This window comes from Marinobacter sp., assembly GCF_034669625.1.
Lineage (GTDB): Bacteria > Pseudomonadota > Gammaproteobacteria > Pseudomonadales > Oleiphilaceae > Marinobacter.
In genome coordinates this window covers 1-57,671 of the sequence record NZ_JAXMOY010000019.1, presented here as the reverse complement: position 1 = coordinate 57,671, position 57,671 = coordinate 1, and the positions used below count along the sequence as shown (strand labels likewise).

Here is a 57,671-nt window from a genome sequence, read left to right as displayed (position 1 = left end):
GTTCAGAAAGCCTTGGGCTAACCGTTACTCCGGGTAGAGGTAACGCCTGAGAATGTCTTCGCCATTAAACTCGGAATACAGCACGGCGATAAACGTGTAGACACCAATCAGCTTGCGGTTCAGGAACACAAACTCCTTGGGTGGCACTCGGAAGTACCGACTAATGGCTGAACGGGCAGCCTGTCTCGCCACCCGGGAAGGAAGATCGCTTTGCTTCCAGCGGTATTCGCCGTCATCATTCACCGCGTAATCTGGCCACTCGCTGCGATCTTTCGCCAACGGTTCCAGCACCGACATACACACCGAGCCAAATTTCTCCAGCACCGCCTCTGGCCAATCCCGACTCATAAAGTTTAGCGTAACCCCACCTTCAATCACCAATTCCAGATCGCCTTCATAAGACGCTTTGATCATCTGAATGACCGGTGTGAGAAACTCATCGGAATAGCTTTGCACGGCACCGAAATCAAGCAGCACGATTTTGTCCCGGCCACGGTCTTCACCCGGCTCGTTCGCAATGCGGATTCGATAATTACCAAAATTCGGGTCGGTCTGAATCTCGCCCCAATCGAACAACTCCCGGAAGAACAATTCAAGGGCCGCCTTACCCAGCTCACTGCGCCGTTCTTGAGGCAAGGCCGACACTTCCGGCGAACTGACGGAATGGCCGTGTTCGTAAGTAGACGCGATGATGTGATCGGTCGAGTACTCCTGCAACACCCGAGGCACAACAAACCGCGGGTCCTCTATGAGCATGGTTCGGAATTTTTCGGTAGTACGGGCCTCCAGTCGATAATCCACCTCACGGTGCATCATCTCCCGGACTTCTTCCAGCCAGTCGTTAAACTCTGGCCCAAAGCTAACAAGACGGGCGACTTTCAATAACTGAGCAACGGCGTTCAAATCACTGTCAACGGCATCCCCCACGCCGGGGTACTGAACTTTCAACACCAGTTCCAGACCGTCGCTTTTCCGCACCGCACGGTGTACCTGGCCCAAGGATGCCGCCCCTATGGGTTCAGGATCCACTTCCAGCTCCGCCAGCCGGTCGGCCCCGATTTCAGCCTTCAGCACCCGTTCGATAGCCGGCCACTCCAGCGATGTGGTTTGGTCTTCGAGCGTATGCAGCGCTTCGGTGACTTCGTCCGGCAAAAAGTGCTCACCGTAAAGCGCCATGACCTGACCAATTTTCACCACACTGCCTTTGAGCTTGCCAAGCTCGTGAACCAAAAACTGAGACTGACTCGAGAGCATCGCCCGGTGCCGTTGGTCACGGGTTTCTTTCGCGCTAAACCAATTGGTGGCCATGTGGGAGGCCATTCGGGTACCGGCAAACAAACCGGCCTTAGTCAGAGACAATCGGCGCTCGAAGCTGCCAGTCTTGATGCGGGAAACGGATTTTGCGGGCTTTCTGGTAGACATGAAGAACCTGTCTTAATGTGGGGTGCTCGAAATGTGGCCAGTAAAAGATACCGCCTAACAACTCTCACGCTACATTATATCGACACTGCACGCAGACAGCTTATCCCATCCGCCCCACAGAGATTGCTATACGGGCCAATTACCAGCCCTGCTTGTATTCGATGTCGTGCCCGTTCAACCCGGAGACCAACTCCTTAATCAGATGCTGTTCAACGTCGTATACCGAAACACCGGGCACGAAATTACTGACCTGAGACATCGACATTCCCGCATAACCGCAAGGATTGATTCGAGAGAAAGGCTCCATATCCATATTCACGTTCAATGCCAGACCGTGAAACGAACATCCTTTGCGCACACGCAGCCCCAGAGAGGCGATTTTCGCGCCGTTAACATAGACGCCGGGCGCGTCCGATCTCGGCGCCGCCTCGATATCGTAATCAGCAAGAGTACGAACGATCGCTTGTTCGATCTCATCAACAAGCGATCGAACTCCCAGCTTGCGCCGGGTCAGATCGATAAGCAGATAAACAACCAACTGCCCTGGCCCGTGGTAGGTGACCTGCCCTCCCCGGTCCACCTGAATCACCGGAATATCCCCCGGCAGAAGAATATGTTCAGCCTTACCGGCCTGCCCTTGGGTAAACACTCTGGGATGCTCAAGACACCAAAGTTCATCAACCGTAGATTTATCACGGGACGCGGTGAACGATTTCATCGCTTCCCACGCTTCCATATACGGCTGTTGCCCAAGAGAGCGGACGATAAGGTCTGTCATCACAACACCATATGAACCCGGCCGGTGGCCTTCAGTTCCTCGAAAAGCGCTTTAAGCTGAGGCTCCCCGGTGGCAACAATCTTTACCCGGACCGAACAAAACCGACCATTTCGACTGTCATTTACGGAAAGAGCAGTCTTATCAATACCCGGCGAATGTTTTTCGACAATGGCTGCAACCACATCAATGAAATCCGGGGCAGAGTCTCCGATTACCTTAATCACGTAATCACATGGAAACTCAATTTTCGGTGCTTTCGGCTCAGTCATGCCGCCCTATACTCCCAAGTCGTCGCGGACAATCCGCGCAGTCTTAATTGATTAGTTGAATGAAAAAGAGCTTGATGGAATCCCACAGGCGCTTGAACAGACCACCTTGCTCAATCTCAGTCAGTGCCAGAACCGGTTGTTCAACCACGGTCTCACCATCGAGCACCACACGAACTTGCCCCAGCTCCTGACCCATCTTAATGGGCGCTTTAATCACAGAATCAAGGTCGACCGTCGATTCCAGTTTACCTCGAGAGCCGCGAGGAATCGTTACGTATACGTCTTCCGCCATTCCGACAGACACTTCATCTGCAACACCACCCCAAACATCAGCCGCCATCAGTTCCTGACCCGCACGGAACAGACGCTCTGTTTCATAATAGCGGAAACCGTAGTTCAGCATCTTCTGAACTTCCTGAGCCCTGGCTGCGGAGCTACTGGTACCCATGACCGAAGCAATCAAGCGGGTTTCACCACGTTTCGCCGAAGCCACCAGGCAGTAACCTGCTTCTTCGGTGTGCCCGGTTTTCAAACCGTCAACGCTGTCATCACGCCACAACAAGGCGTTTCGGTTTGGCTGACGGATGTTGTTGTAGGTGAAATGCTTCTCTGCATAAATCGGGTAGTTCTCAGGGTAATCCTGGATGATTGCACGGGCCAGAAGCGCCAGATCGTAAGCCGTTGAGAAATGATCCTGAGCTGGCAATCCCGTTGCGTTCCGGAAGTGAGTATTGTTCATGCCGAGCAATTGAGCTTGCTGGTTCATGATGTCCACAAACGCTTCTTCACTGCCGGCAATAAATTCCGCCAATGCCACCGATGCGTCGTTGCCTGACTGAATAATTACGCCTTTCAGCAAATTGTGTACGGTCGCGCTGGTGCCTTCACGGAGAAAGGTACGCGAGCCTTCGGTGCGCCACGCGTTGACACTGATGGGCACGCTATCCTCCATGGAGATCCGCCCCTCATCCAGCTCACGCTCAACGATATAGGCCGTCATCATTTTAGTCAGACTGGCCGGCGGCAAACGTTCGTTGCTGTTGTGCTCCATGATCACGCGACCACTGAGCGGATCGAGCAGCACCCAGGAACTGCCTGCTATTTTAGGCGCCGAGGGTATGAGCACCGATTGCGCGGATGTCTGCGCGGAAAACACTGTCAAAGACAGAGCCAGAAAAAAGATTCGAGTAAACATTTTGAAAGCCATGGGTCGTTTCATTCGCTGTCAGAGGTTTGTCTTATGTGTGTTCTGAACTCAGGCGGTTCAGTGCGTATCCGTAAGCACAATGGAATTGCCAAAACCTTTAGATTCAATCAGGTTCTGGGCATACCGAGCGTCGTCTTCGTTCACAAACGGGCCAACTTGCACCCGGTGAAAGCGCCCGTTGCTCGTTGAGACTTGTCGAACCCTTACTGGATCATCAAGTTCTCGTTGCGCACGGGCGAGCATTGCGTTTGCAGGCTCCGGGCTGCCAAAAGCTCCCAACTGGACAAACAAAGCCTTACGAGCAGCTTCAGCAGCCGGCTCTTGGGGAGCAACAGATTCCACGGCAGGCTTGGCCATCACGGTCTCGCCGTTCGGATTATAGGGTTGCCCTGCCAAAAACATGGAGCCGTCGGGCTTTACAGTGATGGCCACCACTTCAACGCGAGCAGTCCCACGGGACTGATAACCCAGTTTCTTGGCGGCTGCGTACGACAAATCAATCAATCGGTCGCCATGAAACGGCCCGCGGTCATTCACCCGAACAACCACCGAGCGCCCATTATCCAGATTAGTCACTCTGGCATAGCTGGGGATGCGAAGTGATTTATGGGCAGCCGACATGCTGTACATGTTGAACACTTCGCCATTCGAGGTTTTATGGCCATGAAATTTTTGCCCGTACCAACTGGCGGTTCCCCGCTCCACATATCCGTCGTTGGTATCGACGACATGGTAGCTTTTACCCCAAACCTGATAGGGCGATTTATTACCTGCCCGACGGGGAGCCTCGTAGCGTGGTTCCGCATCTGCCAAGTCACTGACGTCAAAATCCCCGGCAGGAGCCCGATCTTGTTTCAAGGTGTATCTTGACGAATGGTCTACTTCTGGCGTGCTCGAGCAGCCAGCAACAGCCACTGCTATAACGGGCACCAAAAACCATGTCTTCAAAATGTTCGCCATAGCTGCGCGCAACTCATAGTGTTGGTTTGTCAGAGTTTTCTGACCTGCAATATTGTAACGGGTTCATGCGGGCCTTAACCATTACCGGGCCGCCATGATTCACCTTACTTCACGCAGTAATCATTCGGCGATGGGTGTGAATCGACATAAGCACACCAAAAGCCGCCATCAGCGTAACGCCCGACGTTCCACCATAGCTAATCAGGGGCAAAGGCACACCAACCACGGGCAGCAACCCACTGACCATTCCCACATTGACAAAGATGTAGATAAAGAAGGTCATGGTCAAAGCGCCGGCCAACAGGCGAGCATAGGAATCCTGAGCCGACACGGCAATGTACAAACAGCGCAGGATAATCAGGAAATACACCGCCATCAGCAACAACATGCCGACAAAGCCGAATTCTTCAGCCAGCACCGCAACGATAAAATCTGTGTGGCTTTCTGGCAAAAACTCCAGATGCGACTGAGTTCCCTGCAGCCAACCTTTGCCGTCCATGCCTCCCGAACCGATCGCAGTCTTCGACTGAATAATGTTCCACCCCGCCCCTAGCGGGTCACTTTGAGGGTCCAGCAAGGTGAGCACGCGCTGCTTTTGGTAATCCCTCATCACGAAAAACCACATCAGAGGCGCAGAGACCGACACCACACCAAAAAACGCTGTGATGAGTTTCCAACTCATGCCGGCAAAAAACACCACGAAAATACCAGCCATCCCCACCAGCAACGAGGTACCTAAATCAGGCTGCTGGACAATCAGGAACATGGGTAACAGTACAATGAACAGCCCGATCATCACTCGGCCAAAAGTGGGCGGCAAGTAATGACGAGACAAGTACCAGGCGGCCATCATCGGAACCACCAATTTCATCAATTCTGAGGGCTGAAACCTTGGCAGCCCTGGGATCGCCAGCCAACGCTGCGCGCCTTTGGCACCGACGCCCACCAGCAACACCGCCACCAAACCCACCAGCCCAAGCAAATACAACCAAGGCGACCAGCGCCGGAATACGGCAGGGTCCAACTGTGCAAACACCAGCATCACGCCAAAGGCCACGGCTAGCCGGATGCCCTGCGCTTTAACGACCTCAATATTTCTATCGGCACCACTGTAGAGAACAAACAGTCCACCACCGACGAGCGTCAAGAGGAGAAAAAGCAAGATCGGATCCAGGTGCAGTATGCTCCAGATGCTGCGCGACCGACCTAAACCAGCATCCCTCTGGGCACCCAGTAAATCATTCCCCAGCCCCATCAGAGCTCACTCCCATTCTGGTTCGACTGCCCCAGCAAACGTGCCGATTCTTCAGCGGGAAACTCTTCCAGCCAAGCGTCGAACAACCCCCGCGCAACCGGCGCTGCTACGCTACTGCCACCACCACCATTCTCGACAATGATCGCCACGGCGATTTTGGGATCGTCCGCCGGAGCAAAGCCAACAAACAACGCATGGTCTCGAAGGCGTTCCCGAATTTCTTCCGCATCGTATTCTTCATCTTGTCCCAGACTGAACACCTGCGCGGTACCGGTTTTGCCGGCCATTCGGTAGCTGGCCCCCTGCGCAGCTCTGCGGGCGGTGCCTCGCGAGCCGTGCATCACTTCTGCCATGGTATCGACAACGTATTCCCAATTTTCCGAATCCTTCAAAACCAGAGGATTGTGGGTTTCTTCGGGCAAAAACTCATCAGCCGACCGCTCACCACGAATGTCCTTTAACAAACGAGGCTCAACCCACTCACCGCGGTTAGCGACCAGGGCGGTTGCCGTCGCCAGCTGCAACGGTGTCGCCAAGAAGAACCCCTGACCGATCCCCATGTTGACAGAATCCCCGGGATACCAGCGCTCGTTGCGCATGGCGCGCTTCCAGTCATCGGATGGCAGCAGACCACTCAACGCGCCGGAGACATCCAGTGTTGCGTCTTCACCAAAGCCAAACGCGGACAAGTAATCGTGCATCGTATCGACACCCATCTCGACCGCCACATCGTAAAAATAGACATCACAGGATTGCGCCACTGCCTCTTTGAGGTCTACCCAGCCATGCCCCGCACGCTTCCAGTCACGGTAACGCCGCCCACCTTCACGCAACTGGTAATAGCCCGGATCCCAGATTTTTCTATCGCGGGTTGTCACCCCGCTGTCCAGTGCGGCCACTGCCATCATCGGTTTAATGGTTGATCCCGGCGGATACTGGCCTCGCAGCGCCCGGTTAAAAAGCGGCTTATCGTTGCTTTCACTCAGCGCGCGGTAGTCTGCCACGCTGATGCCCGTCACAAATTGATTGGTATCGAAACCGGGCACACTCGCCAGCGCCAGAATACCTCCTGTGGCTGGTTCAATCGCTACAATGGCCCCCCGACGTCCTTCCATGAGCTCATGCGCCTTGCGCTGAAGACGAAGGTCCAGGTGCAATTCCAGGTCTTCACCCGGCACCGGGTTTTCACGCTCCAATACGCGCAGAATGCGGCCACGGGCGTTGGTTTCAACGTGCTGATAGCCAACCCGACCGTGCAATACTTCTTCATAGAAGCGCTCGATCCCGGACTTGCCGATGTAGTTGGTACCCGCGTAGTTGACGGGATCGATCCGATTCAACTCTTCGCGGTTAATGCGGCCAACAAATCCCAGAGCATGGGCGGTGAGATCACTGTGGGGGTAGTAACGCACCAACTCCGCGGATACCTCTACGCCGGGGAACTCATGGCGATGCACGGCCATCTTGGCGATATCAGATTCACCCAGATCGTAAAACAGAGGGATTTCCTGAAACGGTCGCCTTGGTTCTTTCAATCGTTTTTTGAAGCGTTCGAGATCTTCGTCAGCAATCTCGATTATCCGCCCCAAGCGAGCCAAAGTGTCGTCAATCGGAGCGGCCCTTTCAGGCACAATCGTCAGACTGAAGACCGGCCGATTCTCAGCCATGAGCTCCCCGTTTCGGTCATAAACCAAACCTCGGGGTGGTGGCACCGACTGAACCTGAACACGATTTTTATCAGACAAAGTGGTGTAAATGTCGTGTTCAACGATCTGCAATTGATACATACGGGCCAGCAACCCGGTCATCAACAGCATGACAAACAGCAACATCACTAAAGCACGACGTTGAAATAACCGGCGTTCTGCCGCGGTGTCCTTGAATTCACCCCAAGCCATAGAAAACCCTAGGCCCGGTGATAAGGGTGATTACGTGTGATAGACCAGGCGCGATACAGCTGTTCTGCAAGCAGAATACGCACCAGAGGGTGAGGTAAAGTGAGGGGGGAGAGCGACCATTGTTGATCGGCACGTTGCCGGCAAGCTTCGGCTAAGCCATCGGGGCCACCCACCAAAAACGACACATCTTGACCATCTTGCTGCCAGCGCTCCAGCTGGCTCGCAAGTTTTTCTGTTGACCACGGGCGTCCACCTACCTCCAGAGCAACCACCCTGTCCCGTTGACCTACAGCCGAAAGAATAGAATCACTTTCACGCTGCATGAGTCTGGGGATATCAGGGTTTTTGCCGCGGTGAGGCATGGCAATTTCGGTCAACTCGAGGGGCAGCTCCGGTGGCATCCGGCGCGCATAATCGTTATACCCCGCAGTGACCCAGTCGGGCATCTTCTGCCCCACGCAGATCAATCGCAGGCGCATGATTACTCGCTGCCTGCCGCACCAACATCTGGAGCATCACGCCAGAAGCGTTCCAGATCGTAGAACTCCCGGGCTGCCGGCATCATCAGGTGCACAACCACGTCGCCCAGATCAACGAGAATCCAGTCGCTGCCCGGTGCACCTTCTACATTATTGGCTCGCATCCCCTGTTCCTTAGCTTCAATAACCACGGAATCGGCCAGTGATTTAACGTGCCGACTGGAGGTACCCGATGCGAGAACCATAAAATCAGTAACGCTGGTACGGTCACGAACATCAACCACGCTGATGTCCTGCGCTTTAATGTCTTCTAGCGCGTTTACGACCAGATCTTTCAGTTGTTCTGCCTGCATAATTACCCTGTGTTCCGGGCAGTGGCCCAGATGGCCGCCCGATTAGTGATATTCAGACGCGATTGTAGCACTAAAAGTTTCTGTCGGGGCAGGCACCGTAAAGGCCTTGCTCGTGAATTCTCTGCAACACTGAATCGGGCAGCAGGTAACGAACTGAATGCCCACCTGAAATTCGCTGGCGAATACCCGTCGCCGAAATATCAATTAGCGGTGAATCAAACTCTAAAATCTTGCCTGCCGGGGCCTGCCACAAGTCGCTGACAGTTTCTGCACGGCGCTCATCGAGCAAACAACTGGCCGCACTCCCCTCCGGCAGCTCAGAACCGGGACGGCTAACCACGACAATATGCGCCAACTCCGGGATTCCCCGCCACTCGCGCCACTGGTCAAAGCTGGCAAAGGCATCCGTACCCACGACCATCACCAAAGGCTGATGTGGGCCCAGCTCATGCCGCAATTGTCGCAGGGTATCCGCCGTATAGGACGCGCCTGCGCGCTGCAATTCACGATCATCAACACACAGCCGCGCTTCGCCCTCGATAGCAAGACAAATCATCTCGAGTCGCTGAGCAGAGGTTGCCCCGGTACCACTTCGGTGGGGCGGAATATGACAAGGCACCAGATTCACCCGCTCAACCTGCAGCGCATCGACCACCTCCAGCGCCAGCCTCAGGTGTCCGTGGTGGATCGGGTCGAAAGTTCCGCCGTAGATAACGTGCATCAATCAGGCCCGGATGTGGCCGTCACCGAACACCACATACTTTTGAGAGGTCAGACCGTGCAACCCAACCGGGCCACGGGCATGAATTTTATCGGTGGAGATGCCAATTTCCGCACCCAACCCATACTCAAAGCCGTCCGCAAAACGGGTCGAAGCGTTAACCATTACAGAGCTGGAATCCACTTCGGTGAGGAAGCGACGGGCTCGAGTGTAGTTTTCCGTAATGATGCTTTCTGTATGCTGAGAGCTATAGCTATTGATGTGATCAATGGCGCCACTCAGACCGTCCACCACACGCACTGCGAGAATCGGGGCGAGGTATTCGGCATGCCAATCGTCTTCAGTCGCCGCCACAATGCCGGGAAGAATGTTCAGTGTTCGTTCGCAACCGCGCAACTCCACACCCTTCGCATCGAATTCCGCCGCCAACAAAGGCAAGATATCCTCAGCAATCTCCTGATCCACCAACAACGTTTCCATGGTATTGCAGGTGCCGTAGCGATGGGTTTTGGCATTCACCGCGACCTTCAGCGCTTTCTCGGGATCGGCGTGACTATCAATGTATACGTGACAGACACCATCCAAGTGCTTGATAACCGGCACTTTGGCATCCTGAGAGATACGTTCAATCAGCCCCTTCCCGCCCCGAGGCACAATCACATCCACATACTGAGGCATGGTAATCAACTCACCAACGGCGTCACGGTCTGTGGTTTCAACCACCTGGACCGCAGTTTCCGGCAATCCCGCAGCAGCCAGTCCCTGAGCAATACAGGCAGCCACAGCCTGATTGGAGTGAATGGCCTCAGAGCCACCCCGCAAAATCGTCGCATTTCCGGATTTCAGACAAAGACTGGCGGCTTCAACGGTCACATTCGGCCTGGATTCATAAATGATGCCGATTACGCCCAGCGGTACGCGCATTTTCCCGACCTGTATCCCGGACGGACGATAGTTCATGTCGGTAATCTCACCGACCGGATCCGGCAAACCAGCAACCTGTTTCAGGCCTTCGATCATGGTATCGATACGGGCCGGGGTCAGTTCTAATCGATCCAGCATGGCAGCATCAAGCCCGTTCGACCGTCCGCTCTCCAGGTCTTTCTGGTTGGCCTGAGCAAGCTCCGCCCTGGCACTATCGAGTGCGTCTGCGGTGGCTAAGAGCGCACGATTCCTCACCTCAGTCGTTGATCTGGCAACTCCTCGTGCGGCGGCCCGAGCCTGCTGGCCCAACTCCGTCATATACGCTGCAACGTTCATTGATATACCTTCTTAATATGCAAGCTGAATCTAAAACCGGTGGGTTACTTTACCTTTCCCGTTTCAAGTCCGCACCTCAAACGACTATTATACCGCTGCACAGAATTCAATATTCTACGAATGTGCCGGTATAGGACTGTCACCATGCCCCAGTTGGCCGAAAAATTTCTGCCTAGCAAGCTCTCTAAAATAGGCTTTATTGTTCTGGCGTTAACCGCAGCGGGCTTTGCCGCATTAAAAGAACCCCTGGCCGCGGCCGCGGCCGCGTCTACGGCAGGCCTGTTCCTGACGGGTATGCAGGGCAACCGTCGCAGACAAACGGTGCCTGGGCCCCAACTGCGCACTCTATTTTTTATCAGCCTCAACTTAGCCCTGTTTGCCGCGCTATGGCGTGGACCTTGGGTGTTGAGTCACTGGCTCTATGCACTCCCCTTAATCACCTTCGGGTTTGTTCCAGCCTACCCCGCAACGATCATTACCGTCGCGGGGGTGATTTTCGTGGTGTCCAGCACTCAATGGGTCACCACTCTTCCCGACCGCCACCAGATGATCAGCGCCTTTGTCCTATCCACTTTGCTCGGCGCTATTCTGATCTTTCTACAAAAATACAAAGATCGCCAACTCAAGCCCTTGCGGCGCACGGACAGGCTGACACAAGCTGCGAGCAGAGAGTATCTGTCTGCAGATTTACACAAAGAAATACAGCGTAGCGAACGCGAAGGCACTCACCTCTCCGCCATGGCCATCGGTCTCGATGCCCACGTAAGCGACACCGCTCCGGATGCCGATATAAGCGCCATTCTGCCTCGCATCGGGCGATACCTGCATTCGCAGCTTCGGGATTTCGACACTTACTACCGCATGGCCGACCTGCAGTTCCTGGCCATTCTTCCGGGCTCCAATACCGCCGAAGCCGCTGATACCGCTGAACGCATTCGGAACGGTCTATGCACGATCATGGCCTCCCATGGCCTGAAACTGACCGTCAGTGCTGGCGTGGCTGGCCTCAACATTGGCGATGATGCCGACAGCCTGCAAATCAGCGCATCTAATGCTCTAAGGCGCGCCCAGCAACACGGTGGCAACCGGACACAGACCTACAGCAATCCGGTGCCCAGCGACCGTTCAGGCACCAAGGGAGCAGCACGATGACAGAAACCCGACTGCGGACCTGGACTCATGGCGCGGCATACACGCTGGCTGCCGTTTTCATCAGCGCGCTGGCGCTTCAGAATTTACGCTACGGTTTTTATCAATTGTTCTACCTTGCGTCGATTATGGCGACATTGCTATTCGCGGGCCTGATCTATACGTTTATTTCCCGGCGCCAGCAACTGTCAGCCCCGGGGCATCTGATCATTCTCAGTTTTTTAAACTTTGGATTATTAATCTCCTGCTTAACCCTCGATGCGCCGGGCATCAGTCACTGGGCAATGCCCCTACTCGTGCTTAACCTGACCATTCTGCCCCTTCGTCAGGGCTTGGCACTGTCAGTTTTGCTAATCGCAACCGTTTCAGTCTCGCTATGGCTCCAGCAACCATTCTCTGACGCCCTGATAGCGAGCTCTGGCCTGTGCCTCATGCTGGCGGTGGTCGGGTTCTATATTCGGGGCTATGACGACATGGCCCAATCCGCTCAAAATCTGGCCACCACGGACCCCATCACCGGCGCGCATAACGCTCGATTTCTTGATGAAACGCTGCAAAAAGAAATCAGCAGAGCCATTGCCACCGGTCACCCCCTATCCGTTGTCAGCATAGGCCTGAGCCACTCGGAAGAAATCCGAGACCTGCACGGAAAAGCGGGGCTGCAAAATTTGCTAAAAAACATGACTGAGCACTTGTTCGAAACCATACGAACCGGCGACACCTTGTACATCGTCAATGAGTCTGAGTTTTTCCTGATCCTCCCCTTCACACCCGAGGAAGGTGTTCGGGTTATTGCCGAGCGCATTCGTCGCAGCATCCTCGAGCACGACTGGCCGGAAGTTGGCAAAGTCTCCGTGAGCCTCGGCTGCACCACTCGCGGCAACGGAGACACCAGCACTTACTCACTGCGCTCGCGGGCCACGAATGCCATGGAAGAAGCAAACAAAAGAGGCGCCAATTCAGCCTGGTTTAGCCCCGGAGAACCCGTTAAAGCATGACTGAAACCTGGCTCAACGATGCAACCGCATGGGTAGCAGCCAACCCGGGCTGGCTAGCGCTAGCCCTTGCTGCCACAGCATTTATTGAATCCCTGGCAGTCGCCGGCATTATTGTGCCCGGCGTGGCGATGCTGTTCGCCTTTGCCGCTTTGGCTGGAAAATCAGGCATGCCACTCCCTGAAGCACTGGCCTGGGCCGGCGTTGGCGCTGTGGCGGGAGACGTGCTGAGCTTTGCAATCGGAAGGATGCTACAGGGGCGTCTACATTCGGTCTGGCCATTGAGCCGCTACCCAAACTTGCTCGTCCGTGGCGAGACATTTTTTCATGCTCACGGCGGAAAAAGTGTGATTATCGGACGGTTTGTAGGGCCTATCCGCCCCATCATCCCTCTGATCGCCGGCGCCTTCTACATGCCTTGGCAACGCTTTTTATTGTTCAACCTGCTATCTGCGGTGGGCTGGGCTGTGACTTACATCTTACCGGGCTATCTGGTCGGTGCAGCGCTTGCTAGCGGCATCAAACCACCCCCTCACTTCTATCTGGTTCTGGGCATCAGCGGTGCCGCCTTACTTGCCGTGTATATCATCGCACTCCGGATGCGCCTGGGCCTCGGCGAGGGCAGTCGCCTGTATCACTGGCTGGAATCACGAATGGCGGCCTACGATGCCACGCATCGATTCTGGCGTTTATACACCAGTGCTCGCCCGGCCCATCGCGGCGAATTTCCGCTCCCGTCGTTGATGATGGCCACCGCAGCTCTGGCACTGTTTCTAATTCTGGCGCAACTGGTCACGCTCAGTAGCCACCTATTCCTGCTCAACCAACAGGTTAGCGAATGGTTCCAATTGCTCCGGCAGCCGCTTCTGGACCTGCCGATGATGGCCTTCACTCTCGCCGGAGACCCTCCGGTGCTGACTGCAGCCGCGGTTCTAGCAACCCTCAGTCTGGCATTCAGAGGCTACTATGCCGCAGCGATCCACATTGCCACGGCCGCGCTACTGACGATGGTCAGTGTCTGGCTACTCAAGGCCGGCATCGGCATCAGCCGGCCGGATCAGGTGTTCAGGCCTCCAGAATCTGGCGCATTTCCAAGTGGCCACACCGCCGGCGCAACCGTGCTTGTCACACTGGCCGCCAGCTTTATTGCCGGCGAGAACCTTCAAAAACAACGCTGGCAAAGCTATGTATTACTGTCGCTACCGCTGATCCCAATTGCACTCAGCAGACTGTACCTCGGGGTTCACTGGTTCACGGACGTGTTAGGCGGATTCTTTCTGGGGCTGGTGATAACCGGTGTCATCAGGGCGAGCTATAGCCGCTTTGACCGGGTGCCAATCAAGACTGAAGCCATTTCGTGGATAGCGCTCATTGGCTGGCTGCTATTTGTTGTTCTTTATATCAGCGAGCACTGGGAAGTCGCACTGCTGAGCTATGCACCAAAACTCTAGCCATCGCCTTCGAGCGCCTCTAGAAGGCGCTGAAGCCGGTCGAGCCGTTCCAAGGGATCTTGCAACTCGGCCAAACACTGCTTTTCATGGGTGTCCAGTGGCAACAACTCCGTGAGACGCCAGCCAACATGCCGTGCGTCTTCATAGTCCACTTTCATGTCCAGATTCTTTATCGCCGGATGTCGAAACAAAGCCCGCAGTACCGAAGGTAGCTCGTGATAGCGTTCGGGAACATCGCTCTCAGCTTCTGCCATCAAACATTCCACGTCCCCCAGATTCAGCCCATCTTCTTGTTGCCATGTCCGGACCACCGACACCTTGCTATCACCTTCTACCGTGATGCCCAACAAGCCGTTATCCAGCTGCTGAAAATCGATTATTCGCACATAGGTTCCGATATCGTAAAAAGCGGCAGTCTTCGAAGTTTCGGGGCCATCCTGCAACAGGACAATGACAAAACCGCGGTCTTCCTTAAGGCAGCGGCTCAACATGTCGATATAACGAGGCTCAAACAGCTGCAGCGGAATGCGCCCTTGAGGCAAGACAACTGAGTTCAGTGGAAATAGAGGCACATTCATATGAGTTTCAGTCACTGCAAAGCAGACCCCGGATCAGGTGTTAATTTAACGGTTAGACAGAAGCTTCTGAGCTTCGGTTACCCGCTCTCGGGCTTCACTGAGTAGTTGAAGACTCCGGGAAGCATTCAGCTCCAATTCACCCAAGCGCCGCCAAGCAGGCACCTCATCAAACGCAGGTAAACCGGCACTCTGGCCGGAACCAATCATGGCGTGCATTTGAGCCACAATGACGATATCCACAAGCTGAGGCGCAGACTGACGGCACTCATAACGCCAATCTTCAGCGTAACGAGCCGCTTCAATAAAGGTTTTAGGGAACGACCAGTTTTCAAGTACAGCGCAACTGACATCGGCTCGCAGTTCCGAGATAGCGTGCTGCAGATTTTTTTCATCTGCGAACAGATTGACGTGTTTCTCAGCCTGCACGAGCACAGGAACCACGCCAACATCGTGCAACAACCCCGCCAGCATAGCTTCTTCAGGATCGACACCCGTTGTATGGTCTGCCAACACCCAACACAGAGCAGCTACCTCTCGTGAATGCTGCCACAAGGCTTCCAGCTCTTTCTTCAATGTTGGCTGCTGGGTTTTGAACACCTCCCGCATGGCGAACACCGTCACCAATTGCCGTGTTGTTCGCATCCCCAAGCGGACGACCGTTTCCCGTACGTTTCTAACCTCACTGAAGCCCCGGTATAGTGGGCTGTTGCATGCTCGGACCAGTTTCGCAGCCATCGAGGGGTCGGCCGACACCGCTCCAGCCACTTCGACCGCTCCAGCGTCTTCCCGGTCCACAATCCGGCGAACTTTCCAAGCGACATCCGGCACACTTGGCAGTTGCACCTGGTTCGAACGCAGTTGCGCGTAGAACTCCATCAATAATTGGTGCTCTTCGCTCTCACCGCCCTCATCGACCGATGATGCCATTCCGACCTGAGCGACCGGCGCATCACGCAACAGCTGGTTGAGGGTTTCCTGCTCAACCACCAGAAATTCACAAAGCTCTAACGCCTTTACGTCGTACATTCTCGGCTGAAGCCGCGCAATCGGATTGACGGCTTTGTCCGTTCCCGCCTGAATCACCGAATTTCGGCCGTCATGGGACGCCAACTGAACCGAGCCGGAAATCAAAAAGTAATCCAGCCCGTCCCGCACACCGCGCTCAAGAATTTTCGCGCCACGTTTAAACGTACGGCGCTCGGCGCGATTAGCCAACACCACTAATTGCCCGTCTGTCAGCCGGCCGAGGGGATTGAAGTCTTTCAATCGACGAAGTGTTAGCCGCTCCTGGCTTCCCATAATCAAACTCTCAAAAAAATGAATGTTCGTTGTTACACATTGTAATCACACGCTGCCAAAACAGCCATGCGAACGCATCGAATCTGGTATCCTCTAATTTTTACAGCACCAACCGCTTTAAATATAGCGTTAATAAGATCATTCGGGAGAGAAAAGTACATCATGCCCCAGTATCGTTCGCACACGTCGACAGCCGGCCGGAACATGGCCGGAGCCCGCGCTCTATGGCGCGCAACCGGTATGAAAAACGAGGATTTCGGCAAACCGATCATCGCCGTTGTTAACTCATTCACCCAATTTGTGCCGGGTCATGTTCACTTGAAAGATCTGGGCCAGCTGGTCTGCCGTGAAATTGAAGAGGCCGGTGGTGTAGCCAAAGAATTCAACACTATCGCGGTCGACGACGGTATCGCCATGGGGCACGACGGCATGCTTTATTCCTTGCCGTCCCGCGAAATCATCGCAGACTCGGTCGAATACATGGCCAACGCACATTGCGCCGACGCACTGGTGTGCATATCCAACTGCGACAAGATCACCCCGGGGATGCTGATGGCCGCGCTGCGCCTGAATATCCCGGCCATTTTCGTTTCCGGCGGGCCGATGGAAGCGGGCAAAACCAAGCTGTCCGAAAACAAGCTCGACCTCGTCGACGCCATGGTGATCGCCGCTGACCCAACCGCCAGCGACGAGAAAGTAGCCGAATACGAGCGCAGCGCCTGCCCAACGTGCGGCTCCTGCTCCGGCATGTTCACCGCCAACTCCATGAACTGTCTGGCCGAGGCCATTGGCCTGGCACTACCGGGCAACGGCTCCATGCTGGCGACTCACGCCGACCGCGAGCAACTGTTCCTGAAGGCCGGCCGCCAGATTGTGGAAAATACCCGGCGCTATTACGAGCAGGATGATGACAGCGTATTGCCCCGCAGCATCGCGTCACTCGAATCATTCAAAAATGCCATGGTGATGGACATTGCCATGGGCGGTTCGACCAACACCATCCTGCATCTGCTTGCTGCAGCTCAGGAAGGCGAAGTGAACTTCGATTTGGCGGACATCGACCGCTTGTCCCGGGAAGTGCCACAGCTGTGTAAAGTGGCACCGAACTCACCGAAATACCACATGGAAGACGTTCACCGTGCGGGCGGCATCATGGGCATTTTGGGCGAACTTGACCGCGGCGGACTGATCAATACCAATTTGCCAACTGTTCACAGCAAGACCATGAAAGAAGCCCTGAAAACCTGGGACATCATGCAGTCGCCCACACCTGAAGTGATCGAATTCTACAAAGCGGGACCTGCTGGCATTCCAACACAGACGGCCTTCAGCCAAAGCACTCGCTGGCCCAGCCTCGACGGTGACCGGGAAAACGGTTGTATCCGTTCTGTTGAAAGCGCCTACTCATCCGAAGGCGGCCTTGCCGTGCTGTACGGCAACATCGCGCTGGACGGCTGCGTGGTGAAAACCGCCGGGGTAGATGAAAGCATCTTTGTCTTTGAGGGCAAAGCTCGAGTCTTCGAAAGCCAGGACTCTGCCGTTGCTGGCATTCTGGACGATGAAGTGAAGTCTGGCGACGTGGTCATCATCCGGTACGAAGGTCCTCGCGGCGGGCCCGGCATGCAGGAAATGCTCTACCCCACCAGTTACCTGAAATCCAAAGGACTGGGCAAAGAGTGCGCGCTGTTGACCGACGGCCGATTCTCAGGTGGCACCTCAGGTCTGTCTATCGGTCACGCGTCACCCGAAGCCGCAGCCGGAGGCGCTATTGGCCTGATCGAAGACGGTGACACCATTCTGATCGACATCCCGAACCGTTCGATCAACGTACAGCTCAGCGATGACGAATTGAATGAGCGCCGCAGCAAGCGAGACGCCAAAGGTTGGAAGCCAGACCAACCAAGAGAGCGCAAGGTCTCAGCAGCACTCAAGGCCTACGCTCTGCTAGCGACCAGTGCCGACAAGGGCGCTGTTAGAGATTTATCCAAGCTGGACTGACAGCCGCAACAAAAAAGCCCGGCTCATGTCTGAGCCGGGCTTTTTTCATGTACCGCCGGTCGATCACCAGAGCGACCATGCCCCATCATCTTTTTCCGTTTCTTCAGACTTCTCCGCAGCCGGTTTCGCGACTGCTTTTTCTGATTCCGCTGACGAAGCAGGGGCTGGAGCAGCGCTGCCGCCACTGGTAGAAGCAGCCAGTTGAACCGGAACCATGCCCAGAGCTTTCTCCGTTTCCTCGGTCACAATACCGTTGGATTTCAGCCCTTGATCCTTCTGAAAACGCACCAGTTCGGCACGGGTTGTATCATCCATAGCTGGGCTAACGTTTGTTATGTTATAGCCCGCACCGTATAACGCATGCTTAAGTGCAACTGTGTCATTGGCCTGAGCCGACGAAGCCAGCCCCGCCATCGTGATTGCCCCGACCAGCAGCGTCGACTTACCGAAATGACGTGCAACTGTTTTCATGGTTCTCACCTGCTCTACTCCTGATACCTGTCTAGTTATTATGTTGTGGCGCCAAACCCACCTATGACGAAAAAACCGTAACATATCTTAGTGATCCGAACCGTGATCACTGTCCCGCAACAAAGTCTTAGTCTTAGTCTTAGCCTCAGACTCAGCCCCTTCACTAAACTCCCGGATAAAAATGCCCCAGAAAGCCATGAACAATGCCGCAACCAGAGGCCCCATCACGAACCCATTGATACCAAACATAGCGATACCACCCAGCGTTGACAGCAGCACCAAATAATCCGGCAGCTTGGTGTCGCGTCCGACCAGAATCGGACGTAGCAGATTATCTGCCAAGCCAATCACCACCACGCCAAACACTGTCAACACAGTGGCCGACACAAGGTCGCCGACCGCGGCCAGATAGATGGCGGCCGGCACCCACACGATCGCCGCACCAACCGCCGGCAACAGCGAAACAATTGCCATGACCACCCCCCACAGCAGCGCACCCGTGATACCGAGCACAGCGAAAATGATGCCACCCAACGCACCCTGAATAATCGCAATCAGGAGGTTGCCCTTGACCGTCGCCCGGGTTACCTCTGCAAACTTGGCAAACAACAAACGCTCCCGCTCATCGCCAAGCGGCAACGCCTTGATCATCAATTCCACCAGTTTGCTGCCATCCCGAAGGAGGAAAAACGCCAGGTAGATCATGAGCGCCAGCCCGAGGAAGAACTGGAAGGTGTTCTGCCCGAAACCCAACGCCTGCTTGGCCAAAAACTGGCTACCGCCCAGAAATGCATTAACTGTGCGATCCCGGAGCTCTCCAACATTGATATCAAATTGCGCAAGGAATGCCTGAATAGCAGGGAACGAGTTGTTGACCTGATCGATATACTCACCAGGGCGAATCTCACCTTCCTGAATCTTTTGATAGATCCCTACACCCTCGCCGATCATCGCCGCGCCGAGTATCAGGACCGGAATAATGACGATCACCAAGCACACAAAAAGGGTAATAAGCGCATTGGTATTCGGCCTATCGCCTAGCCGCTTATGGAGAAGGTGCTGAACCGGATGGAAGATCAATGCAATCGCTACAGCCCAAAAAATGGGGCCGAAGAATGGTTTCATCAGCAAAACGAATGCTAAGGAAACGCCCACCAGCATCGCCAGAAAAGTTCGTGTTTCAAGCTTGGCGTACATATCGGATAAGACCTTCAAACGGGAGGATAAAAGGAAGCTAACACTACCACGAGAGCGTGGCCACTGTAGCCACCTTCGCGTTATAGTTGACGGTTATTGAGCAACCATCGAATTCGTTATGCCACTGCCTGCTGAAAACTTCAGTATCGAAACGGCGCTTGACGCAGCCACGGAATTGCGACGAGTGCTCGCCGCCCGCACCCATCGCCGAAAGGTCATGGGACAGGAAGTTCTCGTGCCTGGACAGCTAGGGGAGGCCTTGCAGCTGCCCAAAATCATCAACCGCCTCACCAGCAAACAACAACGCTATCGAGATCTGGGCTTGAACGACTTTCAGGAACTCTGGCCTACACTGTCGGCCCGCACCCGGGAGAGGGTGCTGGACGCTATTGGCTGGTACGACCCCAAACAACTTGACTGGGACGACAAAAGATCCAATCGTCGCCCCCTGGTCGACCCGGACGATGACGCTGTCTAACACGTTTACGCACTAAAACAGAGCGTTTTGACAACGCCCAGATTCAAACTGACAACGCTCTGTTACGCAACTCAAACAAACAAATTGCCCATCTGTTTTATTCTGAATGCCTAAGATTGTCGACCGGCAGTCACGCACCCAATCAGTTAGGACAGTCGATGGCATGCGTATCCTGAGAACCGACGAAGCCCGCTTCGAAGGACTACCGGATTACCCGTTTCTTCCGAATTATCAGGAGGTCGAACCCGGCCTGCGAATGCATTTCGTGGACGAAGGCACTGCGGATGGTGTCCCTGTGATTTTGTTGCACGGCGAGCCCACGTGGTCATACCTATACCGCCATATGATCCCCACCATTGCGGCAGCCGGCCACCGGGTTCTGGCACCGGATCTGATCGGTTTTGGAAAATCAGACAAACCCGCAGCACTCACCGACTATTCTTACGATAACCACTTACGCTGGCTTTCCGCTTGGCTGGAAGAACTCGACATTCGGGGCGCAACGCTCGTCTGTCAAAACTGGGGGTCACTGCTTGGATTGAGGCTGGCCGCAGACAACCCGCACAGATTTAATCGCATCATCGTTGGAAACGGCATGCTGCCTACCGGCGAGGCTCGAGTATCAACCGCATTTAAAGTCTGGAAAGCGTTTGCTAGCCGCAGCCCCTGGTTTCCTGTCAGTAAAATTGTCCAACTGGGCACCGAAAGAGCACTGTCAAAGCTAGAACTGGCCGCTTACGAAGCACCTTTTCCACGGGATGAATACAAAGGCGGGGCGCGCTCCTTCCCGACCCTGATCCCCACGTCTCAGGCCGATACCTCCAGTGCGGCAAACCGCGAAGCCTGGCGTAGGCTCGAAAAGTGGCGCAAACCTTTTATCACCTGCTTCAGTAGCGGCGATCCAATCACCCGGGGCGTTGACCGTCACATGCAGCGGCGCATACCCGGCGCCTACGGGCAGCCTCACATGACGCTCCCCGGCGGGCACTTCCTGCAAGAAGACTCGCCGGGCGCATTTGCGAGAGTGATTATTGACGCCCTGAAACATGAAATGGCTGCCTGACTGCAGCCAATCCCGTCATCAACCGAATACCGTTACCGCTTGCCTGCTGAGCGCTACCAGCTCGCCACTGGCTGTCCAAATTTCGGCATGGGTATGGCCGTAACCTGAACCGGCCTGATCGACCGTGGCCCGGTACAGCAACCAGTCGCCTGGTTTAAGCGCAGGCCTCGGGTGGACAATTTCCAAGTTCCAGCTCAGTGAGCTAGCCGGAACCCGTTCCTTCAAGTGCGGCAAGATGGCCGGCGGCCATGCGTCTGCCAACGCAATAATGTGAGCATCGGTCAACGTCTCCGGCGCTTCGCGGAACTGCATCCAGCCACCCATTTCTCGCCCACCTTTGCCAGAAAACGGCATATTTCCATACACCCAACGCATTTCAATGTGCTGAGTAAACTCCGGTGTCACGCCCTTTATGTAAGGAAGCTCAGGACATTCTTCGGCAGGTTTGGCACTGGGGCCCGCCAAAGGAGCCACCTGAACCGCAGACTCACGATCACCCCCGAAACTTCCCAAACACACCAGACGAGGCTCGCCATTCTGAACAATACGACCCATAACCTGAGAGGCCGCTTTTCCTTCTCGCAGCAGCTCCACTTCAAAAACTGCCGGAACGCCTGGCTCAACCGGCCCGACAAAAGACACCTGCAAAGCACGAACGGCTCGCCCGGGGGCTACTTTGGAGGCCATCACTTCATAAGTTAGCGCAGCAACCACGCCACCAAAACTCGCTCTACCCTGCCCCCAACTCGCGGGAATCACCACCTCAAGACCTTGCCGTACACCCTCTAATAACTCGTCAAAACCCATACCTTCTCTCCGATCGTTAGCCTGCAAACGACAGAGATTGCCCAATTTCCTGACCGGTGGCAAGACAACGGTCCCGGCAACTACCTACCTGACCTACAGCATAAAATATGTCAATAGCGCCACAAAAAGACTATAATCTTCCAAAATCATGCATTGCGCTTGCGCAGTGTCATATCCTCCGAATACCGAGTACATTCATGTCAGAATTGTCTTTTGCCGAACTGGGGCTGGACCCAGCTGTCCTGGAAGCCGTCTCCGCTGTTGGCTACGAAAAACCATCGCCCATCCAGGCACAATCCATTCCCGCCCTGCTGGCCGGCAACCATTTATTGGGTGTTGCCCAGACCGGCACCGGAAAAACTGCGGCTTTCGCCCTACCATTGCTGAGCCGCATTGACCCGAACATTGCCCAACCACAAATTCTCGTGTTGGCCCCTACCCGCGAACTTGCAATCCAGGTAGCCGAAGCCTTCACCACTTACGCTAGTAAGTTCCGCCAATTCCACGTCCTGCCGATCTACGGCGGCCAAGACTTCGCCCCGCAGATTCGCGGCCTGAAGCGCGGCGCTCAAGTGATCGTAGGTACGCCCGGCCGTATGCTGGATCACCTGCGCAAAGGCACCCTGAGACTGGAAAACCTAAAAGCTCTGGTTCTTGATGAAGCCGACGAAATGCTCCGCATGGGCTTTATTGACGATGTTGAGGCCATTCTGTCCAAAACACCGCCGAACTGTCAGCGCGCTTTGTTCTCCGCAACTATGCCGCCGCAGATCAAGAAAGTGGCCCAGACTTACCTGAAGAACGCCACCGAAGTTCGCATCGAAAGCGAAACTCGTACTGTTGAGCGTATTTCTCAGTTCGTATTGCCGGTTTACGCCGAGCGCAAACTCGACGCTTTGACCCGCATTCTGGAAGTTGAGCCGTTTGATGCCGCGATCATCTTCGTGCGTACCAAAGCGGAAACCTCTTTGCTCGCAGAAAAACTGTCAGCCCGCGGCCACGCCGTCGCGCCTCTGAGCGGCGACCTGAACCAGCGTCAACGCGAGCAAACAGTTGAAGATCTCAAGCGTGGCAAAAAAGACATCATCATTGCCACCGACGTAGCGGCTCGTGGTCTGGACGTATCCAGGATCACCCACGTTATCAACTACGACGTGCCCTACGACACTGAAGCCTATATCCACCGCGTAGGCCGTACCGGCCGTGCAGGTCGTACGGGCAAAGCAATCTTGCTAGTTACACCACGCGAACGCAGCTGGTTGCGCACCCTGGAGCGCGCCACCAACTCGCCTATGGAACCGTACCAACTGCCTTCGCCTGCCGCATTGCAGCAGATGCGCGTAGAGCAGTTTGAAGCGCAGCTTCTGGGCTTCACCGATGATCCCCGTGCAGCTAAAGCCATTGCCTTACTGGACGACATCGCCGAACGCAACGACATGGATATCACCGCAGTAGCGGGTGCCTTGGCGTGCTGGATGGAAGCGTCTCAGCCAGATTCACTGCCTCTTGAGCAGCCTGAAGCCCTGCCTGAAGTTTCCTCAGCGCCACCACGTCGCAGAGGCGGCCCTTCCGGAAAAGGTAATTTCCGCAAAGGCGGTCCCAGCAAGAGCTTCCGTAAGGATGGCAAGCCAGGCGGTCCTCGCAAAGACGGCGGTAAAGGTCGCCCTGGCGGCGGCAAGCCCGGTGGAAAACCTGGCCCTAAGCGCGCTCCGCGCTCATAGGCCACTTAGCGTAACCGGTCAGCTCGACCGGTTACGCTGATAAACGACAAAGCTGTAGTCGTACGGATTATTATCAGACGCGGAGAAATCTTCGCGTCCGATCTCTTCCCACTCATCCCAGTTCACTTCCGGAAAGTAGGCATCCCCGTCAACTTCCGCGTGCACCTGCGTGATATAAATCCGGTCGACCATGGGCAAAGCTTCTCCGTAGATCTGCCCACCGCCAATAATCATCACTTCTTCGCCACCATCCAGTTCAGCCTGAGCTTCGGCTTTCAGCAGAGCCGCATCCAACGATGCCGCGGACACCGTACCTGTTGGTGCCTCCCACTCCGGATTGCGCGAAATAACCACATTCATCCGCCCCGGCAACGGCCGCCCAATGGAATCCCAGGTTTTCCGGCCCATGATAATGGGCTTACCCATGGTGGCTTCTTTGAAATACCGCAGATCCCCCGGCAAATACCAAGGCAGCGCATTGTTCCGACCGATAACCCGGTTTCGGGCCATGGCTACGATGAGTGCTTTTCTCATTTTGGTTAATTCCTAATTTTTCGGAGTTAGCAAAGAGCCGACTTCATTCAAACTAAGCGCTTTAACGCCCAGACACCCGAATGCATAGAGATGCTGACGCGGATAAGGGGGCGAGCTCTCCAACAATGTGCACAGCCATGGATGGCGAAGCAGAAGCGTCACAAGGATGTGCCGAAGGAGCGGTTTTAGGAGAGCTCGCCCCGCTTATTCGCCACCACCCAAATCGAAAACAGAGGTCAAATAGCAATAGGCGCTTTAATTCCAGGATAAGGGTCGTAACCCTCAAATTCGAAATCTTCTAACTCGTAATCAAAAATTGAATCAGGCTTACGCTTGATCACCAGCGTCGGCAAAGCCTTTGGCTCACGTTTCAACTGCTCAAACACAATATCGTCGGTCAGGTGATTCTGATACAGATGACAGTCTCCGAAAGTATGCACAAACTCACCTACTTCCAGACCACACTGCTGAGCAATCATGTGCGTCAACAACGCATAAGACGCGATATTGAAAGGCACACCCAGGAACAGATCCGCACTGCGCTGATACAGCTGACAAGAGAGCTTGCCATCGATCACATAGAACTGGAACAAACAGTGGCAAGGAGCTAATGCCATGCGCCCTTCCCGCACATTATCCTGCGGGCCAGTGGATTCATCCGGCAGCTCAGCCGGGTTCCAGGCCGAAACAATCAAACGCCGGGAGTTTGGCTTGTTGCGGATCTGATCGATCACTTCACTGATCTGGTCAATCACGCCGCCATCGTGGCACTGCCAGCTGCGCCACTGCTTGCCATAGATCGGCCCCAGTTCACCATTCTCCAACGCCCACTCATTCCAGATCGACACCTTGCGCTCTTTCAGCCAGTTGTTATCCGTTGATCCCTTCAGGAACCACAACAACTCGTAGATGATGCTGCGCAGATGTACTTTCTTGGTGGTCACCAACGGAAAGCCTTGCTGCAGATCAAAGCGAATCTGCCGACCAAACACCGAGCGGGTTCCCACGCCAGTGCGATCGCCTTTATCGAATCCGTTATCAACCACGTCTTGCATCAAGTCGAGGTAGGCTTTCATGATTTTTCTCTCCGATAAGCAATGGCAATCAAGACCGCGCCGGCAATGATCATCGGCAAGGACAACACCTGCCCCATGGTGACCCAATCGAAGGCAAGATAACCCAGGTGAGCATCCGGCAAGCGAACAAATTCGACCAGAAAACGGAACACGCCGTAACACAACAAAAACAGACCAGAGACCGCCATCTTCGGCCGTTCTTTGGCCGAGAACCACCAAAGAATGGCAAACAGCGCAACGCCCTCCAGCGCCACTTGGTATAGCTGGGACGGGTGCCGGGCCAGCGCATCTTGCGCTTGTGGGAAGACCATGCCCCAGGGCAGGTCCGTGGGTTTGCCCCACAGTTCGCCATTGATGAAATTACCCACCCGGCCAGCGCCTAAGCCCACCGGCACCAACGGAGCCACGAAGTCGGCGATTTTCCAGAACCCGGCGCCGGTTTTACGGCCGTACCACACCATGGCCACCATGACGCCTAACAGACCGCCGTGAAAGGCCATACCCCCTTCCCAAACCCGCAACAGCCAGAGTGGGTCAGCAAGGAAGGTATCAAAGTTATAAAACACCACGTACCCGAAGCGGCCTCCCAGGATGACCCCAAGCGCCATGTAAAAAACCAGATCGCCGACCTGCTCTTCTTTCAGGGGCGACCAAGGTTTCCGGCTGCGAATGTTGCCTAGCCACCAGGCGGCGGCAAAGCCCACCAGGTAAGTCAGGCCGTACCAATGAATTTTGAGGGGACCGATCGAGATCGCGACCGGATCAATCTGTGGGTGTTGCAACATGGACAAACTCTTAGCTCAGTAGGAATCGTATGCCGACGATAATCAGCACAATGGCAAAAATTCGTTTCAGAAGGCGGCCATCAAGGCGGTGCGCCAATTTGGCCCCCACACGGGCGAAGATCACACTCGTGGCGACAATACCGATAAGTGCCGGCAGATAAATAAAGCCCAAACTCATGCTCGGCAATTCGGGATGCTGCCAACCTGTCCAGATATTCCCGGCAGCGCCTGCCAGAGCTATCGGAAAACCGCAAGCCGCCGACGTAGCAACGGCCTGCTGCATGCGCACATTGGACCAAGTCAGGTAAGGCACAGAGATGGTGCCACCACCAATGCCAAAGATAGCAGAGGCCCAGCCGATGAAACCGCCAGCCACACCCAGCCCGGCCGTGCCCGGAACATCCCGCCCGGGCTTGGGATTCACTTCCAATATCATCTTGAGCGCTACCAGAATAGCGAACACACCAATGATGGTCTCCAGGAGCGGCCCGCTCAGCATCGCTGCGGTCCAGGCCCCCACAAGCGCGCCCAACACAATACCGACAGTCATCGGCCGAAAAAGATCCCAACGCACGGCACCGTGCTGGTGATGAGTCCGAATAGAACTGATTGACGTAAACACGATAGTCGCCAATGAGGTACCAATCGCCAGATGCGCAGCAATTTCGGGGCTAAAACCCATAAAGTTGAAACTGAAAATCAGCACAGGCACGATCACCAGACCGCCACCAATACCGAACAGGCCGGCCATGGTGCCAGCTAGTGCACCCAGCAACAGGTACAGAACAAGTACGCCAATCAGGGTCATAATAATCATGGGTCCGGGGAATATTCAGGCTGGTATGATACGCATTGTTGCCAATTGCTGCAGCCCCGATGAGTAAGGATGTCTACCTGCTATGTGCACCATCGTTTTCGCCATTGGCCAAAGCCGCCAATACCCCCTTGTTGTCGCCGCCAATCGTGACGAGTTTTACCGCCGCCCTACCGCGACCATGGACTGGTGGAAGACCGAAGAAGGGCTAGAGGTTCTTGCCGGCCGCGACCTGGAATCCGGCGGCACCTGGCTGGCAGTCGCGCCAGACGGTCGAGTAACGGCCGTCACCAATGTCCGTGAGGGCAGCCCTGAAGCCGGCCGTTGCAGCCGAGGCGAACTCCCCCTGAATGCGCTCAGCCTGCCGGCCCCAGAGCTGCAAGAAACGCTTAGCTCCGATCCCGGGCGCTACTCAGGCTTCAATCTGGTCTCTTTGGCCCCCGACGGCGGCTGGTATTACAGCAACCGGGATGCGCATCCCGGACGGCAGGTGTTCAGGGGCCTCTACGGACTCAGCAATCATTTACTGCAAACCCCCTGGCCAAAACTGTTGCGTCTGCGCTCTGCTGTCGGCCAGTCGATAGCAGCAACCCACACAGAGACCTCAGCGCTGCATAGTCAGCTGATTTCAGTGCTACAAGACAGCACGCCAGCCCCAGACAACCAATTGCCGGACACAGGCGTCGGGCTCAACACCGAACGCTTTCTCTCGTCCCCGTTTATTGCGAGCGAGCATTACGGCACTCGCGCCACCACCATCGTCAGCCTGTCTGCTCAGGGTGAAATACAGGTGACCGAACAATCGTGGGGTCCATCCGCGCAGAAGCTCGAAAAGCGAGAGTTCCGCTGGCAGCGATAGCCCATGGACTCTGATATAATCCGCGCATTTCCTGACACATTGGAGCGGAGGACGCCCATGGCCGGCGACAAAGACAAGACATCGATAGCCGACTTTGAAAAATCGTTGGACGAGCTGGAGAAGCTGGTTCGGGATCTCGAACAGGGCGAATTGCCTTTGGAACAGTCCTTGGCGGCGTTCGAGCGGGGCATAAAATTGACTCGCGAATGCCAAAGCGCTCTGAAATCGGCCGAACAACGAGTCGAGCAACTGGTACAGAACGGTGATGGCTCCCTGCAAACACGACCTTTTTCTGCGGACGATACCCACTGATGACTGATCGCACCGCTCTGGCGATTGACTACATTGAACAATGCCGCCAACGCATAGATGCCGAACTTGAACGCAGCATCCACCAAGACTCCGCGTCTGAACGATTGCAAGAGACCATGCGCTACAGCGTGCTTGGTGGTGGCAAACGAATTCGCCCGGCACTTTGTCTGGCCGCAGCCCGGGCCGTAGGCTGCGCTGAAAACGCCGCCTTGATTCCCGCTTGTGCGCTGGAATTGATCCATGCCTATTCGCTGGTGCACGATGACTTGCCGGCCATGGACGACGATGATCTGCGTAGAGGCCGAGCCACGACCCACATCGCGTTCGATGAAGCCAGCGCTATTCTCGCAGGTGATGCACTGCAAACGCTGGCTTTCAGCTTACTTGCCAGCGCACCCGAACTGTCTGACACCCAGCGAGTCACCATGATCGCCAAACTGGCTCAGGCCAGCGGGCACTCCGGTATGGTTGGCGGACAAGCCATTGATCTTGAGTCCGTCGGCATTGAGTTAGACCTTGAACAACTTGAACACATGCATCGGCACAAAACGGGCGCCCTAATCGAAGCCAGCGTCGATCTGGGCGCCGTATCCGCACCCGGGGTCACGCAGCAGCAGCGATCGGCATTGTCGGACTATGCCAGAGCGCTGGGCCTGGCCTTTCAGGTACAAGATGATCTGCTGGACATTGAAGGTGACACGGCCATCATCGGAAAGCGTCAGGGCTCGGATGCAGCCAAGGCCAAACCTACCTACCCGGCACTACTAGGTCTTGAAGGCGCGCGGGAACACCTTGCCACCTTGTTGGAACAAGCTCAGCGGGCGCTGGACGACTTTGGTGTCGAAGCGGAACCGCTTCGGGCTATCGCCAACTATGTGGTGACAAGAAACCACTGACGCACCCGCATGAACACACGGCAATATGCCGTTTTGTAACATCTGGCCCGAGAAGCATGAAACAGGCACCACTGTTCCCTATAATGGCCCGCCAGAGAACTCATATTTTCGAGAAAGACCCGAACTGATGCAGGACACATATATATTCAGGGAAATCCCCTCACAGCGGCCGAACACACCGCTGCTGGACCGTATTGACGCTCCAGCGCAACTGCGTGAACTGCCACCGGAGAACCTGCCCCAACTGGCCCGGGAACTGCGGTCGTTCCTGCTTTGGACCGTAGGGCAAACTGGCGGGCATTTTGGTGCAGGCTTGGGTGTTCTGGAGCTGAGTGTCGCTCTGCATTACGTTTTCAATACGCCAGAAGATCGTCTGGTCTGGGATGTAGGCCATCAAGCTTACCCCCATAAAATTCTGACCGGTCGCCGGGAGCAAATGGGCACGATTCGCCGCAAAGGCGGTCTTGCCGGCTTCCCCAAACGGGCCGAGAGCCCTTATGACACCTTTGGCGTGGGCCACTCAAGCACTTCTATCAGTGCGGCCTTGGGCATGGCCATTGCGGCGCGCATGCAGAACACCGGCCGCAAAAGCATTGCCGTGATCGGTGACGGCGCCATGACGGCCGGCATGGCCTTTGAGGCGTTGAACCACGCCGGCCACCTGCACGCAGATATGCTGGTGATCCTGAACGACAATGACATGTCGATCTCACGCAACGTTGGCGGTCTTTCCAATTATTTTGCCAAGCTGCTGGCAAGCCGCACCTACAACCAGGTTCGTGACAGCAGCAAAAAAGTTCTTGCGGGCACCCCGAATCTGATGGCTCTGGCCAAAAAGACCGAAGAGCATTTTAAGGGCATGATAGCCCCCGGGACTCTGTTCGAAGAACTCGGCTTCAACTACATTGGCCCCATCGATGGTCACGACCTGCCATTACTGGTAGAGACTCTGGAAAACATTCGGGACCTCGACGGCCCGCAGTTTTTGCACATTGTGACCACCAAAGGCAAAGGTTTTGCGCCGGCCGAAGCCGACCCTATCGGCTATCACGCCATCAACAAGATTGAACCGGTGCCGGCCGACAAACCGGAGCCTGTGGCCCCCAAACCCGCCAGCCCGAAATACGCCAACGTGTTTGGCCAATGGCTGTGCGATGCAGCGGAACGGGACGATCGCGTCGTCGGCATTACCCCGGCCATGTGCGAAGGCTCTGATTTACTGGCCTTCTCCGAGCGCTTCCCCGACCGCTATTTCGACGTCGCCATTGCCGAGCAGCACGCGGTAACGCTTGCCGCGGGGCTCGCCTGTGACGGCGCGAAGCCGGTCGTCGCCATTTACTCCACGTTCCTGCAGCGGGGCTACGACCAGCTGATACATGACGTGGCTATTCAGGATCTCGATGTCCTGTTCGCGATCGACCGCGCCGGTCTGGTTGGTGAAGATGGCCCGACCCACGCAGGTGCCTTCGATATCAGTTACCTGCGCTGCATCCCAGGCACGGTCATCATGACCCCGTCCGATGAAAACGAAACTCGCCAGCTCCTGCATACCGGGCTTCTGCATGAAGGTCCTGCAGCCGTTCGCTACCCTCGAGGAACCGGCCCGGGCGCCGAGATCGCGCAAGAGCTAACGCCACTACCGATCGGCAAAGGCAGACGGATTCGAGAGGGCTCACAGGTTGCCATCCTGAACTTCGGCCCCTTGCTAGAGCCCGCACTGCAAGCTGCCGAAAAGCTGAATGCCACCGTGGCGGACATGCGCTTCGTCAAACCGCTGGACGAAGCCCTGGTATTGGAATTGGCTGAACAGCACGACTTGCTTGTTACGCTTGAAGAGAATGCGGTGGCAGGTGGTGCGGGCAGTGCGGTGACAGAATTTCTGTGCGCCAAGGAGGTCACGCTTCCGGTTATGCAACTGGGGCTGCCCGACCGCTTTGTTGACCACGGAAAACCATCGGAGCTATTGGCTGAATGCGGGCTGAATGCCGAAGGCATCGGTAACGCGATTGCAGGGCGACTGGAACGCTTGCTCGAACGGCCGGTTAGCGCCGCCAAGTAAGAAAAAAGCGCTGGTGAAGGCCAGCGCTTTTTTACAAGAGGAATCAGGCCGGATCGTCGTCCTGATGAGTTTCAAGCCAGTGGCCCAGCTTGCTTTGCTTGGTATTCAGATAATGCTCATTGTGGGGATTCCGACCCACATGCAGGGGCACCCGCTCAACAATATTTACACCGTAGGACTCCAGCGCTTTAACCTTCCTCGGGTTATTGGTCATTAGCCTCAAGCTACGAATGCCCAAATGCTTCAACATATCCTGACACATGCTGTAATCCCGCAAATCAGCACCAAAACCCAACCGTTCATTGGCTTCTACCGTGTCTGCACCCTGATCCTGCAAGCGATAAGCCCGAATTTTATTGAGCAGACCAATACCCCGACCTTCCTGGCGCAGATACATAAGCAAACCACGCCCTTCACGGGCGATGCTGCGCAACGCTTCTTCGAGTTGGTAGCCGCAGTCGCAACGCATGCTATAAAGCGCGTCACCGGTCAGGCACTCGGAATGCGTTCTCGCCAGCACAGGCTCTTCGGTGCTGATATCACCCAACGTCAGGGCCACGTGCTCCTTACCTGTTTCGATCTCTTCAAAGCCGTGCATATCGAAGACACCAAAGGGGGTAGGCAAACGGCAGGTCTCAATGTAACGAACAGCCACTGTAATTCCTCGTGGTTCTGACAAATGGGGCGGGCATTCTATCACGTTGCTGCTAGGTGGGCGTAGTCTCAGCCCGCCAATGACCGGAACGGCCACCTTTTTTTTCCAGCAAACGTACATTGTCGACCACCATCCCCTTATCCACAGCCTTGCACATATCATAGAGTGTCAACGCTGCAATCGAGGCTGCGGTCAGCGCTTCCATCTCAACACCGGTCTGCCCTGACAGCTTGCAGCGGGTTTCAATGTGAACCGACGCACCGTCAGCACCCGGAGACAGCACCACCTTGGTTGAGGTCAGGTTCAGAGCATGACACAAGGGAATCAAATCGTGGGTTTTCTTCGCTGCCATGATGCCGGCAATGCGGGCAGTTGCCAGGACATCACCTTTCGGATGCTCACCATCCACAATCATTCTGAGGGTTTCAGGCAGCATACGGATCGTCGCTTCAGCACGAGCTTCACGCTCGGTGACGGCTTTCTCCGTCACATCGACCATCCGCGCTTCGCCCTTTTCATCTAAATGGGTCAGTTTGCTCACACTCGGCTCCGATTGGGTTTATTTTCAGTTGGCTTTTCATCATACATTGGACGGCCACCAGAAACTGATACCCGCAATACCCTGCCCACCCGATGCCCGCGCTTTGGCCTGATGATTCGGTTTCAATCCTCCCAGACCGTAAACCGGGATCACCGCTTTCGAAACCAGCCGGGCGAACTCGTTCCACCCGAAGGCCTCTTCACCAGGGTGACTGGCCGTAGGCAGAACCGGCCCTAATACCGAATAGTCCGCCCCCAGACGCTCTGCCTGACGCAGTTGATCAGCGTTATGGCACGACACACCCAGCAGCCGATTCGCAGCCACAGGGCGCTCTGACAGCCTCTCAGCTTCCCGCCAAGGCAAGTGCACACCCGCAGCCTCTGGAAACTCAGAAAGCAACTCCGGGCCGCCATGCAGCAACACCCCCACCTCGGCTCCAACGCTCTCGGCCAAGACGGCCTTCGCCAACTGTCGATAGTCATTAATCGGCAAGTCGGGCGCGCGCAACACCACCAACCCGCGGTTCAACGAAGGCAGGGCTGAAGCAAAGCCCGAGAATCCATCTTCCCACGATGTCATGGCACCGGTGATCGGTAGATTCCCGGGTAAATTCAAAGCTCGGATAATCGGCCTATTGGCCGCAGGGAAGTCGTCATTCTGCAAAGAATGAGGCGACATCCATTCAATCGGCTGACCTTCCCGGCCTTCCGGTTCACCGTTGGCAGTCGTGGTTTTCCAAACATCCAGAAAGACCTGTTTGTCACCATAGTCATGACGAATACCGATAACCGGCTCAAGGCTATCCAGAGGGACGTCCAGCCCTGTCTCTTCAGCAATTTCACGAACCAGTGCCTGTTGCACAGTTTCACCCGGCTCAACCTTCCCACCGGGAAACTCCAGTAGGCCGCCCTGGTGAACGTGATCCGGGCGGCGCGCTATTAACACGCGGCCGTTGCGGATAATCACCGCAACAGCAACGTGAACCAGCTTTGGCACCGGCTGTCTGTCAGCTGCGGTATTCGGCATTGATGGTCACATAGTCATGAGAAAAATCGCAGGTCCACACGGTTTCCCGAACTTCACCACGCTTAAGATCAATGGCAATGGTAATCTCTTCCTGATCCATCACCGCTTGACCACGTTCTTCGGAATAGTCACCCGCGCGACCGCCATCACGAACCAGGCAAACATCACCCAGATAGATTTCCAGAGCCTGCAGGTCAAGGTCGGGTACACCCGCCCGGCCGACCGCCGCCAGAATCCGGCCCCAGTTCGGGTCTGACGCGTAAAGTGCCGTCTTCACCAGAGGCGAATGAGCGACGGTATAAGCCACATCCAGCGCCTCTTGCTGACTCGCAGCACCGGCGACATCGATGGTTACGAACTTGGTCGCGCCTTCACCGTCGCGAACAATCGCGTGAGCCAACTCCATATACACCGTGCGCAACGCATTTTTAAGCTTCGCGAACAACGGGCTCTCTTCGGTAATCTCCGGACCATCGTAGCTGCCACTGGCGATCAGCATGCAAGCATCGTTGGTGGACGTATCGCTGTCGATGGTAATCCGGTTAAAGGATTTCTCACCCAATTCAGAGCCCAGAGCCTGCAAAGCCTCGGGCGCAATCTTGGCATCGGTGGCAATGAACCCGAGCATGGTCGCCATATTCGGGCGAATCATTCCCGCCCCTTTACTGATGCCCGATATCGTCACCTTATGGCCGTCCAATTCGATCTGGCAGGATGCCCCTTTCGGCCGGGTGTCAGTGGTCATAATCCCGCTGGCCGCTTCAGCCCAGCGATCTTCGCGGGTATCCGCCAGCGCTTCCGGCAAGGCCCCAACGATTTTATTAACCGGCAGCGACTCGCCAATCACACCAGTAGAGAACGGCAGTACACTAGCCGTGTCGACACCTGCTCGTTTAGCCAGTTCAGCACAACAACGCTCAGCATCCGCCAGCCCGGCATCTCCGGTACCCGCATTGGCATTGCCCGTGTTGATCAGTAAATAGCGAGGTGCCGCTTCAGCCAGATGGCGTCGGCTAAGTACAACCGGGGCGGCACAGAACTGGTTCTGGGTAAAGATACCCGCCACTCGGGCTTCGGGGGCCAGCTCAAATACGACAATATCCTTACGACCTGTTTTTTTAATGCCGGCACTGGCAATACCAATCTTAACCCCTGCTACCGGATGAAACTCCGGCAAAGTTCCAGGACCTACCGCCATGCTTGTCTCCTTGAATTAACGCCAATCTGAAAACGACAAAACCCGCAAGCTGCTCGTGGTCAGGCAGTTTGCGGGTTCTGGCTCGTGCATTTCGGTGTCGGTTTAACTCACCTTACCGCAGCATTGCTTAAACTTCTTACCAGACCCGCACGGGCAAGGCTCGTTTCGGCCCACTTTGCGCTCTTGGCGAACAAAGGTATCCGGCGTTGCTTGCTGCCCTTCCTCACCTTCACCTTGAGCTGGCGCGGCGGCACTGGTTTCGTCGTGACGAAGGTTGGCGCGAGCCATTTCACGCTCAAGCTCTTCCTTACGGCGACGTTCGACTTCTTCCATCTCTTCGCGACTCTGGACGCGAACATGGCTTAGCACCCGGGCAACGTCCCGCTTCATGCCGTCAAGCATGCTTTCAAACAGGTTAAACGCTTCGCGCTTGTATTCCTGCTTGGGGTTTTTCTGGGCATAGCCACGCAAGTGAATACCGCGACGCAAGTGATCCATATTCGACAAATGCTCTTTCCAGAGCGTATCCAGCACCTGCAAGAAGACCTGCTTCTCGAATTTGCGCATGGACTCGGTACCGGCAATTTCTTCCTTGGCCTTGTACTCGGCGACAATGGCATCCAATATTTTCTGACGCAGGCTGTCCTCGAACAGCTTACTGTCCTCTTCCAACCACTGCTGAACAGGCAGGTCAATCGCAATCTCCGACTGCAACTGCGCTTCCAGGCCAGCCACATCCCACTGTTCAGGCATGCTTTGAGGTGGAATGAATTCACTGATCAGAGAATCGACCACGTCTTCACGGATCGTATCCACCATTTCGGATACGTCGTCCGATGCCATAACCTCGTTACGCTGCTCATAGATTACGGTACGCTGATCGTTGGCAACGTCATCGTATTCCAGCAGGGTCTTACGCATGTCGAAGTTGCGACCTTCAACTTTGCGCTGAGACTTTTCAATGGCATTGGTAACCATGCGGTGCTCGATGGCCTCACCTTTCTTCATGCCCATCGCCTGCATCAGGTTCTTCACACGCTCCGGCGCGAAGATCCGCATCAGGTTATCTTCCAATGACAAGAAGAAACGGGATGAACCCGGATCACCCTGACGACCGGCACGGCCACGAAGCTGGTTATCGATCCGGCGGGATTCGTGACGCTCGGTACCGATAATGTGCAAGCCTCCAGCGTCCAGCACTTGATTGTGGCGCTCGGTCCACTCGGCCTTCACTCGGGCAATTTCTTCTTCCGAAGCATCGGCCATACCCGCCGCTTCGAATTCCCAGTTACCACCCAGCACGATGTCGGTACCACGGCCCGCCATGTTGGTGGCGATGGTGACCGCGCCCGGGCGACCGGCCTGAGCGATGATTTGAGCTTCCGACTCGTGCTGCTTGGCGTTCAAAATCTTGTGCTCGATACGCGCCTTCTTCAGCAGCATCGACAGCAATTCCGAAGCTTCGATGGAGGCGGTACCCACCAGAATCGGCCGACCTTCCGCCGTTACATCTTTGATCTCGTCGATGATCGCGTGGAATTTTTCTTCCTGCGTCAGGTACACCAAATCGTTGTAATCAATACGCTGGATCGGCTTGTTGGGCGGAATCACCACAACGTCCAAAGCGTAGATCTGACGGAATTCGAAGGCTTCCGTATCGGCAGTACCGGTCATACCGGCCAATTTTTCGTACAGACGGAAGTAGTTCTGGAAGGTGGTTGAAGCCAGAGTCTGGCTCTCTGCCTGAATTTTGAGACCTTCTTTCGCTTCAATTGCCTGATGCAGCCCCTCACTCCAGCGGCGGCCTGGCATGGTGCGGCCGGTGTGCTCATCAACAATAACGACCTGACCACCCTGAACGATGTAATCCACATCTTTCTGGAACAAGTGGTGGGCCCGAAGACCGGAGTGAACATGGTGCAACAAGCCCAGATTAGCCGCGGAGTACAGGCTTTCACCCTCTTGGAGCAAACCACGGCCCAGCAGGAGCTCTTCCACTTTTTCGTGGCCAGTCTCGGTTAGTTCCACCTGACGGGACTTCTCATCGATGGTGAAGTCGCCAGTAGATTCACCTTCCTCGCTGACCTCACCCTGTTCCAGACTGGGAATCAGAGTATTGATGGCCTGGTACATCTTCGAAGAGTCTTCCGCAGCGCCAGAGATAATCAGCGGCGTGCGCGCCTCATCGATCAAAATAGAATCGACTTCGTCGACAATGGCGAAGTTCAGCCCACGCTGAACTTTGTCTTCAATGCTGAAGGCCATATTGTCGCGAAGGTAATCGAAACCAAATTCGTTGTTGGTGCCGTAGGTTATGTCGGCTTGATAAGCGGCTTTCTTTTCTTCCGGCGCCTGTCCGGCAACGACAACACCCACTTCCATACCGAGGAAGCGGTAGAGTTTCCCCATCCACTCGGCGTCCCGGCGGGCCAGATAGTCGTTCACGGTAATCACGTGCACGCCTTTACCCGGCAGTGAGTTCAGATACACCGCGGCGGTCGCAACCAGCGTTTTACCTTCACCGGTTTTCATTTCGGCGATGCGCCCTTCGTGGAGCGTCATACTACCAACCAACTGGACATCGTAATGGCGCATACCCATTACGCGGCGACTGGCCTCACGAACGGTGGCGAAGGCTTCGGGAAGGATAGAATCCAGCGTTTCGCCTTCTTCCAATCGGCGGCGGAACACGGCAGTCTTGCCCTGCAATTCGGTATCCGACAGTGCGCTAAACTGCTCCTCAAGTTCATTGACACGCAAGACCACCTTACGCATCCGCTTGATTTCTCGAGCGTTCTTACTGCCAAACATCTTGGTTGCAAGCTTTGTGAACATAGACCACGGCTTCTTCAGTTAAACGGAGGAAGCCGGCATTCTAACCTTATTTAGGCGAAGGAAAAAAGGAGGGCTTCACGGGAATGAAATCAGCGGCTTGCGCGCTGGATGTATTTTTCAGGATTTTCGGGTTTGCCATCACGAATAACTTCAAAATGCACGTGCGGTCCAGTAGAGCGGCCGGTACTGCCCATAAGGGCGATCCCCTGGCCTTTCTGAACAATGTCCCCCACATCCACTTTAATCGATTTTGCATGGGCATAGCGGGTCACAAGCCCCTCACCATGATCAATCTCAACCAGGTTGCCATAACCGTAACGCTCATCGGCGTATGTCACCACTCCACTGGCTACTGCGATGATGTCACTACCATCCTTGCCGGCGAGATCGACGCCACCGTGCCAGGTTCGCTTACCGGTGAAGGGATCGGAACGATAGCCGTATTTGGAAGATAACCATCCCCAAGTGATCGGGCGACCCTGCACATACAGCTCGTCTTCCAGTTTCTGACGCGACGCCACTTTTTCTAACAGGCGCAACTGTTTCTCGCGATCTTCAATCTGTGCTTCGACTTGATCAATCATATCGGTCAATTCTGGCGCACTGAAGGAGTCTGCAGAAAGCTCCCCCTCTTCCGGCCCACCTACGGCTGCGGGCTGGTCGAAATTAAACTCATCGCTGGTCACGATGCCCGATTCAACAAACCGTTGCCCCAGCGCATCAAGCCGTAACAGGCTCCCCTGAATACGCCCCAATCGGAGTGTCAGAGCATCGATTTGCAACTCAACATTCTGACGTACTCGAGCCATTTCGGCCTTTTGATCATTCAGTTTTGCTCGCCATTCAGCAACCAACTCTGACTCGGTCGGCTCAGCGGCCGCCACTCTTTCCATGGCAAAGCGGTAGCCACCCCACCCGGCAGCCAAAACCACCGTCAGCACGAGGATAAAGAGGCAAGCGATCGTTGCTGGATTCAGGTTCAGAGACCTAGGCTGCCCATGGCTTTTGCCAACGAAAATTATATTCATATCATCGTTCGGTATCATAGAGGGAGTCGCAACCATATCCATGTAGTGCTGCGACCCGGAGTATTTCCGAGCGGGTCTGCTATCCTTAGCAACAACTACGCACTGAAAAAAGTCGTAGCATCCGGTAGACATTGCCTTCCGTCACAATGTAAAACGGCCGTGTTATAGACGCTACGCATAAAACGTGCAGAAGTGTAACCAATCGTAAACAGTAGAGTCGAGCAAAACCTCGCAATGAGCAAAAAAAACGATCAAAAAATGATCTTCAGTGCTGTTTCGTCAACTTCAGGGGCAACCCTGAAACAACTTGTGGCGAAAGCGGGTATGCATATCGAGGCTGAACAGGTTGTACTCTCGGCCATCCCCAGTGAACTCACTGAAGGAACTCGATTTGTAGCCTGCCAAGACGGGGAATTAGTGCTATCAACGGATACCGCCAGCAAAGCCACCCGGCTCCGGTTCCGCCAATACGAGATTATGGAATCACTCAGAGAAAACGAGCTCTTTCGTTTTGTCTGGAAGGTTCGAGTCAAAGTCGCGCCAGCCCGGTACAAAGCCCGCAAAAAAGTCGAAAAGATCCCCCTCAGCAAAGAAAATGCCCGACTCCTCTCAGAGGAAGCCGGGCACACGAAGGATAAAGCTCTACGCGAGGTTCTCGAAAAACTCGCAAGCCACGTCCGAGATTAAGGCCTCCCGCCTTAGCCCTCGACCGCCAGCACAGGCTTCATGTAAGAAATCGGAGCAGTTGCTTCGTCTTCGAAGGTCACAACTTCCCACGATTCTTCTTCAGCCCTGAGCTTACGCAGCAGCTTGTTGTTCAAGCCGTGGCCAGATTTAACGCCACGGAACTCACCAATCAAGCTGTTGCCCAGCAGATAAAGGTCCCCAATCGCATCCAACACTTTGTGCTTAACGAACTCATCATCGTAGCGCAAACCGTCTTCGTTCAGGATTTTGTAGTCATCAACCACGATCGCGTTATCGACACTACCACCGAGGGCCAGGTTCATGGCTCGCAGTTTCTCGATATCACGCATGAACCCAAACGTACGGGCGCGGGATACTTCTTTCACGAAGGAAGTGCTTGAGAAATCGACCGTTGCGGTTTGGGCGCGGCCCTTGAATACCGGATGATCGAAATCAATACCAAAGCTGACCTTGAAACCTTCAAAAGGCAGGAAGGTGGCTTTCTTGCCATCTTCTTCAACGGTCACTTCCCGCTTAATACGGATAAAGCGCTTGGCGGCTTCCTGTTCGGCAATGCCTGCTGATTGCAGCAGGAACACGAACGGGCCGGCAGAGCCGTCCATAATCGGCACTTCGGCAGCGCTAAGCTCTACGTAACAGTTGTCGATTCCGAGACCAGCCATTGCGGACAGCAAATGCTCTACTGTTGCCACACGCACACCGTCTTTTACCAGCGTCGTGGACAGCGTGGTCTCACCCACATTTTCCGCACAGGCACGAATTTCAACCACTGGGTCGAGATCCGTACGCCGGAAAATGATTCCGGCGTCGACCGGGGCTGGCTTCAGGGTCAGATAAACTTTCTCCCCTGAATGCAAGCCTACACCGGTCGCGCGGATGGTGTTCTTGAGTGTGCGTTGTCTAATCATCGGTTCATTATTCCGTCACAAAAGAGCGATATTCTGAGCAAAAATCAGCCCGCAGAATATCAGAATTCAAGACTGAGCACCATTTAACCAGCACAAATTTAGTTAACTTATGCAATAGTCCATGGCTATGATCAATCAGCTCGTCTTTGACAAAGGCTTAAAACTCAGCATTCGTTAAGAATACACACCTTTTGGTCAGCGTAGAGCCAGACTATCAATCAGCCTGCCGACGAAGGAATGCGGGAATATCGAGATAGTCCACGCCTTGCTCTTCGCTTTCTTTGCTCTGATCTAATGCTACGTTGCCTTGCGTAACCGCGCGACGACGCAGAATAGCCGGGCGATCCAACTGGTTGTAATCGGTTTTACCATCCAGTGTGCGGGAGTTATCCACCACCTTGGTCGGCTTTTCACGATCACCACCCAGACCTGTCGCAACTACAGTGACCTTCAACTCTTCAGTCATTTCCGGATCAATCACGGTACCCACAACAACCGTGGCAGATTCGGATGCGAACTCACGGATGATGTCGCCAACTTCGGTGAACTCACCCAAGTTCAAGTCCATACCAGCGGTGATGTTAACCAGAATACCTTTGGCACCCTGCAGATTAACGTCTTCCAGCAGCGGACTACGAACGGCAGCTTCAGCCGCTTCCTGCGCGCGGTTTTCGCCGGTCGCACGGGCAGTACCCATCATCGCCATGCCCATTTCGGACATCACCGTCTTCACGTCGGCAAAGTCGACGTTGATCATACCGTTACGGGTAATCAGGTCGGCGATACCCTGAACCGCACCCAGCAGTACATCGTTGGCTGCTGCAAACGCGTCCAGAAGGCTGGTTTTCTTACCCATGACCGCCAGCAGTTTTTCGTTCGGGATGGTGATCAATGAGTCGACGGTTTCTTCCAGCTCTTTCAGGCCGGATTCTGCCACGCTCATACGCTTGCCACCTTCGAACTGGAACGGCTTGGTCACCACCGCTACAGTCAAAATACCCATTTCGCGGGCCACTTCGGCAACGATCGGAGCTGCTCCAGTACCGGTACCGCCGCCCATACCTGCGGTAATGAACACCATGTCGGAACCGTTCAACGCCTCGGCGATACGGTCACGGTCTTCAAGAGCCGACTGACGGCCAACTTCAGGGTTTGCACCGGCACCCAGCCCTTTGGTGATGTTGCCGCCTAGCTGAATAATTTGACGCGCGTCTAGGTCAGTCAGAGCCTGGGCGTCTGTGTTGGCGCAAATAAACTCCACGCCTTCAATGTCGCTGTTAAGCATGTGGCGCACGGCGTTACCACCACCACCACCAACACCGACAACCTTAATTACTGCGCTTTGTTGAACATTATCAACGAGTTCAAACATATCCCTTACTCCTTCGTGCTGTTTCCGGTCTATCCAGACCGGTTATTTCATTCGTTTTGTGTTTTCGAGAAACCTTCGTGTACTGCTCCTGATCACCGTCAGAACTGACCGGTAAACCAAGCTTTCATGCGCTCGACCAATGAGGGAGCATCCTCAGTTTTGAGCACCGGTGCCCGACCAAGATCCATTTGCCGGAAACCATGAATCAACAACCCCACGCCCGTGGCGTAGATCGGATTGTTAACCACCTCCGTCATACCGGAGACCGCCTGTGGGCAGGCCAGCCTTACCGGCATGTGGAAGATCTCTTCAGCCAGTTCTACTACCCCTTCCATGGTGGAAGAACCGCCCGTAATAACGATGCCTGCCGGAATCATTTCTTCGAATCCCGACCGACGGAGTTCGGACTGCACCAAGGTGAACAGCTCCTCATAGCGAGGCTCTACGACTTCCGCCAGCGCCTGACGGGATAGGTCGCGCGGCGCCCGATCTCCGACACTGGGCACCTTGATGGTGTCTTCAGCGCCTGCCAGCTGCGTCAGCGCGCAGGCGTATTTGATTTTGATTTCTTCCGCATTCTGAGTCGGCGTGCGCAGGGCCATGGCGATATCATTGGTCACCTGATCACCAGCGATTGGAATCACCGCCGTATGACGGATTGCTCCACCGGTAAACACCGCAATGTCCGTGGTTCCGCCGCCTACATCGACCACACAAACTCCGAGCTCTTTCTCGTCTTCTGTCAGAATCGCGTGACTGGAAGCCAGCTGCTCCAGAATGATGTCATCCACTTCCAGTCCGCAGCGCTTTACACACTTATCAATGTTCTGAGCCGCGTTGACCGCGCAGGTCACCAAATGAACCTTGGCTTCCAGCCGAACGCCGGACATTCCCATCGGCTCTTTAATGCCTTCCTGGTTATCGATGACAAATTCCTGCGGGAGAATATGAAGCACTTTCTGATCCGCAGGGATCGCTACCGCTTGAGCCGCATCAATAACCCGATCAATGTCGGCTTGTGTCACTTCACGATCCCGGATCGCAACGATTCCGTGGGAGTTAAGGCTTTTGATATGGCTTCCTGCAATGCCCGCATACACCGAATGAATCCGGCAGCCTGCCATCAGCTCGGCTTCTTCCACCGCCCTCTGAATGGCCTGCACGGTGACCTCGATGTTCACCACGACTCCGCGCTTGAGCCCGCGAGATGGGTGAGAGCCGATTCCGACGACCTCAATGGTTCCATCCATTTTGCGTTTGCCGACGATCGCAACCACCTTGGAGGTTCCGATATCCAGGCCGACAATCATGTTTTCCGTTTCAACCGATGACATGTGATTCACCAAACCCCAAGTTCGTAGTAATCGTTATCAGGATTTCGGTGCAGCAATTGCTGCATCCGCTTTCCACTGCACCGCTATGCCGTTTGTATAGCGAGCATCTACCCGGCTAACCTCGTCCACACGGGACGCTAACCGGTTCTCGTAAACCGTTATGAAGCGCTCAAACCGTTGTTCCACTTTGTCGCGCCCCAACACCACTTCAATTCCGTTCGCCAGCGTAAGCGTCCAGGCCCCGCGGGCCTCAAGCGCTAGCCCGGCAAAACCAAGGCCATATCCATAAAGCTGCTCACTCATACTGCGCGCCATGGTGATGACCTCTCTAACCCTTTCATCGGGCCCCGACAGCTTTGGCAAGCGACCGGCCACCTCCGGATTCGGCGGCGAGAAGAGCTCGCCAGAACGACTGACTAGCCGACCGTCACTCCAGTAGGCCAATGGCTTCTTCTCGCGAATATCAATCACCAAACGCCCGGGCCACACTCGCTTCACCGCCGCAGACTCAACCCACGGCCGCTGTTCCAGCGAAGCTTTGATGTCAGCAAGATCGGTGGAAAAGTAGCTTTTACCGATCCAGGCACCGACTGCTCGTTCCACGTCTACTCGGCTGTCACCGACAAACTGGCCCTGGACATCCACAGCCAAGATCTGTTGGTCCATGGCCGTCAACAGCCGATCGGTTCCCCACGGAACCAGCGCTGCCAGCAGAACAACCGTTGCCCCCAAACCGACCTGCAACCAGGGCACGGCAGCCAAAATCGCTTTCAACACACCAAACCGGTCCTGCCCTGGCTCGACGGTGGTTGCCCCCCGTCGCCGGGGCTGCTCGGGCGGTACCGCCCGGCTCCGGATCAGTAATGTTTCAAGCATTCGGTGCCTCCACCAAAGTGTCTTCCAGAATTCTCACCACCAGTTCCTGAAAGCTGATGCCAGCGGCCTTCGCAGCCATCGGCACCAGGCTGTGGTCGGTCATCCCCGGTACGGTGTTGACCTCCAGTAGCCAGAATTCATCTTGCGCATCCTGCATGATGTCCACCCGGCCCCAGGTTCGGCAGCCGACCACACGGAACGCATCCAGCGCCAACTGCTGCAACTGCAGCTCTTTATCGACAGGCAAACCGCAGGGAATGCGGTAGCGGGTATCGTCCGCCAAGTACTTCGCGTCATAATCGTAAAAATCGTGATCCGTACTCAGGCCAATCGCTGGCAACGCTTTGTCTTGCAGCAAGCTGACGGTAAATTCCGGACCTTCAATCCACTGCTCCACCAGTACCAGATCGTCCATTGCTGCCGCCGTCTCATAGGCGTCCACTAACTCACTGACACTGCGGACCTTGCGAATACCGATGCTGGAGCCCTCGTGGGCGGGCTTGACGCTCAGAGGTGTACCGAGCTTGGCAACAATGTCTTCAGCTTCATCAGCAGATTTCATCGCCCGAAAAGCCGGTGTCGGCAGTCCACAGCCTTCGAACACGTATTTGGTTCGTAATTTGTCCATCGCCAGCGCAGACGCCAGCACTTCACTACCGGTATAGGGAATACCGGCTTGCTGCAAAATCGCCTGCAGCGTACCGTCTTCACCGCCACGGCCGTGCAGCGCGATAAATACCCGGTCAAACTCCGGAGACTCCACGGTGCTGAGCATGCAGCCCTGAACGTCAATGCCGTGGGCGTCTACCCCAGCCGATTGCAAGGCTGCCAATACGGCTCCGCCACTATTGAGAGACACCTCTCGCTCAGCGGAGTCCCCTCCCATAAAGACAGCAACCCGGCCCAGAGCCTTAACCAGCTCAGGGGATGCCAGATAGTTGTCGGAGTCGGTATGGCTCATATCACTCACTCTTCGCTACTCCTGCTGCGGCGAGGCGTGCAGCCACGCCGCCAATGTCACCGGCGCCTTGAGTAATTAACAGGTCGCCGTCTTGAAGCATTTTTTCCAGAAGGCCTTCAATTTCTTGATTGTCTTCCACAAACACCGGCTCGACGTTGCCTCGCTGGCGAATGCTCCGGCATAAGGCTCGGCCATCGGCCCCGGGAATCGCTGATTCGCCCGCGGAGTAAACGTCCATCAACAACAGGCCGTCGACTTCTGACAACACCCGAACGAAATCCTCATACAGGTCGCGCGTGCGGGTGAAACGGTGAGGTTGATAGAGCATGACAATGCGCCGGTCAGGCCAGGCACCACGCGCCGCCTTGATCACCGCTTCCACTTCGGTGGGGTGATGACCGTAGTCATCGACCAAAGTGGCTTGTGCGCTTGCTGTTTGATATTCGCCGTATACCTGGAAGCGGCGACCAACACCCGCAAAACCTGCCAAACCTCGGCAGATTGCCTTGTCATCCACACCTTCATCCGTTGCCACCGCGATCACGGCGAGCGCGTTCAGCACGTTGTGCCGACCCGGCATCTTCAGTTCGACATCCAGATCAGAGCGACCGCCCGGACGACGCACCACGAAACGGGTTTTAAGGCCGTCGGAGGAAATATTCTCCGCCCGATAGTCAGCATCCGGGTTGTCTATGCCATAGGTGATGATGGCACGCGAGATACGGGGGATGATTTCCTGCACATATGGATCGTCCACACACATAACCGCGATACCGTAGAACGGCAGGTTGTGCAGGAAGTCCACAAACGTCTGTTTCAACTTTTCAATATCGCCGCCATAGGTTTCCATATGGTCAGCTTCAATATTGGTGACCACCGAAATCGTCGGGGTCAGGTGCAAGAACGACGCATCGCTTTCGTCGGCTTCAGCCACCAAATAGCGGGAACCGCCTAGCTTGGCGTTCGTACCGGCACTATTGAGTTTGCCGCCAATCACGAAGGTAGGGTCCAAACCGGCCTCGCCCAAGACCGATGCAATCAGGCTGGTGGTCGTGGTTTTACCGTGTGTACCGGCAACGGCAATACCATGGCGATAGCGCATGATCTCCGCCAGCATCTCGGCACGAGGCACGATAGGAACCCTACGACTGCGCGCCGACACCACTTCCGGGTTATCAGAGGAGACCGCAGAAGACACCACGACAACATCTGCGTTAGCGCTGTTTTCTTCACGGTGGCCAATGTAAACCTGAACCCCCATGGCACGGAGGCGGTCAGTTACCACGCTTTCTTTGATATCTGAGCCAGACACGTCATAGCCTTGGTTCTTCAGAACCTCGGCAATACCACTCATACCTGCGCCGCCCACACCTATAAAATGGATGCTGCGAATGCGGCGCATTTCAGGAACCTGATACACCAGCGGCGTATTGTTCGAATCAGCCATTGGCGGCCTCCAGACAGTAATTCACAACTCTCTCCGTTGCATCAGGGCGCGCCAGCGAACGTGCGGCCTGTGCCATCTTCAGAATACGTTCTCGGTTACCAGTCAAATCTTTCAATGTGTCGGCCAAAACTTCCGGTGTCAGCTGGGACTGGGGCATCAGAATCGCCGCTCCCGCTTTCACCATATGCTGACCATTGCGTGTCTGATGGTCGTCCACCGCATGTGGGAACGGCACCAGAACCGCGCCAACTCCGGCGGCGCACAACTCCGAGACCGTCAACGCTCCAGCTCGGCAAATCACGAGGTCAGCCCAGTTATAGGCTTCTGCCATGTCACGGATAAACGGCTCAACGCTGGCGCTAATGCCAGCGGATTCATACGCTTCGCGTGCGGCATCAACATTTTTCTCTCCGCACTGGTGCCGCACTTCCGGCCGCTCGTTCTCCGGCAAGATCGCTAACGCCTGCGGCAACTGTTGATTGAATACTTGCGCGCCCAAGCTTCCGCCCACCACCAAAATTCTTGTCGGCGTGGTTCTTCCCGCCAAACGCGGTCCGGGTTCAGGCAGCGTTGCCAAATCTTTGCGCACCGGATTACCCGTACAGCGGGTCACCGTCTTGTCACCGAAACTGCCGGGAAATGCTTCCAACACAATGCTTGCAAAGCGTGTCAGCAGGCGATTGGTCATCCCCGCAATCGCATTCTGCTCATGAATGATCAGCGGTTTGCGCAACAACCATGCCGCCACGCCACCCGGCCCGGTGACAAAGCCACCCATGCCAACGACACCGTCCGGGTTAATCTTGCGCAACAACGTGTACGCTTCACCAAGAGCTCGCATAAGACGGAACGGGGCCAACAGCAATGCCAACTTCCCCTTGCCCCGCAAACCGGTAATGTGAATCAGCGAAAGCGGGATATCTGTTTCACCAATCAACCGCTCTTCCATGCCACCTTTGGCGCCAAGCCAATGCACTTCATGGCCCTGCTCTTGAAGAGCTCGGGCAGTGGCCAGTGCTGGAAACACATGGCCGCCGGTGCCACCGGCCATCATCAGAAAACGGCGAGGATTAGTCATAAACCGCCCCTCCTCTTGCCTTTCGGGTGGGTTTGTCGGATGCCATTTTCTCTTTGTCCAAACGCTCCATTTCGATCCGCGCGATGATGCCGAGCCCGACACAGGTAACCAATAAACTGGAACCGCCGTAGCTCACCAAAGGAAGTGTTAGGCCTTTGGTCGGCAGCAACCCGGTGGTGACACACATATTGATCGCCGCCTGCAAACCGACCAGCATAGAGATGCCGTAGCTGAAACATGCGCCAAACGGCATACCGCTGCGCTCGGCACGGCGGCCAATCACAAACCCACTCACCACCAACGCGGTAAACAGCCCCACAACGATCAATGCGCCGATCAGACCAAATTCTTCGGCAATAATCGCGAAGATAAAGTCGGTATGGGCTTCCGGCAAAAAGAACAGTTTCTGTACTGAGTTACCCAATCCCACGCCGGTCCACTCGCCTCGCCCAAACGCAATCAGCGATTGGGTGAGCTGATAGCCACTATCAAACTGATCTTTCCAGGGGTCGAGATAGCTCACCACCCGCTTCAAACGGTATGGAGCACTGACAACCAGTACCGTCCCTGCCACGACCATCAAGCCAATCAGAGGTAGAAAACGCGTCAGCCGAACGCCGCTCAGGAAGATCACCCCGGCAGCCGCGGCACTTAACACCACCGAGGCGCCGAAATCCGGTTCAATCATCAGCAAGCCAACCGCCAGCCCTAAAACCAGCAATGGCCGGAAGAAACCCGACCAATCATTCAGCAAGGCGTCCCGGCGCCGAACAACGTAACCCGAGAGGTAAGCGATCAAACACAACTTAGCCACCTCAGAAACCTGTACGTTAAACACCCCCATAGGTATCCAGCGGGTTGACCCGTTGACCGTGCGGCCGAGCGGCGTCAACACCAGCACCAACACTAGCAAACCAATCCCGAGCAACAACCAACCACTGCGCTCCCACCAAGACACCGGGATATTCACGGCAACCAGGGCGGCTAAACAGCCCAGCATGGCAAAAATGACTTGCCGAACCACATAGTGATAACTATTTCCCAGCGTCGCAGCCGCCACATCCATGGAAGCTGACGCGATCATGACCATACCAATGACCAGCAAAGCCACGGAGGCCAGTATCAATACTGGCAGCGGCTGGAATTCGAGGCCTTTGCTCTGCTGCTGCGGAATACTGGCGGCCACTTGCATCACAGGGCCTCCACCAACGCACGGAACTGCTCACCGCGGTCGTTATAATCTTTAAACATGTCGAAACTTGCGCAAGCGGGTGACAACAACACTCGGTCGCCGGCGCTGGCCACTTCCCGGGCTATAGTGACTGCTTGCGCGATCGAGTCAGCCTGAATCTTTTCGACGTCCTGCCCTAACGCGCTGGAAATCGCGCCGGCATCACGGCCAATCAGCACCACCGCGCGACAACACTCACTAACCGGCCCCGCCAAAGGCGCGAAATCAGCCCCTTTACCATCGCCTCCAGCAATCAAAATCACCTTGCCATGGTCTGGCGCCAAACTTTCGATCGCAGCGACCGTTGCGCCCACATTGGTACCTTTGGAATCATTGATGTAATCAACACCATCCAGATTCCGAATAAACTCGCAGCGGTGTGGCAAACCACAAAACTCTCGAGCGACATCCAACATCACCGGCATAGGCAAGCCGGCAGCATGCCCAAGAGCCAGAGCAGCCATGACATTGCTGACGTTGTGACGCCCCATCAGTTTGAATTCGCTGGCCAACAGCAAATTGTCGAAGCCAAACGTAATCCAGGTACCCTGATTGTCATCGCGGGTGCTGAAGGTGTCCGGGTTCACCCGGTTGAAGCCAAAGCACAAAAAGCGCACGTTATCCCGTGCCATAGGCGTACTGAGCGCATCATCGAGATTCACAACGGCGTTCTTGCAGCCCCGGTACACCCGTTGTTTAGCCTGAAAATACGCCATCTTGTCCGGGTAACGATCCATATGATCATCACTGACATTCAAGACTGTCGCCGCCACAGCGTTCAACGCATCGGTGGTTTCCAGCTGGAAACTCGACACTTCCAGGATGTATAGGTCCGCGCCCTTCCCGAGCAGATCCAGAGCCGGCGTACCAATATTGCCGCCAACTTGCACGTTTCGGCCCGCCGCCTTGGCCATTTCTCCCAACAAGGTCGTTACGGTGGTTTTTCCGTTAGACCCGGTGATGGCAACGACAGGCGCATCGGCCACCTCGGCAAACAGGTCGATATCGCCGCGAATCAGCGCACCCTGCTGCGCAGCGGCTGCAATGGCCGGCTCGGCGACACTGATACCCGGGCTGACAATGAGCTCGCTGAATCCGGCAAACAGACTTGGGCCAAACTCTCCCAGATGCACCGGCACCTCTGGCCAGTTCTCATGCAGTTCTTTCAGCCCCGGTGGATTAGTACGACTGTCAGCCACCGCCACCGACCGGCCTTGCTCGGACAAATAGCGCACGCACGAGAGCCCGGTTCTCCCGAGCCCTACAATCAATGTGCGACGATCCGAAACAATGACACTCATAGCGACGTTAATTTCCTATCGGAGTTTCAGACTGGCCAGGCCAATCAGTACAAGAACTACGGTAATCACCCAGAACCGCACGATGACTCGCGGCTCCGGCCAACCCTTGAGCTCAAAGTGGTGATGCAAAGGTGCCATACGGAAAATCCGGCGCCCGGTCAGGCGGAAAGACGCCACCTGAAGGATGACCGAAATGGTTTCCATGACGAACACACCGCCCATGATGAACAGCACAATTTCTTGGCGAACAATGACCGCGACCACACCTAAAGCAGCACCCAGTGCCAGCGCGCCCACATCCCCCATAAACACCTGTGCGGGATAGGTGTTGAACCACAAGAAGCCAAGCCCCGCGCCCACGAGCGCACAACAGAATACGATCAGTTCACCCGTGCCGGGGAGGTGCGGAATCAACAGGTAATTCGCGAATTGTGCGTGTCCCGACACATAGGCGAAAATGGCAAGCGCACCTGCCACCATCACGGTGGGCATAATGGCCAGACCATCAAGTCCGTCGGTCAGATTCACCGCGTTACTGCTACCCACAATCACGAAGTAAGTCAGCAAAATGAACAGCACCGGCCCCAGAGTCAGGGACACATTTTTCAGGAACGGCAGATAAAGCGATGTTTCCTGAGGCAAGCTCGAGGTCGCATACAGAACCACCGCTGCGGCGGCACCAACCACGGATTGCCAGAAATACTTCCAACGCCCGGGCAAGCCACGGGGGTTGCGCTCAACCACTTTGCGGTAATCATCCACCCAACCAATCGCCCCGAACAGAATGGTGACCAGCAATACCGTCCATACATAGCGATTGCTCAAGTCCGCCCACAGCAACGTCGAAATGGCGATTGCGACAAGAATCAGCGCGCCGCCCATCGTTGGCGTGCCGGCCTTACTCAGATGGGTCTGGGGGCCATCATCACGGACGGCCTGACCAATCTGGTACTGGCTGAGCTTGCGGATCATCAGCGGGCCGATCATCAGTGAAATCAGGAGCGCCGTCAGCACCCCGAAAATGGCGCGCACGGTCAGGTACTGAAACACCGTCAGCGCAGAAAAATATTGAGATAAAACCTCTGTCAACCAGAGCAGCATGCGTTTTTCACCTTTGTCTGCATCCCCTCCACCACGCGATCCATGGCGGAACTTCTAGAACCTTTTACCAGCACAACCATGGAAGCCTGCCGGCCATCAACGATGGCATTCACTGCTTGCTTATGGGTCTGGAATTGTTCAGCACCTTGCCCGAAACCATTGGCGTAACCCTCGCAACCGGGGCCCACCAGCAACAGACGTTCAATACCTTTTACTTTGGCGTGCGCACCGACTTCGGCATGCAGGTCATCGCCCTGCCCACCCAACTCGGCCATAGCGCCCAACACAGCCACTCGCTGCCCTTTGTATCCGGAAAGCACGTCGATCGCTGCTTTCATGGAAGCCGGATTAGCGTTGTAGCTATCGTCAATCACCGTGAACCCGGGCGCCGGCTCGAACACCTGCAAGCGTCCTTTTACAGCCTGCACACCACTCAATCCCTTAATGAGCTGTTCATCTGTTGCACCCAGCTCTCGGCTGGCCGCAATGGCACACACGGCATTACTGACATTGTGTTCACCGACGAGCGGTAACGTGAATGCGCAGTGCCAGCCATCCGGCCCATCCACGGTAATCGCCATGGTCTGATCTGGCGCAACCTGACCCACAGCGCGATAGTCTGCCTCCGGATGGTTCATCCGTGACACACTCACAATCCGCCGCTGGCCAGCCCGCTCATACCACTGATCAAACGCAGGATCATCACGATTGAGCACAACCAAACCTTGTTCAGCCACGCCATCGATGATTTCGCCTTTGGCTTTAATAATGTTCTGATAACTACCAAAACCTTCTAGGTGCGCCTGACCAGCGTTGGTCAGAATCACCACCTGCGGGCGCACGATCGCCACGGTATGGGCGATCTCTCCCAAACCGCTCGCGCCCAGTTCAACCGCGCCGTACTGATGTTCCGGGGACATCCGGAACATCGTTAACGGCACACCGATGTGGTTGTTCAAATTGCCTTCGGTCGCCAACACCTCACCCATCTGCTCGAGAATGGCTGCGGTTAACTGACGAACGGTTGTCTTGCCGCTACTGCCGGTGATGGCAACCAACTTCGCGTTGCTTTCGTTGCGATTTCCAGCCGCTAAAGCAGCAAGTGCGGCAACCGTGTCGTCGACCACCAACTGCGGCAATGCGACCGAATCGTCTGCCACATCCACCACGGCAGCGACTGCGCCCTGTGAGCGAGCCTGTTCAAGAAACTGGTGGCCATCAAAGCGCTCTCCGCGCAGCGCGACAAACAACAGTCCCTCGCCAACCGCGCGGGTATCTGTGGACACGCCCTTGAACTGAACGGTTTCCGAAGCAATAGACTTGCCCGCCAACGTTGCGCCAAGCCAGGATTTGGCTTCGGCCAGCGAAAAGGCGCGCATCATGCCACACCTCCATTGAGGTGCAACTGGTGCCGCACCTGTTCGGCATCGCTGAATGGCAGTTTTTGGCCAGCAACTTCCTGCCAGGTCTCATGGCCTTTACCCGCCACCAACACCAGATCCTTCGAACCGGCCATGGCAACGGCCTCGGCGATGGCAGATGCCCGGTCGTGGATCACCTGATGCTGGCCGTCTTTTGCAAAACCTTTCTCGATATCCTTGACGATTTGTGCCGGATCTTCTGACCTCGGATTGTCATCAGTCACGATGACCACATCTGCGCCTTTTTGTGCTTCGGCGGCCATTTCAGGACGCTTGCCCAGATCACGATCACCGCCGCAACCGAACACGCAGATCAACTTACCTTCCGCGTGCGGGCGCAGAGCCGCAAGCGCATTCGCCAGCGCATCCGGTGTGTGCGCGTAATCAACTACGACACAACGGCCATCTGCACCGGTGTACTTTTCCAATCGCCCGGCAGGGGGCACCAACCGGGAGCAGGCATCGACAGCACGATCTACTGGAACGCCAAGTGTTAACACAGTGGCCAGAGCGGCCAGAACGTTGCTGGCGTTGAAGCTACCCAGAAGTGGCACGTCCAGCTCAAACTCATCCCAAAGACCATCAACCACAGCACGAAAACCCGATGCGGTCGGGGTAAACTCTTTCAGCCACAGCTCTGTCTGAGCTTCATGCAGGCTATAACGCACCCGATCACAAAACCCTTCCGTCTGTTCATACAACTGACGTCCGAACGGATCATCAAAGTTGATCACGGAAAAATGCAGTTCTTCACGGCGAAACAAGCGTGCCTTAGCCTCGCCATAGGCTTCCATAGTGCCGTGGTAATCTAGGTGATCTCGGGTCAGATTGGTAAATACCGCCCCGGTCATGGCGACTTTATTGATTCGCCCCTGCTCCAGAGCATGGGAAGACACTTCCATTACCGCGGCCCGACCACCGTCACGACGAATCTGGTGCAATATCCGATTCACCTGAACCACATCTGGCGTAGTATGAGTCGCAGATTGCAAATTTCCCGGCATGCCGTAACCCAAAGTGCCCAGCACACCGCAGGGCGTACCCGCTTCTTTCAGCAGAGCCGAGATGTATTGCGTAACCGATGTTTTACCGTTGGTACCGGTGACACCAACAACCCGCAAATGCCGGGACGGGTGCTCAAAAAAACGGGTCGCTACACGGCCCATTTGATCTCGCAAACCTACGATCGGAACAACCAGCGCCCCCTGGCGTTCGTGACACTCTTGGGGGATTTTCGCTTCCAGTAGAACCGCGGTGGCACCTGCAGAAATCGCCTGATCCACATGAGCATCTGCTGGGGTCTTTGCCCCCGCCAAAGCAATGAATGCATCACCCGAGGTCACCTTGCGGCTATCCGTCTGCAAGCCATGAATCGTGACATCGAAAACCGAAGGCACATCTACAATGCCTTGCAACAGGGTACTGATCGACGTGATGCACATAGCTACCCCCTATCTCCTGACACAACAGCCGCAGAGCCAACACCAGAAACTTCCAGCTCCGGTTTGACGTTCAGCAACCTCAACGCATCCCCCATGACTCGGGCAAATACCGGGGCCGCCACTTCGCCACCGTAATATTCACCCGACTGAGGCGCATCTACGGCCACCACAGTCACGATTTTCGGATCATCAATCGGGGCCATACCCGCAAAAATGGCCTTATACATGCTGTCTTCATAGCCATGCGCGCCCACAAGGTGCACCGTTCCGGTTTTTCCGCCGGCAGCGTATAAACCCGGCTGCGCTCTTCCGCCTGTGCCTTTCGCTACCGCGTCTTTCAGCATCTGCCGGACTTCGTACGTCACTTTTTCACTCAGAACCCGCTGACCTTGTGGCCGCTGATCTTGCTTCATCAGACTGACCGGATACCGAATGCCACCATTAGCCAGCACCATGTACGCTTGTGCCAACTGCAAAGCATTTACGCTAAGGCCATAACCGTATGAAAGCGTTGCTTCTTCAACCGGTCGCCATTTCGGGCGCGCGGGAAGCACTCCGACAGCCTCTCCGGGAAAACCGATACCCGTTGCCTGCCCCAGGCCCACGCGTGAGAACAGGTTGCTCAAGACATCCCCGCCTAGATCGTTCGCTATTTTACTGACCCCGACGTTGCTGGATTTGACGATAATCTTGGTCAAGTCCATCACACCGTAATTACGGTGATCCCGAATCGTGAAACGCCCAAAACGTCGATAACCGGGTGACGTGTCAATCGTGCTATTGGCGTTGTACTGTCCCGACTCTAAAGCAGCTGCGATGGTCAGCGGTTTAATGGTGGAGCCCGGCTCAAACAAATCGGTGATCGCCTTGTTACGCAAATTCTCGACCGCCAGCTGGGACCGGTCATTCGGGTTGTAGGAACCCTGATTGACCATCGCCAGCACCTCTCCAGTGCTGACATCCAACATAACCAAAGTGCCACCACGAGCCTTATGGGCAGCCACAACCGCTTTCAGCTCACGATAAGCGAGATACTGGAGCCGGAGATCGATACTCAATTCAAGATCTTTGCCCGGACGCGCGTCGCGCACCAACATGAGGTCTTTAATAACGTGGCCACGACGATCTTTCAGCACTCGCTTGGCACCCGGTTCGCCTTCAAGCCACTGGTTATAGGCCAGCTCAATACCTTCCTGACCATCCTCATCAATATTGGTAAACCCGACAACGTGTGCCGTAACTTCTCCCGCGGGATAGTAACGCCGGTATTCCTGGCGGGCATAAATGCCACCCAGACCTAACGCCAAAGCCTCTTTCGCCATCGCAGGCTGCACTTTTCGGCGCAAGTAGATAAATTCCCGGCTGGCGTAATCACGAAGGCGCTGACGCAGCTCCCCTTCGGGCAACTCCAGCAGCCGGGCAAGCACCGCCAACTTGGGATGTTCAGGATCAATTTCAGAAGGGTTCGCCCACACCGTCTGGACCGGCGTGCTCACGGCCAACGGCTCCCCATGGCGATCGGTAACCACGCCACGATGAGCATCAATCGACTCCGTGCGAATAGTCCGGACGTCGCCTTGCTGACGCAGGAAATCATTATCGACGACAAGCAAATCGGTCAGGCGCCAGCCGATGCCCAGCATCACCAACAGAAAAACGCCCAGCACAGAGTAAAAGCGCCAGGCTTTCAAGCCTGCCGCCAGTCGCTGCACCCTGCTGTTTGTCTGTTCGCTTCGAGCGGACAAATTGGCCACCTTGCTGCTGTTATATTTTAGTTAGCCGCAATCGGCGTCATCAAAGGCACCAGCACAATATCCTGACGTCCCGGAACCCGCATACCAAAACGCTCTGCTGCCAACTTCTCAACACGACCATGGGCGCTCAGAGCACTCTGCTCCAGTAACAGCTGACTCCATTCCCGCTCATGAGCATCGCGCTGCTGCTGCAGTGTCGACAGGGTATTGAATAATTCCCGGTTCTCGTGGGCACTCACCACCACACCAATAGCAGATACCGTTAGCACCAGTACCAGTACCAGAGAAACAAGCACCTGTTTTTCACGAGCCGTTTCAAAGACTTCTCGGGATACACGAACCGCCGAGACAACACCGTCTCTGACCTTCTCTTTGTTTAGCTTTGCGGTTTTCGTTGGTTGTTCTATGGCTACGGCGCCCATGGCGTCTCGCTCCCTTGCGAATTCGCTTCAGTTAGTTCTTCGTTCCAGCACCCGCATAACAGCACTGCGAGCCCGGACGTTCTCGTCTATTTCGTGATCGCTGGCCTTATTGGCCTTGCCGATCAGACGGTAAGAAGACTGCATCTGCTCTGCCGTCACTGGCACACCTTTCGGAATCTTCGGCCCTTGGGCCAAATCTCTCATAAACCGCTTTACCAGGCGGTCTTCCAGCGAATGAAAGCTGATCACCACCAGTCGGCCGCCCGGAGCTAACCGCTCTGCCGCGACCTTTAACCCAACCTCCAAATCTTCCAGTTCCCGATTGATAAAGATTCGGATCGCCTGAAAGGTCCGTGTCGCCGGGTGTTTGTGCTTCTCTTTCTTCGGTACCGCTTCCGCCACCAGTTCAGCCAGCTGCCGAGTCGTATCCAAAGGCTCTTCAACTCGACGCTGAACCACCAAACGCGCAATACGGCGAGAGAATCGCTCCTCGCCGTACCGGAAAATCACATCCGCAATGTCTTTCTCGTCAGCACTGGCCAACCATTGCGCGGCGCTTGGCGCCTGCTGCGGATTCATCCGCATGTCCAAAGGACCGTCTCGCATGAAGGAAAAGCCGCGGGCGGCATCGTCCAACTGGGGCGATGACACACCGAGGTCCATCAACACACCATTGACGATTGGCCACTGCTGAGCATCCAGCGCCCCGGCCAGCTCGGAAAATGAACCGTGAAACCAATCAAAACGCTGATCACTGGCAGCCAATTCCTCAGCCACCTTGATCGCCTCTGGGTCTTTATCAATACCCAACAAGCGCCCTTGCTCGGCGAGTTGACTAAGAATCAGTCGACTATGACCACCGCGACCAAATGTGGCATCAACATAACGGCCTGAGCCATCATTGATCAGGTAATCGACCGCCTCATCGAGCAGCACTGACCGATGCTTAAACCCCTCGACAGTTTCTGGATCTGGTTTGGTCATAGTGACAAAGCCTCCATCTCAGGCGGCACATCTTCATCATCAGAAGACTCACCCAGCCAGGCCAACCAACGCTCTTCGCTCCAGAGCTCCCATTTATTTCCCTGACCGATCAACATCAATTTCTTTTCCAGATACGCGTAACTTCTGAGCGTAGGCGGCACCAAAATACGGCCCGCCGAATCAAGCTCCATGGGCGCGGCATTACCGAGCGTTAGCCTCTGCAAGCGACGAACCGCCTTTTTCATATTGGGCAGGGCTTCAATTTTGGGGCGCAAGGCTTCCCATTCGGGTTCCGGGTACAACAGCACGCAACGCTCTTCATCGGTATTGGCACTGGCCGTCAAAACAATACGGCCACCACAAAGCTGCGCAAGTTCTTCACGCAGCTTTGTCGGGATCGCCAGGCGCCCCTTCGCGTCCATATTGATGGCATGACTGCCAAGGAAGTTGCTCATTTATGCCGTATCCAAGTGTGCTATTTCCACAAAAAACCACTAGAAACCACTTTTTCCCACTTCCGCACACTATAGAAACACGCAAAAGACAATGCAAGCGCCGCTTTCGACGCCACAAGGCCAAAAGTTCCTTTAATGACAAGAGGTTACGAAATAGAAATTTATGGAGAGTCTGAAAAGGCAGTAAGAAGTAGTGAAAAAACAAGAACCTGCAGAGCGTTCTGAACGCTCAGCCTAAAGTATAAGATTTTTTGGCTATAACCGCAGGATTGTGAGAAGTACGCACATTAAATATTGATAGGAAAAAAAGAGAGCTCGCCGGTAAGCCGGGTTCTGTCGTGGACAGTCATTCATCTAGGGCCTGCGTCACCACAGGCCTCAAGCAACCTACCCGAATCCAGCGCGGGCCACGCCAACGGATTCCTATTTGGTCTTGCTCCAGGTGGGGT

At 55.4% G+C, this 57,671-nt stretch carries 55 protein-coding genes and 1 other RNA gene (1 of these 56 running past the window's edge); 13 read left to right on the top strand and 43 right to left on the bottom strand.

The window, feature by feature from the left end; translation table 11 throughout:
• Positions 1-21, top strand: the final stretch of a protein-coding gene (locus tag VOI14_RS13960) for a YqaA family protein (RefSeq protein WP_323752653.1). It extends 405 nt beyond the left edge of the window; only the last 21 of its 426 coding nucleotides appear in the window; the start codon falls outside the window, past its left edge; it ends in the stop codon at positions 19-21.
• Between the two features lie 3 nt (positions 22-24).
• Here the strand turns inward: VOI14_RS13960 and VOI14_RS13955 are convergent, their stop codons facing one another.
• The 11 genes from VOI14_RS13955 to VOI14_RS13905 form a co-directional block, all read right to left on the bottom strand.
• On the bottom strand, positions 25-1,422 hold the full coding sequence (locus VOI14_RS13955) for an AarF/ABC1/UbiB kinase family protein (protein WP_323752652.1): 1,398 nt from the start codon (positions 1,420-1,422) through the stop codon (positions 25-27).
• Between the two features lie 139 nt (positions 1,423-1,561).
• Positions 1,562-2,200 (bottom strand): lipoyl(octanoyl) transferase LipB, encoded by a 639-nt coding sequence (gene lipB, locus VOI14_RS13950; protein ID WP_323752651.1) that lies wholly within the window; start codon positions 2,198-2,200, stop codon positions 1,562-1,564.
• Positions 2,200-2,469 carry a DUF493 domain-containing protein gene (locus VOI14_RS13945; protein WP_323752650.1) on the bottom strand — a complete coding sequence of 90 codons (270 nt, stop codon included), beginning with the start codon at positions 2,467-2,469 and terminating at the stop codon, positions 2,200-2,202. Before VOI14_RS13945 ends, lipB begins: the two co-directional genes overlap by 1 nt.
• Before the next feature lie 43 nt (positions 2,470-2,512).
• Positions 2,513-3,676 (bottom strand): D-alanyl-D-alanine carboxypeptidase family protein, encoded by a 1,164-nt coding sequence (locus VOI14_RS13940; protein WP_416361432.1) that lies wholly within the window; start codon positions 3,674-3,676, stop codon positions 2,513-2,515.
• A 57-nt stretch (positions 3,677-3,733) separates the two neighbouring features.
• Positions 3,734-4,636, bottom strand: coding sequence for a septal ring lytic transglycosylase RlpA family protein (locus tag VOI14_RS13935; protein ID WP_323752649.1), 903 nt, complete (start codon positions 4,634-4,636; stop codon positions 3,734-3,736).
• A 109-nt stretch (positions 4,637-4,745) separates the two neighbouring features.
• On the bottom strand, positions 4,746-5,891 hold the full coding sequence (rodA, locus tag VOI14_RS13930) for a rod shape-determining protein RodA (protein ID WP_323752648.1): 1,146 nt from the start codon (positions 5,889-5,891) through the stop codon (positions 4,746-4,748).
• Positions 5,891-7,789, bottom strand: a complete 1,899-nt coding sequence (gene mrdA / locus VOI14_RS13925; RefSeq protein ID WP_323752647.1) for a penicillin-binding protein 2 — start codon at positions 7,787-7,789, stop codon at positions 5,891-5,893. The genes rodA and mrdA overlap by 1 nt, the downstream gene beginning before the upstream one ends.
• 8 nt (positions 7,790-7,797) lie before the next feature.
• Positions 7,798-8,268: a 23S rRNA (pseudouridine(1915)-N(3))-methyltransferase RlmH gene (gene rlmH / locus VOI14_RS13920; protein ID WP_323752646.1), complete on the bottom strand. Its 471-nt coding sequence runs from the start codon at positions 8,266-8,268 to the stop codon at positions 7,798-7,800.
• 2 nt (positions 8,269-8,270) lie between these two features.
• Complete coding sequence (gene rsfS, locus VOI14_RS13915) at positions 8,271-8,621, bottom strand: ribosome silencing factor (protein ID WP_323752645.1); 351 nt, start codon at positions 8,619-8,621, stop codon at positions 8,271-8,273.
• A gap of 70 nt (positions 8,622-8,691) precedes the next feature.
• The gene (gene nadD / locus VOI14_RS13910) at positions 8,692-9,342 is read right to left on the bottom strand and encodes a nicotinate-nucleotide adenylyltransferase (RefSeq protein ID WP_323752644.1); all 651 of its coding nucleotides are present in this window, start codon (positions 9,340-9,342) and stop codon (positions 8,692-8,694) included.
• A 3-nt stretch (positions 9,343-9,345) separates the two neighbouring features.
• Complete coding sequence (locus VOI14_RS13905; RefSeq protein ID WP_323752643.1) at positions 9,346-10,602, bottom strand: glutamate-5-semialdehyde dehydrogenase; 1,257 nt, start codon at positions 10,600-10,602, stop codon at positions 9,346-9,348.
• Positions 10,603-10,746: 144 nt separating this feature from the next.
• Here VOI14_RS13905 and VOI14_RS13900 point away from each other — a divergent pair, with 144 nt between their 5' ends.
• Genes VOI14_RS13900 through VOI14_RS13890 form a run of 3 tightly spaced genes read left to right on the top strand, consistent with a single transcriptional unit; the run spans position 10,747 to position 14,197 of the window.
• Positions 10,747-11,754: a GGDEF domain-containing protein gene (locus VOI14_RS13900; protein ID WP_323752642.1), complete on the top strand. Its 1,008-nt coding sequence runs from the start codon at positions 10,747-10,749 to the stop codon at positions 11,752-11,754.
• Positions 11,751-12,749, top strand: a complete 999-nt coding sequence (locus VOI14_RS13895; RefSeq protein WP_323752641.1) for a GGDEF domain-containing protein — start codon at positions 11,751-11,753, stop codon at positions 12,747-12,749. The genes VOI14_RS13900 and VOI14_RS13895 overlap by 4 nt, the downstream gene beginning before the upstream one ends.
• Complete coding sequence (locus VOI14_RS13890; protein ID WP_323752640.1) at positions 12,746-14,197, top strand: bifunctional DedA family/phosphatase PAP2 family protein; 1,452 nt, start codon at positions 12,746-12,748, stop codon at positions 14,195-14,197. Before VOI14_RS13895 ends, VOI14_RS13890 begins: the two co-directional genes overlap by 4 nt.
• Here VOI14_RS13890 and VOI14_RS13885 read toward each other — a convergent pair.
• Both VOI14_RS13885 and VOI14_RS13880 read right to left on the bottom strand, forming a co-directional pair.
• On the bottom strand, positions 14,194-14,775 hold the full coding sequence (locus tag VOI14_RS13885; protein WP_323752659.1) for an LON peptidase substrate-binding domain-containing protein: 582 nt from the start codon (positions 14,773-14,775) through the stop codon (positions 14,194-14,196). The genes VOI14_RS13890 and VOI14_RS13885 overlap by 4 nt on opposite strands.
• A gap of 45 nt (positions 14,776-14,820) precedes the next feature.
• Positions 14,821-16,074 (bottom strand): HDOD domain-containing protein, encoded by a 1,254-nt coding sequence (locus VOI14_RS13880; protein ID WP_323752639.1) that lies wholly within the window; start codon positions 16,072-16,074, stop codon positions 14,821-14,823.
• Between the two features lie 162 nt (positions 16,075-16,236).
• Here VOI14_RS13880 and ilvD point away from each other — a divergent pair, with 162 nt between their 5' ends.
• The gene (ilvD, locus tag VOI14_RS13875; RefSeq protein WP_323752638.1) at positions 16,237-18,072 is read left to right on the top strand and encodes a dihydroxy-acid dehydratase; all 1,836 of its coding nucleotides are present in this window, start codon (positions 16,237-16,239) and stop codon (positions 18,070-18,072) included.
• A 63-nt stretch (positions 18,073-18,135) separates the two neighbouring features.
• On the opposite strand, the gene VOI14_RS13870 is transcribed toward ilvD, so the two are convergent.
• Both VOI14_RS13870 and VOI14_RS13865 read right to left on the bottom strand, forming a co-directional pair.
• Positions 18,136-18,543, bottom strand: a complete 408-nt coding sequence (locus tag VOI14_RS13870) for a peptidoglycan-binding domain-containing protein (RefSeq protein ID WP_323752637.1) — start codon at positions 18,541-18,543, stop codon at positions 18,136-18,138.
• An 87-nt stretch (positions 18,544-18,630) separates the two neighbouring features.
• Complete coding sequence (locus VOI14_RS13865; RefSeq protein ID WP_323752636.1) at positions 18,631-19,740, bottom strand: AI-2E family transporter; 1,110 nt, start codon at positions 19,738-19,740, stop codon at positions 18,631-18,633.
• 118 nt (positions 19,741-19,858) lie between these two features.
• On the opposite strand from VOI14_RS13865, the gene VOI14_RS13860 reads away from it, so the two are divergent.
• Positions 19,859-20,218, top strand: coding sequence for a hypothetical protein (locus VOI14_RS13860; RefSeq protein WP_323752635.1), 360 nt, complete (start codon positions 19,859-19,861; stop codon positions 20,216-20,218).
• 163 nt (positions 20,219-20,381) lie between these two features.
• Positions 20,382-21,281: a haloalkane dehalogenase gene (locus tag VOI14_RS13855; RefSeq protein WP_323752634.1), complete on the top strand. Its 900-nt coding sequence runs from the start codon at positions 20,382-20,384 to the stop codon at positions 21,279-21,281.
• 18 nt (positions 21,282-21,299) lie between these two features.
• On the opposite strand, the gene VOI14_RS13850 is transcribed toward VOI14_RS13855, so the two are convergent.
• Positions 21,300-22,088 carry a thioesterase family protein gene (locus VOI14_RS13850; RefSeq protein WP_323752633.1) on the bottom strand — a complete coding sequence of 263 codons (789 nt, stop codon included), beginning with the start codon at positions 22,086-22,088 and terminating at the stop codon, positions 21,300-21,302.
• A gap of 197 nt (positions 22,089-22,285) precedes the next feature.
• On the opposite strand from VOI14_RS13850, the gene VOI14_RS13845 reads away from it, so the two are divergent.
• Positions 22,286-23,809, top strand: a complete 1,524-nt coding sequence (locus VOI14_RS13845; RefSeq protein ID WP_323752632.1) for a DEAD/DEAH box helicase — start codon at positions 22,286-22,288, stop codon at positions 23,807-23,809.
• 18 nt (positions 23,810-23,827) lie between these two features.
• Here VOI14_RS13845 and VOI14_RS13840 read toward each other — a convergent pair whose 3' ends face one another.
• From VOI14_RS13840 to VOI14_RS13825, 4 genes are all read right to left on the bottom strand, one after another.
• The gene (locus tag VOI14_RS13840; RefSeq protein WP_323752631.1) at positions 23,828-24,343 is read right to left on the bottom strand and encodes a dihydrofolate reductase; all 516 of its coding nucleotides are present in this window, start codon (positions 24,341-24,343) and stop codon (positions 23,828-23,830) included.
• A gap of 236 nt (positions 24,344-24,579) precedes the next feature.
• A complete protein-coding gene (locus VOI14_RS13835) occupies positions 24,580-25,419 on the bottom strand; it encodes a thymidylate synthase (RefSeq protein WP_323752630.1) in 840 nt (279 codons plus the stop codon).
• Positions 25,416-26,204: a prolipoprotein diacylglyceryl transferase gene (gene lgt / locus VOI14_RS13830; RefSeq protein ID WP_323752629.1), complete on the bottom strand. Its 789-nt coding sequence runs from the start codon at positions 26,202-26,204 to the stop codon at positions 25,416-25,418. Before lgt ends, VOI14_RS13835 begins: the two co-directional genes overlap by 4 nt.
• 10 nt (positions 26,205-26,214) lie before the next feature.
• A complete protein-coding gene (locus VOI14_RS13825) occupies positions 26,215-27,012 on the bottom strand; it encodes a sulfite exporter TauE/SafE family protein (RefSeq protein ID WP_323752658.1) in 798 nt (265 codons plus the stop codon).
• Positions 27,013-27,103: 91 nt separating this feature from the next.
• Here VOI14_RS13825 and VOI14_RS13820 point away from each other — a divergent pair, with 91 nt between their 5' ends.
• The 4 genes from VOI14_RS13820 (at position 27,104) to dxs (ending at position 31,144) form a co-directional block, all read left to right on the top strand.
• On the top strand, positions 27,104-27,877 hold the full coding sequence (locus VOI14_RS13820; RefSeq protein ID WP_323752628.1) for an NRDE family protein: 774 nt from the start codon (positions 27,104-27,106) through the stop codon (positions 27,875-27,877).
• Positions 27,878-27,934: 57 nt separating this feature from the next.
• Positions 27,935-28,189, top strand: a complete 255-nt coding sequence (locus VOI14_RS13815; RefSeq protein WP_323752627.1) for an exodeoxyribonuclease VII small subunit — start codon at positions 27,935-27,937, stop codon at positions 28,187-28,189.
• On the top strand, positions 28,189-29,085 hold the full coding sequence (gene ispA, locus VOI14_RS13810; RefSeq protein WP_323752626.1) for a (2E,6E)-farnesyl diphosphate synthase: 897 nt from the start codon (positions 28,189-28,191) through the stop codon (positions 29,083-29,085). The genes VOI14_RS13815 and ispA overlap by 1 nt, the downstream gene beginning before the upstream one ends.
• A gap of 127 nt (positions 29,086-29,212) precedes the next feature.
• On the top strand, positions 29,213-31,144 hold the full coding sequence (gene dxs, locus VOI14_RS13805) for a 1-deoxy-D-xylulose-5-phosphate synthase (RefSeq protein ID WP_323752625.1): 1,932 nt from the start codon (positions 29,213-29,215) through the stop codon (positions 31,142-31,144).
• Between the two features lie 43 nt (positions 31,145-31,187).
• Here the strand turns inward: dxs and ribA are convergent, their stop codons facing one another.
• From ribA to VOI14_RS13775, 6 genes are all read right to left on the bottom strand, one after another.
• Positions 31,188-31,799 carry a GTP cyclohydrolase II gene (gene ribA / locus VOI14_RS13800; protein WP_323752624.1) on the bottom strand — a complete coding sequence of 204 codons (612 nt, stop codon included), beginning with the start codon at positions 31,797-31,799 and terminating at the stop codon, positions 31,188-31,190.
• A 52-nt stretch (positions 31,800-31,851) separates the two neighbouring features.
• A complete protein-coding gene (gene moaC, locus VOI14_RS13795; RefSeq protein ID WP_323752623.1) occupies positions 31,852-32,340 on the bottom strand; it encodes a cyclic pyranopterin monophosphate synthase MoaC in 489 nt (162 codons plus the stop codon).
• Positions 32,341-32,379: 39 nt separating this feature from the next.
• Positions 32,380-33,366 (bottom strand): Nudix family hydrolase, encoded by a 987-nt coding sequence (locus VOI14_RS13790; RefSeq protein WP_323752622.1) that lies wholly within the window; start codon positions 33,364-33,366, stop codon positions 32,380-32,382.
• Positions 33,347-34,564: a bifunctional glutamate N-acetyltransferase/amino-acid acetyltransferase ArgJ gene (gene argJ, locus VOI14_RS13785; protein WP_323752621.1), complete on the bottom strand. Its 1,218-nt coding sequence runs from the start codon at positions 34,562-34,564 to the stop codon at positions 33,347-33,349. The genes VOI14_RS13790 and argJ overlap by 20 nt, the downstream gene beginning before the upstream one ends.
• Before the next feature lie 102 nt (positions 34,565-34,666).
• Positions 34,667-37,399, bottom strand: coding sequence for a preprotein translocase subunit SecA (gene secA, locus VOI14_RS13780; protein ID WP_323752620.1), 2,733 nt, complete (start codon positions 37,397-37,399; stop codon positions 34,667-34,669).
• Between the two features lie 89 nt (positions 37,400-37,488).
• Complete coding sequence (locus VOI14_RS13775; RefSeq protein ID WP_416361431.1) at positions 37,489-38,427, bottom strand: M23 family metallopeptidase; 939 nt, start codon at positions 38,425-38,427, stop codon at positions 37,489-37,491.
• Positions 38,428-38,661: 234 nt separating this feature from the next.
• Between VOI14_RS13775 and VOI14_RS13770 the strand changes: the two genes are divergently transcribed.
• Positions 38,662-39,114 (top strand): DUF721 domain-containing protein, encoded by a 453-nt coding sequence (locus tag VOI14_RS13770; protein WP_323752619.1) that lies wholly within the window; start codon positions 38,662-38,664, stop codon positions 39,112-39,114.
• An 11-nt stretch (positions 39,115-39,125) separates the two neighbouring features.
• Here VOI14_RS13770 and lpxC read toward each other — a convergent pair whose 3' ends face one another.
• From lpxC to rnpB, 17 genes are all read right to left on the bottom strand, one after another.
• Positions 39,126-40,043: a UDP-3-O-acyl-N-acetylglucosamine deacetylase gene (gene lpxC / locus VOI14_RS13765; protein ID WP_323752618.1), complete on the bottom strand. Its 918-nt coding sequence runs from the start codon at positions 40,041-40,043 to the stop codon at positions 39,126-39,128.
• Between the two features lie 214 nt (positions 40,044-40,257).
• Entirely contained in the window at positions 40,258-41,415 is a 1,158-nt protein-coding gene (gene ftsZ, locus VOI14_RS13760; RefSeq protein ID WP_133006404.1) for a cell division protein FtsZ, read from the bottom strand.
• A 98-nt stretch (positions 41,416-41,513) separates the two neighbouring features.
• Positions 41,514-42,749, bottom strand: a complete 1,236-nt coding sequence (ftsA, locus tag VOI14_RS13755) for a cell division protein FtsA (protein ID WP_323752617.1) — start codon at positions 42,747-42,749, stop codon at positions 41,514-41,516.
• Between the two features lie 36 nt (positions 42,750-42,785).
• Positions 42,786-43,625, bottom strand: coding sequence for a cell division protein FtsQ/DivIB (locus VOI14_RS13750; RefSeq protein ID WP_323752616.1), 840 nt, complete (start codon positions 43,623-43,625; stop codon positions 42,786-42,788).
• Positions 43,618-44,586 (bottom strand): D-alanine--D-alanine ligase, encoded by a 969-nt coding sequence (locus tag VOI14_RS13745; protein WP_323752615.1) that lies wholly within the window; start codon positions 44,584-44,586, stop codon positions 43,618-43,620. Before VOI14_RS13745 ends, VOI14_RS13750 begins: the two co-directional genes overlap by 8 nt.
• 1 nt (position 44,587) lies before the next feature.
• On the bottom strand, positions 44,588-46,033 hold the full coding sequence (gene murC, locus VOI14_RS13740; protein ID WP_323752614.1) for a UDP-N-acetylmuramate--L-alanine ligase: 1,446 nt from the start codon (positions 46,031-46,033) through the stop codon (positions 44,588-44,590).
• The gene (gene murG, locus VOI14_RS13735) at positions 46,026-47,111 is read right to left on the bottom strand and encodes an undecaprenyldiphospho-muramoylpentapeptide beta-N-acetylglucosaminyltransferase (protein WP_323752613.1); all 1,086 of its coding nucleotides are present in this window, start codon (positions 47,109-47,111) and stop codon (positions 46,026-46,028) included. The genes murC and murG overlap by 8 nt, the downstream gene beginning before the upstream one ends.
• A complete protein-coding gene (ftsW, locus tag VOI14_RS13730; RefSeq protein WP_323752612.1) occupies positions 47,104-48,303 on the bottom strand; it encodes a putative lipid II flippase FtsW in 1,200 nt (399 codons plus the stop codon). The genes murG and ftsW overlap by 8 nt, the downstream gene beginning before the upstream one ends.
• Entirely contained in the window at positions 48,303-49,643 is a 1,341-nt protein-coding gene (gene murD, locus VOI14_RS13725) for a UDP-N-acetylmuramoyl-L-alanine--D-glutamate ligase (RefSeq protein WP_323752611.1), read from the bottom strand. The genes ftsW and murD overlap by 1 nt, the downstream gene beginning before the upstream one ends.
• Positions 49,644-49,658: 15 nt before the next feature.
• On the bottom strand, positions 49,659-50,744 hold the full coding sequence (gene mraY, locus VOI14_RS13720) for a phospho-N-acetylmuramoyl-pentapeptide-transferase (RefSeq protein ID WP_323752610.1): 1,086 nt from the start codon (positions 50,742-50,744) through the stop codon (positions 49,659-49,661).
• Positions 50,729-52,126: a UDP-N-acetylmuramoyl-tripeptide--D-alanyl-D-alanine ligase gene (locus tag VOI14_RS13715; protein WP_323752609.1), complete on the bottom strand. Its 1,398-nt coding sequence runs from the start codon at positions 52,124-52,126 to the stop codon at positions 50,729-50,731. Before VOI14_RS13715 ends, mraY begins: the two co-directional genes overlap by 16 nt.
• Positions 52,123-53,607, bottom strand: a complete 1,485-nt coding sequence (locus VOI14_RS13710; protein WP_323752608.1) for a UDP-N-acetylmuramoyl-L-alanyl-D-glutamate--2,6-diaminopimelate ligase — start codon at positions 53,605-53,607, stop codon at positions 52,123-52,125. Before VOI14_RS13710 ends, VOI14_RS13715 begins: the two co-directional genes overlap by 4 nt.
• A 2-nt stretch (positions 53,608-53,609) precedes the next feature.
• On the bottom strand, positions 53,610-55,352 hold the full coding sequence (locus tag VOI14_RS13705) for a peptidoglycan D,D-transpeptidase FtsI family protein (RefSeq protein ID WP_323752607.1): 1,743 nt from the start codon (positions 55,350-55,352) through the stop codon (positions 53,610-53,612).
• Positions 55,353-55,378: 26 nt separating this feature from the next.
• The gene (gene ftsL, locus VOI14_RS13700; RefSeq protein WP_323752606.1) at positions 55,379-55,783 is read right to left on the bottom strand and encodes a cell division protein FtsL; all 405 of its coding nucleotides are present in this window, start codon (positions 55,781-55,783) and stop codon (positions 55,379-55,381) included.
• A gap of 27 nt (positions 55,784-55,810) precedes the next feature.
• Entirely contained in the window at positions 55,811-56,767 is a 957-nt protein-coding gene (gene rsmH, locus VOI14_RS13695; RefSeq protein WP_323752605.1) for a 16S rRNA (cytosine(1402)-N(4))-methyltransferase RsmH, read from the bottom strand.
• Positions 56,764-57,222, bottom strand: a complete 459-nt coding sequence (gene mraZ, locus VOI14_RS13690; RefSeq protein WP_323752604.1) for a division/cell wall cluster transcriptional repressor MraZ — start codon at positions 57,220-57,222, stop codon at positions 56,764-56,766. The genes rsmH and mraZ overlap by 4 nt, the downstream gene beginning before the upstream one ends.
• A 306-nt stretch (positions 57,223-57,528) precedes the next feature.
• An RNA gene (gene rnpB / locus VOI14_RS13685) (RNase P RNA component class A) lies at positions 57,529-57,671 on the bottom strand; the annotation flags it as partial.

Coding starts and splice junctions, on each gene's coding strand:
- VOI14_RS13955 (WP_323752652.1), bottom strand. CDS start 1,422: ATGTCTACCAGAAAGCCCGCAAAATCCGTTTCCCGCATCAAGACTGGC.
- lipB (WP_323752651.1), bottom strand. CDS start 2,200: ATGACAGACCTTATCGTCCGCTCTCTTGGGCAACAGCCGTATATGGAA.
- VOI14_RS13945 (WP_323752650.1), bottom strand. CDS start 2,469: ATGACTGAGCCGAAAGCACCGAAAATTGAGTTTCCATGTGATTACGTG.
- VOI14_RS13940 (WP_416361432.1), bottom strand. CDS start 3,676: ATGGCTTTCAAAATGTTTACTCGAATCTTTTTTCTGGCTCTGTCTTTG.
- VOI14_RS13935 (WP_323752649.1), bottom strand. CDS start 4,636: ATGGCGAACATTTTGAAGACATGGTTTTTGGTGCCCGTTATAGCAGTG.
- rodA (WP_323752648.1), bottom strand. CDS start 5,891: ATGGGGCTGGGGAATGATTTACTGGGTGCCCAGAGGGATGCTGGTTTA.
- mrdA (WP_323752647.1), bottom strand. CDS start 7,789: ATGGCTTGGGGTGAATTCAAGGACACCGCGGCAGAACGCCGGTTATTT.
- rlmH (WP_323752646.1), bottom strand. CDS start 8,268: ATGCGCCTGCGATTGATCTGCGTGGGGCAGAAGATGCCCGACTGGGTC.
- rsfS (WP_323752645.1), bottom strand. CDS start 8,621: ATGCAGGCAGAACAACTGAAAGATCTGGTCGTAAACGCGCTAGAAGAC.
- nadD (WP_323752644.1), bottom strand. CDS start 9,342: ATGCACGTTATCTACGGCGGAACTTTCGACCCGATCCACCACGGACAC.
- VOI14_RS13905 (WP_323752643.1), bottom strand. CDS start 10,602: ATGAACGTTGCAGCGTATATGACGGAGTTGGGCCAGCAGGCTCGGGCC.
- VOI14_RS13900 (WP_323752642.1), top strand. CDS start 10,747: ATGCCCCAGTTGGCCGAAAAATTTCTGCCTAGCAAGCTCTCTAAAATA.
- VOI14_RS13895 (WP_323752641.1), top strand. CDS start 11,751: ATGACAGAAACCCGACTGCGGACCTGGACTCATGGCGCGGCATACACG.
- VOI14_RS13890 (WP_323752640.1), top strand. CDS start 12,746: ATGACTGAAACCTGGCTCAACGATGCAACCGCATGGGTAGCAGCCAAC.
- VOI14_RS13885 (WP_323752659.1), bottom strand. CDS start 14,775: ATGAATGTGCCTCTATTTCCACTGAACTCAGTTGTCTTGCCTCAAGGG.
- VOI14_RS13880 (WP_323752639.1), bottom strand. CDS start 16,074: ATGGGAAGCCAGGAGCGGCTAACACTTCGTCGATTGAAAGACTTCAAT.
- ilvD (WP_323752638.1), top strand. CDS start 16,237: ATGCCCCAGTATCGTTCGCACACGTCGACAGCCGGCCGGAACATGGCC.
- VOI14_RS13870 (WP_323752637.1), bottom strand. CDS start 18,543: ATGAAAACAGTTGCACGTCATTTCGGTAAGTCGACGCTGCTGGTCGGG.
- VOI14_RS13865 (WP_323752636.1), bottom strand. CDS start 19,740: ATGTACGCCAAGCTTGAAACACGAACTTTTCTGGCGATGCTGGTGGGC.
- VOI14_RS13860 (WP_323752635.1), top strand. CDS start 19,859: ATGCCACTGCCTGCTGAAAACTTCAGTATCGAAACGGCGCTTGACGCA.
- VOI14_RS13855 (WP_323752634.1), top strand. CDS start 20,382: ATGCGTATCCTGAGAACCGACGAAGCCCGCTTCGAAGGACTACCGGAT.
- VOI14_RS13850 (WP_323752633.1), bottom strand. CDS start 22,088: ATGGGTTTTGACGAGTTATTAGAGGGTGTACGGCAAGGTCTTGAGGTG.
- VOI14_RS13845 (WP_323752632.1), top strand. CDS start 22,286: ATGTCAGAATTGTCTTTTGCCGAACTGGGGCTGGACCCAGCTGTCCTG.
- VOI14_RS13840 (WP_323752631.1), bottom strand. CDS start 24,343: ATGAGAAAAGCACTCATCGTAGCCATGGCCCGAAACCGGGTTATCGGT.
- VOI14_RS13835 (WP_323752630.1), bottom strand. CDS start 25,419: ATGAAAGCCTACCTCGACTTGATGCAAGACGTGGTTGATAACGGATTC.
- lgt (WP_323752629.1), bottom strand. CDS start 26,204: ATGTTGCAACACCCACAGATTGATCCGGTCGCGATCTCGATCGGTCCC.
- VOI14_RS13825 (WP_323752658.1), bottom strand. CDS start 27,012: ATGACCCTGATTGGCGTACTTGTTCTGTACCTGTTGCTGGGTGCACTA.
- VOI14_RS13820 (WP_323752628.1), top strand. CDS start 27,104: ATGTGCACCATCGTTTTCGCCATTGGCCAAAGCCGCCAATACCCCCTT.
- VOI14_RS13815 (WP_323752627.1), top strand. CDS start 27,935: ATGGCCGGCGACAAAGACAAGACATCGATAGCCGACTTTGAAAAATCG.
- ispA (WP_323752626.1), top strand. CDS start 28,189: ATGACTGATCGCACCGCTCTGGCGATTGACTACATTGAACAATGCCGC.
- dxs (WP_323752625.1), top strand. CDS start 29,213: ATGCAGGACACATATATATTCAGGGAAATCCCCTCACAGCGGCCGAAC.
- VOI14_RS13790 (WP_323752622.1), bottom strand. CDS start 33,366: ATGCCGAATACCGCAGCTGACAGACAGCCGGTGCCAAAGCTGGTTCAC.
- argJ (WP_323752621.1), bottom strand. CDS start 34,564: ATGGCGGTAGGTCCTGGAACTTTGCCGGAGTTTCATCCGGTAGCAGGG.
- secA (WP_323752620.1), bottom strand. CDS start 37,399: ATGTTCACAAAGCTTGCAACCAAGATGTTTGGCAGTAAGAACGCTCGA.
- VOI14_RS13775 (WP_416361431.1), bottom strand. CDS start 38,427: ATGAATATAATTTTCGTTGGCAAAAGCCATGGGCAGCCTAGGTCTCTG.
- VOI14_RS13770 (WP_323752619.1), top strand. CDS start 38,662: ATGAGCAAAAAAAACGATCAAAAAATGATCTTCAGTGCTGTTTCGTCA.
- lpxC (WP_323752618.1), bottom strand. CDS start 40,043: ATGATTAGACAACGCACACTCAAGAACACCATCCGCGCGACCGGTGTA.
- ftsZ (WP_133006404.1), bottom strand. CDS start 41,415: ATGTTTGAACTCGTTGATAATGTTCAACAAAGCGCAGTAATTAAGGTT.
- ftsA (WP_323752617.1), bottom strand. CDS start 42,749: ATGTCATCGGTTGAAACGGAAAACATGATTGTCGGCCTGGATATCGGA.
- VOI14_RS13750 (WP_323752616.1), bottom strand. CDS start 43,625: ATGCTTGAAACATTACTGATCCGGAGCCGGGCGGTACCGCCCGAGCAG.
- VOI14_RS13745 (WP_323752615.1), bottom strand. CDS start 44,586: ATGAGCCATACCGACTCCGACAACTATCTGGCATCCCCTGAGCTGGTT.
- murC (WP_323752614.1), bottom strand. CDS start 46,033: ATGGCTGATTCGAACAATACGCCGCTGGTGTATCAGGTTCCTGAAATG.
- murG (WP_323752613.1), bottom strand. CDS start 47,111: ATGACTAATCCTCGCCGTTTTCTGATGATGGCCGGTGGCACCGGCGGC.
- ftsW (WP_323752612.1), bottom strand. CDS start 48,303: ATGCAAGTGGCCGCCAGTATTCCGCAGCAGCAGAGCAAAGGCCTCGAA.
- murD (WP_323752611.1), bottom strand. CDS start 49,643: ATGAGTGTCATTGTTTCGGATCGTCGCACATTGATTGTAGGGCTCGGG.
- mraY (WP_323752610.1), bottom strand. CDS start 50,744: ATGCTGCTCTGGTTGACAGAGGTTTTATCTCAATATTTTTCTGCGCTG.
- VOI14_RS13715 (WP_323752609.1), bottom strand. CDS start 52,126: ATGATGCGCGCCTTTTCGCTGGCCGAAGCCAAATCCTGGCTTGGCGCA.
- VOI14_RS13710 (WP_323752608.1), bottom strand. CDS start 53,607: ATGTGCATCACGTCGATCAGTACCCTGTTGCAAGGCATTGTAGATGTG.
- ftsL (WP_323752606.1), bottom strand. CDS start 55,783: ATGGGCGCCGTAGCCATAGAACAACCAACGAAAACCGCAAAGCTAAAC.
- rsmH (WP_323752605.1), bottom strand. CDS start 56,767: ATGACCAAACCAGATCCAGAAACTGTCGAGGGGTTTAAGCATCGGTCA.
- mraZ (WP_323752604.1), bottom strand. CDS start 57,222: ATGAGCAACTTCCTTGGCAGTCATGCCATCAATATGGACGCGAAGGGG.